This is a genomic window from Zestomonas insulae (genome assembly GCF_016901015.1).
Taxonomy (GTDB): domain Bacteria; phylum Pseudomonadota; class Gammaproteobacteria; order Pseudomonadales; family Pseudomonadaceae; genus Aquipseudomonas; species Aquipseudomonas insulae.
In genome coordinates this window covers 445034-499241 of the sequence record NZ_JAFEUP010000005.1, presented here as the reverse complement: position 1 = coordinate 499241, position 54208 = coordinate 445034, and the positions used below count along the sequence as shown (strand labels likewise).

At 68.8% G+C, this 54208-nt stretch carries 58 protein-coding genes (2 of these 58 cut by a window edge); 33 read left to right on the top strand and 25 right to left on the bottom strand.

Annotated features, from left to right (window positions below; genetic code table 11):
• Positions 1-411, top strand: partial view of a 2,5-didehydrogluconate reductase DkgB gene (gene dkgB / locus JQX08_RS18205; protein WP_205349828.1) — the 3' portion only. The gene continues 390 nt to the left of window position 1, outside the view; 411 of the gene's 801 nt are visible here — the last part of the coding sequence; its start codon lies off the left edge, out of view; it ends in the stop codon at positions 409-411.
• A 16-nt stretch (positions 412-427) separates the two neighbouring features.
• Here dkgB and JQX08_RS18200 read toward each other — a convergent pair whose 3' ends face one another.
• The 4 genes from JQX08_RS18200 to trpB form a co-directional block, all read right to left on the bottom strand.
• Positions 428-1171: an SDR family oxidoreductase gene (locus tag JQX08_RS18200; protein WP_205349827.1), complete on the bottom strand. Its 744-nt coding sequence runs from the start codon at positions 1169-1171 to the stop codon at positions 428-430.
• Between the two features lie 61 nt (positions 1172-1232).
• On the bottom strand, positions 1233-2651 hold the full coding sequence (locus JQX08_RS18195; RefSeq protein ID WP_205349826.1) for a GGDEF domain-containing protein: 1419 nt from the start codon (positions 2649-2651) through the stop codon (positions 1233-1235).
• Positions 2652-2866: 215 nt separating this feature from the next.
• Positions 2867-3676, bottom strand: coding sequence for a tryptophan synthase subunit alpha (trpA, locus tag JQX08_RS18190; protein WP_205349825.1), 810 nt, complete (start codon positions 3674-3676; stop codon positions 2867-2869).
• Positions 3673-4890 carry a tryptophan synthase subunit beta gene (gene trpB, locus JQX08_RS18185; protein ID WP_205349824.1) on the bottom strand — a complete coding sequence of 406 codons (1218 nt, stop codon included), beginning with the start codon at positions 4888-4890 and terminating at the stop codon, positions 3673-3675. The genes trpA and trpB overlap by 4 nt, the downstream gene beginning before the upstream one ends.
• 196 nt (positions 4891-5086) lie before the next feature.
• Between trpB and JQX08_RS18180 the strand changes: the two genes are divergently transcribed.
• The gene (locus JQX08_RS18180) at positions 5087-5980 is read left to right on the top strand and encodes a LysR family transcriptional regulator (RefSeq protein ID WP_205349823.1); all 894 of its coding nucleotides are present in this window, start codon (positions 5087-5089) and stop codon (positions 5978-5980) included.
• A 3-nt stretch (positions 5981-5983) separates the two neighbouring features.
• Here JQX08_RS18180 and JQX08_RS18175 read toward each other — a convergent pair whose 3' ends face one another.
• From JQX08_RS18175 to JQX08_RS18145, 7 genes are all read right to left on the bottom strand, one after another.
• A complete protein-coding gene (locus JQX08_RS18175; RefSeq protein WP_205349822.1) occupies positions 5984-8431 on the bottom strand; it encodes a TonB-dependent siderophore receptor in 2448 nt (815 codons plus the stop codon).
• A 122-nt stretch (positions 8432-8553) separates the two neighbouring features.
• Entirely contained in the window at positions 8554-9516 is a 963-nt protein-coding gene (locus JQX08_RS18170) for a FecR family protein (protein ID WP_205349821.1), read from the bottom strand.
• Entirely contained in the window at positions 9513-10022 is a 510-nt protein-coding gene (locus JQX08_RS18165) for a sigma-70 family RNA polymerase sigma factor (protein WP_205349891.1), read from the bottom strand. Before JQX08_RS18165 ends, JQX08_RS18170 begins: the two co-directional genes overlap by 4 nt.
• A 114-nt stretch (positions 10023-10136) precedes the next feature.
• Complete coding sequence (locus JQX08_RS18160) at positions 10137-12557, bottom strand: TonB-dependent siderophore receptor (RefSeq protein ID WP_205349820.1); 2421 nt, start codon at positions 12555-12557, stop codon at positions 10137-10139.
• Positions 12558-12736: 179 nt separating this feature from the next.
• A complete protein-coding gene (locus tag JQX08_RS18155) occupies positions 12737-13708 on the bottom strand; it encodes a FecR domain-containing protein (RefSeq protein WP_205349819.1) in 972 nt (323 codons plus the stop codon).
• On the bottom strand, positions 13705-14211 hold the full coding sequence (locus JQX08_RS18150) for a sigma-70 family RNA polymerase sigma factor (protein ID WP_205349818.1): 507 nt from the start codon (positions 14209-14211) through the stop codon (positions 13705-13707). The genes JQX08_RS18155 and JQX08_RS18150 overlap by 4 nt, the downstream gene beginning before the upstream one ends.
• Positions 14212-14336: 125 nt before the next feature.
• Positions 14337-14660 carry a DUF883 family protein gene (locus JQX08_RS18145; protein WP_205349817.1) on the bottom strand — a complete coding sequence of 108 codons (324 nt, stop codon included), beginning with the start codon at positions 14658-14660 and terminating at the stop codon, positions 14337-14339.
• A 159-nt stretch (positions 14661-14819) separates the two neighbouring features.
• Here JQX08_RS18145 and JQX08_RS18140 point away from each other — a divergent pair, with 159 nt between their 5' ends.
• The 4 genes from JQX08_RS18140 to JQX08_RS18125 all read left to right on the top strand — a co-directional run bounded on the left by JQX08_RS18140 (position 14820) and on the right by JQX08_RS18125 (position 17024).
• A complete protein-coding gene (locus JQX08_RS18140; protein WP_205349816.1) occupies positions 14820-15035 on the top strand; it encodes a dodecin in 216 nt (71 codons plus the stop codon).
• Positions 15036-15141: 106 nt separating this feature from the next.
• Positions 15142-15366 carry a DUF1161 domain-containing protein gene (locus JQX08_RS18135; protein WP_205349815.1) on the top strand — a complete coding sequence of 75 codons (225 nt, stop codon included), beginning with the start codon at positions 15142-15144 and terminating at the stop codon, positions 15364-15366.
• Between the two features lie 143 nt (positions 15367-15509).
• Positions 15510-16511, top strand: a complete 1002-nt coding sequence (locus JQX08_RS18130; protein WP_205349814.1) for an LLM class flavin-dependent oxidoreductase — start codon at positions 15510-15512, stop codon at positions 16509-16511.
• A gap of 87 nt (positions 16512-16598) precedes the next feature.
• Entirely contained in the window at positions 16599-17024 is a 426-nt protein-coding gene (locus JQX08_RS18125) for an OsmC family protein (protein WP_346727608.1), read from the top strand.
• Between the two features lie 27 nt (positions 17025-17051).
• Here the strand turns inward: JQX08_RS18125 and JQX08_RS18120 are convergent, their stop codons facing one another.
• Positions 17052-17480 (bottom strand): PA0061/PA0062 family lipoprotein, encoded by a 429-nt coding sequence (locus JQX08_RS18120; protein WP_205349812.1) that lies wholly within the window; start codon positions 17478-17480, stop codon positions 17052-17054.
• A 46-nt stretch (positions 17481-17526) separates the two neighbouring features.
• Positions 17527-17940 (bottom strand): PA0061/PA0062 family lipoprotein, encoded by a 414-nt coding sequence (locus tag JQX08_RS18115; protein WP_205349811.1) that lies wholly within the window; start codon positions 17938-17940, stop codon positions 17527-17529.
• 159 nt (positions 17941-18099) lie between these two features.
• Here JQX08_RS18115 and JQX08_RS18110 point away from each other — a divergent pair, with 159 nt between their 5' ends.
• Both JQX08_RS18110 and JQX08_RS18105 read left to right on the top strand, forming a co-directional pair.
• The gene (locus JQX08_RS18110; protein ID WP_205349810.1) at positions 18100-19203 is read left to right on the top strand and encodes an aminopeptidase; all 1104 of its coding nucleotides are present in this window, start codon (positions 18100-18102) and stop codon (positions 19201-19203) included.
• A gap of 20 nt (positions 19204-19223) precedes the next feature.
• On the top strand, positions 19224-19457 hold the full coding sequence (locus JQX08_RS18105) for a DUF1161 domain-containing protein (protein WP_239482221.1): 234 nt from the start codon (positions 19224-19226) through the stop codon (positions 19455-19457).
• A 247-nt stretch (positions 19458-19704) separates the two neighbouring features.
• On the opposite strand, the gene JQX08_RS18100 is transcribed toward JQX08_RS18105, so the two are convergent.
• On the bottom strand, positions 19705-20349 hold the full coding sequence (locus tag JQX08_RS18100; protein WP_205349809.1) for an HAD family hydrolase: 645 nt from the start codon (positions 20347-20349) through the stop codon (positions 19705-19707).
• Between the two features lie 196 nt (positions 20350-20545).
• Between JQX08_RS18100 and JQX08_RS18095 the strand changes: the two genes are divergently transcribed.
• Genes JQX08_RS18095 through JQX08_RS18070 form a run of 6 tightly spaced genes read left to right on the top strand, consistent with a single transcriptional unit; the run spans position 20546 to position 27364 of the window.
• Positions 20546-20842: a hypothetical protein gene (locus JQX08_RS18095; protein WP_205349808.1), complete on the top strand. Its 297-nt coding sequence runs from the start codon at positions 20546-20548 to the stop codon at positions 20840-20842.
• On the top strand, positions 20839-22491 hold the full coding sequence (locus JQX08_RS18090; RefSeq protein ID WP_205349807.1) for a PepSY-associated TM helix domain-containing protein: 1653 nt from the start codon (positions 20839-20841) through the stop codon (positions 22489-22491). The genes JQX08_RS18095 and JQX08_RS18090 overlap by 4 nt, the downstream gene beginning before the upstream one ends.
• Positions 22491-22829, top strand: coding sequence for a DUF3325 domain-containing protein (locus JQX08_RS18085; RefSeq protein WP_205349806.1), 339 nt, complete (start codon positions 22491-22493; stop codon positions 22827-22829). Before JQX08_RS18090 ends, JQX08_RS18085 begins: the two co-directional genes overlap by 1 nt.
• A 22-nt stretch (positions 22830-22851) precedes the next feature.
• Positions 22852-24021: an efflux RND transporter periplasmic adaptor subunit gene (locus JQX08_RS18080; protein WP_205349805.1), complete on the top strand. Its 1170-nt coding sequence runs from the start codon at positions 22852-22854 to the stop codon at positions 24019-24021.
• A gap of 17 nt (positions 24022-24038) precedes the next feature.
• On the top strand, positions 24039-25979 hold the full coding sequence (locus JQX08_RS18075) for an ABC transporter permease (protein WP_205349804.1): 1941 nt from the start codon (positions 24039-24041) through the stop codon (positions 25977-25979).
• A gap of 5 nt (positions 25980-25984) precedes the next feature.
• The gene (locus JQX08_RS18070) at positions 25985-27364 is read left to right on the top strand and encodes an efflux transporter outer membrane subunit (protein ID WP_205349803.1); all 1380 of its coding nucleotides are present in this window, start codon (positions 25985-25987) and stop codon (positions 27362-27364) included.
• Positions 27365-27385: 21 nt separating this feature from the next.
• Here JQX08_RS18070 and JQX08_RS18065 read toward each other — a convergent pair whose 3' ends face one another.
• Positions 27386-27904: a gamma carbonic anhydrase family protein gene (locus tag JQX08_RS18065; protein ID WP_239482252.1), complete on the bottom strand. Its 519-nt coding sequence runs from the start codon at positions 27902-27904 to the stop codon at positions 27386-27388.
• 132 nt (positions 27905-28036) lie between these two features.
• Here JQX08_RS18065 and prlC point away from each other — a divergent pair, with 132 nt between their 5' ends.
• The 4 genes from prlC to JQX08_RS18045 all read left to right on the top strand — a co-directional run bounded on the left by prlC (position 28037) and on the right by JQX08_RS18045 (position 32809).
• Entirely contained in the window at positions 28037-30085 is a 2049-nt protein-coding gene (gene prlC, locus JQX08_RS18060; protein ID WP_205349801.1) for an oligopeptidase A, read from the top strand.
• A complete protein-coding gene (locus tag JQX08_RS18055; RefSeq protein ID WP_205349800.1) occupies positions 30082-30354 on the top strand; it encodes a YheV family putative zinc ribbon protein in 273 nt (90 codons plus the stop codon). The genes prlC and JQX08_RS18055 overlap by 4 nt, the downstream gene beginning before the upstream one ends.
• A 9-nt stretch (positions 30355-30363) precedes the next feature.
• On the top strand, positions 30364-31017 hold the full coding sequence (locus tag JQX08_RS18050; protein WP_205349799.1) for an aspartate/glutamate racemase family protein: 654 nt from the start codon (positions 30364-30366) through the stop codon (positions 31015-31017).
• 190 nt (positions 31018-31207) lie between these two features.
• Positions 31208-32809: an inorganic phosphate transporter gene (locus tag JQX08_RS18045; RefSeq protein ID WP_430472551.1), complete on the top strand. Its 1602-nt coding sequence runs from the start codon at positions 31208-31210 to the stop codon at positions 32807-32809.
• Between the two features lie 84 nt (positions 32810-32893).
• Here JQX08_RS18045 and JQX08_RS18040 read toward each other — a convergent pair whose 3' ends face one another.
• On the bottom strand, positions 32894-33688 hold the full coding sequence (locus JQX08_RS18040; RefSeq protein WP_205349797.1) for an AraC family transcriptional regulator: 795 nt from the start codon (positions 33686-33688) through the stop codon (positions 32894-32896).
• An 82-nt stretch (positions 33689-33770) separates the two neighbouring features.
• Between JQX08_RS18040 and JQX08_RS18035 the strand changes: the two genes are divergently transcribed.
• The 4 genes from JQX08_RS18035 (at position 33771) to JQX08_RS18020 (ending at position 37322) form a co-directional block, all read left to right on the top strand.
• Positions 33771-34769: a bile acid:sodium symporter family protein gene (locus tag JQX08_RS18035; protein ID WP_205349796.1), complete on the top strand. Its 999-nt coding sequence runs from the start codon at positions 33771-33773 to the stop codon at positions 34767-34769.
• A gap of 196 nt (positions 34770-34965) precedes the next feature.
• On the top strand, positions 34966-35367 hold the full coding sequence (locus tag JQX08_RS18030; RefSeq protein WP_205349795.1) for a hypothetical protein: 402 nt from the start codon (positions 34966-34968) through the stop codon (positions 35365-35367).
• A gap of 84 nt (positions 35368-35451) precedes the next feature.
• Positions 35452-36507: a PA0069 family radical SAM protein gene (locus JQX08_RS18025; RefSeq protein ID WP_205349794.1), complete on the top strand. Its 1056-nt coding sequence runs from the start codon at positions 35452-35454 to the stop codon at positions 36505-36507.
• 89 nt (positions 36508-36596) lie between these two features.
• Positions 36597-37322, top strand: coding sequence for a carbonic anhydrase (locus tag JQX08_RS18020; protein WP_205349793.1), 726 nt, complete (start codon positions 36597-36599; stop codon positions 37320-37322).
• Positions 37323-37368: 46 nt separating this feature from the next.
• On the opposite strand, the gene JQX08_RS18015 is transcribed toward JQX08_RS18020, so the two are convergent.
• Positions 37369-38028 carry a hypothetical protein gene (locus JQX08_RS18015; protein WP_205349792.1) on the bottom strand — a complete coding sequence of 220 codons (660 nt, stop codon included), beginning with the start codon at positions 38026-38028 and terminating at the stop codon, positions 37369-37371.
• Positions 38029-38406: 378 nt separating this feature from the next.
• On the opposite strand from JQX08_RS18015, the gene coxB reads away from it, so the two are divergent.
• Genes coxB through JQX08_RS17995 form a run of 4 tightly spaced genes read left to right on the top strand, consistent with a single transcriptional unit; the run spans position 38407 to position 42600 of the window.
• Positions 38407-39534 (top strand): cytochrome c oxidase subunit II, encoded by a 1128-nt coding sequence (gene coxB / locus JQX08_RS18010; protein WP_205349791.1) that lies wholly within the window; start codon positions 38407-38409, stop codon positions 39532-39534.
• Position 39535: 1 nt separating this feature from the next.
• Complete coding sequence (ctaD, locus tag JQX08_RS18005) at positions 39536-41125, top strand: cytochrome c oxidase subunit I (protein WP_205349790.1); 1590 nt, start codon at positions 39536-39538, stop codon at positions 41123-41125.
• 1 nt (position 41126) lies between these two features.
• Positions 41127-41687 (top strand): cytochrome c oxidase assembly protein, encoded by a 561-nt coding sequence (locus tag JQX08_RS18000; RefSeq protein ID WP_205349789.1) that lies wholly within the window; start codon positions 41127-41129, stop codon positions 41685-41687.
• Positions 41688-41712: 25 nt separating this feature from the next.
• On the top strand, positions 41713-42600 hold the full coding sequence (locus tag JQX08_RS17995; RefSeq protein ID WP_205349788.1) for a cytochrome c oxidase subunit 3: 888 nt from the start codon (positions 41713-41715) through the stop codon (positions 42598-42600).
• 34 nt (positions 42601-42634) lie between these two features.
• On the opposite strand, the gene JQX08_RS17990 is transcribed toward JQX08_RS17995, so the two are convergent.
• Positions 42635-42838 (bottom strand): twin transmembrane helix small protein, encoded by a 204-nt coding sequence (locus tag JQX08_RS17990; protein ID WP_205349787.1) that lies wholly within the window; start codon positions 42836-42838, stop codon positions 42635-42637.
• Positions 42839-42907: 69 nt separating this feature from the next.
• Between JQX08_RS17990 and JQX08_RS17985 the strand changes: the two genes are divergently transcribed.
• The 6 genes from JQX08_RS17985 to JQX08_RS17960 are packed head-to-tail and all read left to right on the top strand — an operon-like array spanning position 42908 to position 47504.
• Positions 42908-43648, top strand: coding sequence for an SURF1 family protein (locus JQX08_RS17985; RefSeq protein ID WP_205349786.1), 741 nt, complete (start codon positions 42908-42910; stop codon positions 43646-43648).
• Positions 43614-44207, top strand: a complete 594-nt coding sequence (locus JQX08_RS17980) for a hypothetical protein (RefSeq protein ID WP_205349785.1) — start codon at positions 43614-43616, stop codon at positions 44205-44207. Before JQX08_RS17985 ends, JQX08_RS17980 begins: the two co-directional genes overlap by 35 nt.
• Before the next feature lie 10 nt (positions 44208-44217).
• Positions 44218-45258: a COX15/CtaA family protein gene (locus JQX08_RS17975; RefSeq protein WP_205349784.1), complete on the top strand. Its 1041-nt coding sequence runs from the start codon at positions 44218-44220 to the stop codon at positions 45256-45258.
• A gap of 18 nt (positions 45259-45276) precedes the next feature.
• Complete coding sequence (gene cyoE, locus JQX08_RS17970) at positions 45277-46182, top strand: heme o synthase (RefSeq protein WP_205349783.1); 906 nt, start codon at positions 45277-45279, stop codon at positions 46180-46182.
• Positions 46179-46814, top strand: coding sequence for an SCO family protein (locus JQX08_RS17965; RefSeq protein WP_205349782.1), 636 nt, complete (start codon positions 46179-46181; stop codon positions 46812-46814). Before cyoE ends, JQX08_RS17965 begins: the two co-directional genes overlap by 4 nt.
• Positions 46815-46826: 12 nt before the next feature.
• Positions 46827-47504: a hypothetical protein gene (locus tag JQX08_RS17960; RefSeq protein WP_205349781.1), complete on the top strand. Its 678-nt coding sequence runs from the start codon at positions 46827-46829 to the stop codon at positions 47502-47504.
• A gap of 61 nt (positions 47505-47565) precedes the next feature.
• Here the strand turns inward: JQX08_RS17960 and JQX08_RS17955 are convergent, their stop codons facing one another.
• The 7 genes from JQX08_RS17955 to JQX08_RS17925 all read right to left on the bottom strand — a co-directional run bounded on the left by JQX08_RS17955 (position 47566) and on the right by JQX08_RS17925 (position 53318).
• Positions 47566-48345 (bottom strand): MetQ/NlpA family ABC transporter substrate-binding protein, encoded by a 780-nt coding sequence (locus JQX08_RS17955; protein WP_205349780.1) that lies wholly within the window; start codon positions 48343-48345, stop codon positions 47566-47568.
• Between the two features lie 75 nt (positions 48346-48420).
• Entirely contained in the window at positions 48421-49089 is a 669-nt protein-coding gene (locus JQX08_RS17950) for a methionine ABC transporter permease (RefSeq protein WP_205349779.1), read from the bottom strand.
• Positions 49089-50096, bottom strand: coding sequence for an ATP-binding cassette domain-containing protein (locus JQX08_RS17945; RefSeq protein ID WP_205349778.1), 1008 nt, complete (start codon positions 50094-50096; stop codon positions 49089-49091). Before JQX08_RS17945 ends, JQX08_RS17950 begins: the two co-directional genes overlap by 1 nt.
• 213 nt (positions 50097-50309) lie before the next feature.
• The gene (locus JQX08_RS17940; RefSeq protein WP_205349777.1) at positions 50310-51161 is read right to left on the bottom strand and encodes a hypothetical protein; all 852 of its coding nucleotides are present in this window, start codon (positions 51159-51161) and stop codon (positions 50310-50312) included.
• 84 nt (positions 51162-51245) lie between these two features.
• Positions 51246-52034, bottom strand: a complete 789-nt coding sequence (gene znuB / locus JQX08_RS17935; RefSeq protein ID WP_205349776.1) for a zinc ABC transporter permease subunit ZnuB — start codon at positions 52032-52034, stop codon at positions 51246-51248.
• On the bottom strand, positions 52027-52836 hold the full coding sequence (gene znuC / locus JQX08_RS17930) for a zinc ABC transporter ATP-binding protein ZnuC (RefSeq protein ID WP_205349775.1): 810 nt from the start codon (positions 52834-52836) through the stop codon (positions 52027-52029). The genes znuB and znuC overlap by 8 nt, the downstream gene beginning before the upstream one ends.
• Positions 52833-53318 carry a Fur family transcriptional regulator gene (locus tag JQX08_RS17925; RefSeq protein WP_205349774.1) on the bottom strand — a complete coding sequence of 162 codons (486 nt, stop codon included), beginning with the start codon at positions 53316-53318 and terminating at the stop codon, positions 52833-52835. Before JQX08_RS17925 ends, znuC begins: the two co-directional genes overlap by 4 nt.
• 62 nt (positions 53319-53380) lie before the next feature.
• On the opposite strand from JQX08_RS17925, the gene JQX08_RS17920 reads away from it, so the two are divergent.
• Positions 53381-54208, top strand: the 5' portion of a protein-coding gene (locus JQX08_RS17920) for a zinc ABC transporter substrate-binding protein (RefSeq protein ID WP_205349773.1). 81 nt of this gene lie beyond the right edge of the window; the window shows 828 of its 909 coding nt (coding positions 1-828); its start codon is at positions 53381-53383; the stop codon falls past the right edge of the window.

Here is a 54208-nt window from a genome sequence, read left to right as displayed (position 1 = left end):
TTCACCATCCGCCACCTGCGCGAGGCGATCGCCACGGTCGGCGCGGCCGCCATCGCCACCAACCAGGTGGAGATCCACCCGTTCCTGCAGAACCGCGCGCTGGTCGAGTTTGCCCGCAGCCAGGGCATCCACCTGACCGCCTACATGCCGCTGGCCTACGGCAAGGTGTTGCACGAGCCGCTGCTGCAGCGCATCGCCGTGGCGCACGACGTCAGCCCGGCGCAGGTGGCGCTGGCCTGGCTGCTGCAACAGGGCTTCGCAGTGATCCCCTCGTCGACCCAGCGCGCCAATCTGGCCGCCAACCTGGCGGCCCGCGACTTGCGCCTGAGCGATGCGGAGATGGCCGAGATTGCCGGCCTGGAGCGCGGCGAACGGCTGGCCAACCCGGACTTCGCGCCGGCCTGGGATTGACCCGCCGCCCCGTCGCTCAGCGCCCGCCGGCGACGTCGAGCAGCGCGCCGGTGGTGTACGACGCCGCGTCGTCGAGCAGCCAGAGGATTGCCTCGGCGACCTCCTCGGCGCGCCCGGCGCGGCCCAGCGGGGTGCCCTGGCCGAGGCGCGCGGCGCGATCCGGCTGGCCGCCGCTGGCGTGGATCTCGGTGTCGATCAGCCCCGGGCGCACCGCGTTGACGCGTACCCCCTCGCCACCCAGCTCCTTGGCCAGGCCGCGGGTCAGCACGTCCAGCGCGCCCTTGGCGCCGGCGTAGTCGACGTACTCGAACGGCGCGCCGAGGCTGGCCGCCACCGACGACACCAAGACCATCGCCCCGCCCCGGCCACCTCGGCTGCGGGCCATGCGCCGCGCGCCTTCGCGGGCGGTCAGGTAGCTGCCCAGTACGTTGACGTCGAACATCCGCTGCAGGCGGTAGGCGGACATCTCCAGCAACGGCAGCGGCTGGGCGACGATCCCGGCGTTGACCACCAGGCCGTCCAGCGGGCCGAGCGCTGCGACCCCGTCGAACACCGCAAGCAGTTCCGCCTCGCTGCTCACGTCGCCCTGCAGCGCCAGGGCGCGGCCGCCGGCCTGGACGATCTGCTCGACCACCGCCATGGCGGCGGCGCGGTCGCTGCGGTAGTTGACGCCGACCGCCCAGCCGCGGCGGGCGGCGAGCAGCGCGGTGGCGCGACCGATGCCACGGCTGGCACCGGTGATGAGCAGAGTGCGACTCATGGCGGCGATCCTCGGGCGGGGTTTCCCTAAGGCTGGTCGATCGCCGGCGTTGCGTCGAGTCTCAGGCGCGCTCGGTGTCGGCGGCCATCACCCGGTTGCGGCCCTGCGCCTTGGCCCGGTATAGCGCGCCGTCGGCGCGCGACAGCACTTGCTCGAGCGGCGGGTGTTCGCTGCCGGCGTCCAGGCAGGCGATGCCGATGCTGATGGTGATGCGCAGCGAGCCGCCGAGGCTCAGCGGAAACTCCAGGCGCTCGATCAGCAGGCGTAGGCGTTCGGCGACGTGCAGCGCCTCGGCGGCGGACACCCCGGGCAGCACCACGACGAATTCCTCGCCGCCGAGGCGGCCGAACAGCTCGCCATGGCGCAGCTGCTGCTGCAACTGCTGGGCGAAGCGGCGCAGCACGCGGTCGCCGGTGTGGTGGCCGTGCTGGTCGTTGATCGCCTTGAAGTGGTCGATGTCGATCATCAGCAGCGCCAGCGGCGTGCCTTCGGGGTGCTGGCGGCGCCGTTCGAGCAGGTCGCTGGTCTGCTGGGTCAGCGCGCTGCGCGCCAGCGCACCGGTCAGGTAGTCGTGGTTGGCGCGGTGCTCGAGGCGCTTGAGCAGGCGCTGGTTGGCGGCGGTGACGCAGGCCATCAGCAGCGGGCCGAGCACCAGCATGGCGATGCCGAGGCGCGCCGACATCAGTGCGTCGACCCCGGCGCCGCTCTGCAGCGGGCCGAAATGCGCGAGGTTGGCGGCCACCATGACGATCGCCGCGCCGCCGGTGAGCAGGCTGAGCAGGGCGATGACGAACAGCCGGTAGCGCAGCGCGCACCACAGCAGCGCCGGCAGCGGTAGGGCCAGCGCACCGGGGCCGCCGATCAGCAGCGCGGCGCTCAGCGCCAGGCCGAGCGCGACCAGCGGCATCGGCCGACGCGGCAGCTGGCGCGGCCTGTGCCAGTGGCGCGGTGGCGGCACGCTGAGCAGCACCGGCAGCAACAGCACGCAGGTGGAGAACTGTTCGCTGAACCAGGCCAGCCAGGTGGTCAGGGTGGTGTTGTCGAAGAACTGCACGCTCATCACGCTGGCCATCGACGCGGCCACCGCGGCACCGGCGGCGCAGGCGAGGAACAGCAGGAGAATCGCCCCCGGCTGGCGCAGGCGCAGCTGGGCGCGCGACAGCGGCAGCAGCAGCTGACGGGCGACCACGATCAGGCCGAGGTTGCAGGCGTTCAGCCACAGCGCCGAGGCCCAGTCGCTGGCGCTGAGCAGGTCGCCGCCGACCATCCCGGCGTAGATCGCCAGCCAGCCGGCCGGGCTGGCCAGGCGCGGCTGGCGCAGCAGCAGGCCGAGGAGGATGGCGTTGACCGGCCAGAACAGCGACAGCGATTCGATCGGTCGGGCGAGGATGCCGAGCAGGGTCAGCGCCAGGCTAAGCGCCAGCAGGCCGAGCGGCAGCAGCAGGCGCTGGGAGCGGGAAGGAATGGTCCGGGTAGCCATGGTCGGGACGCCGTGCGCGGGAAGGAGGGAGCGCGCTACGGGTAACTGCAGGCCGGGCGCCGGAAGCTGACAGCGTCGTCAGCCGCCGGCCGGCTGTCAATGTCGGTCGTCCGCGACGGGCGGACGACCGCCGGTGCTTGCCGTTCAGCTGCCGGGTGCGCAGGCAACAAAAAGCCGCGCCTTGCTGGAGCAGGGCGCGGCTTGGGAACAGCGCTTTAGCCGCGTGCGTTGCGCACACCTTCGGCCAGCGAACGGCACAGGCCGAGCACGCCGTCGACGGCTTGCTCAGGGCTGGCGGCCTGTTCGATCTGGTCGATCAGCGCCGATCCGACCACCACGCCGTCGGCCAGGCGGGCGATGCTCGCCGCGTGCTCCGGGGTGCGGATGCCGAAGCCGATGCTGACCGGCAGTTCGGTGTGGCGGCGCAGACGCGCCACGGCTTCCTCGACGTGTTCCAGGGTCGCCGCACCGGCGCCAGTGACGCCGGCCACCGAGACGTAGTAGACGAAGCCGGAGCTGCCGTTGAGCACGGTCGGCAGGCGCTGATCGTCGGTGGTCGGGGTGGTCAGGCGGATGAAGTCGAGGCCGGCGGCCTGGGCCGGTTCGCAGAGGTCTTCGTTATGTTCTGGCGGCAGGTCGACGACGATCAGCCCGTCGACGCCGGCAGCCTTGGCATCGGCGATGAAGCGGCCGACGCCGTAGTAGTGGATCGGGTTGAAGTAGCCCATCAGCACCAGCGGCGTGCGGCTGTCGCCGTTGCGGAAGTCGCGGACCATCTGCAGGGTCTTGGCCAGGGTCTGCTTGCCGGCCAGGGCGCGAATGTTGGCCAGCTGGATCGCCGGGCCGTCAGCCATCGGGTCGGTGAACGGCATGCCCAGTTCGATGATGTCGGCGCCGGCTTCCGGCAGACCCTTGAGAATCGCCAGCGAGGCGTCGTAATTCGGGTCGCCGGCGGTGACGAAGGTCACCAGGGCGGCGCGGTTCTGCTCTTTCAGCTCGGCAAATCGGCTTTGCAAACGGCTCATTGGTTGGTCTCCGATTTGGACAGATCGAGGTGGTGCATGACGGTCTGCATGTCCTTGTCGCCACGCCCGGACAGGTTGACCACCATCAGGTGATCCTTGGGCAGGGTCGGCGCGCGTTTGAACACTTCGGCCAGCGCGTGGGCGCTTTCCAGGGCCGGGATGATGCCTTCCAGGCGGCAGCACTGGTGGAAGGCGGCGAGCGCTTCGTCGTCGGTCACCGAGGTGTACTCGACGCGGCCGATGTCGTGCAGCCAGGCGTGTTCCGGGCCGATGCCCGGGTAGTCGAGGCCGGCGGAGATCGAGTGGGCGTCGATGATCTGCCCGTCGTCGTCCTGCAGCAGGAAGGTGCGGTTGCCGTGCAGCACGCCGGGTACGCCGCCGTTCAGGCTGGCCGCGTGCTTGCCGGTCTCGATGCCGTGACCGGCGGCTTCGACGCCGATGATCTTCACGCTGGCGTCGTCGAGGAACGGGTGGAACAGGCCCATGGCGTTCGAGCCGCCGCCGATGCAGGCGACCAGCGAATCGGGCAGACGGCCTTCCTGGGCCTGCATCTGCTCACGGGTTTCCTTGCCGATCACCGCCTGGAAGTCGCGTACCAGCTCCGGGTAGGGGTGCGGGCCGGCGACGGTGCCGATCAGGTAGAAGGTGTTGTGCACGTTGGTCACCCAGTCGCGCAGCGCCTCGTTCATCGCGTCCTTCAGCGTGCCGGTGCCGGCGACCACCGGGATCACCTCGGCGCCGAGCAGCTTCATGCGGAACACGTTGGCCTGCTGGCGATCGATGTCGGTGGTGCCCATGAAGATCACGCATTCCATGCCGAAGCGCGCGGCCACGGTGGCGGTGGCCACGCCGTGCATGCCGGCGCCGGTCTCGGCGATGATGCGTTTTTTGCCCATGCGCTTGGCCAGGAGGATCTGGCCGATGCAGTTGTTGATCTTGTGCGCGCCGGTGTGGTTGAGCTCCTCGCGCTTGAGGTAGATCTTCGCCCCGCCGCAATGCTCGGTGAGGCGCTCGGCGAAATACAGCGGGCTCGGCCGGCCGACGTAGTCGCGCTGGAAGTAGGCGAGTTCCTTGATGAATTCCGGGTCGTCTTTGGCCTTGTTGTATTCGGCGGCCAGGTCGTGGACCAGCGGCATCAGGGTTTCGGCGACGTACTGGCCGCCGAAGGCGCCGAACAGGCCCTTGGCGTCTGGGCCGGTGCGTAATGAAGTCATGGGTTTTCCCTCAGGGTCGGGTGGGAAACGGACCGTAGGATGGGTTGAGCCGTAGGCGATACCCATACGGTGAATGATGGGTATCGCGGCGCTCAACCCATCCTACGGGTCAGCGAATGGCGCCATTCTACCCCTGACCATCGTGCGGAAAAGCGATAAGATCGCCCTAACCTGTCAGGAAAACTCACGCATCCACATGGCCAACGAACTCCCCCCGCTGAACGCTCTGCGCGCCTTCGAAGCGGCCGCCCGGCTACTCAGCATCAGCCAGGCCGCCGCCGAACTGCATGTCACCCACGGCGCGGTGAGCCGGCAGATCCGCCAGCTCGAGGAACACCTCGGGGTGCGCCTGTTCGACAAGGAAGGCCGCGGCGTAAAACTCACCGATGCCGGGCTGCGCCTGCGCGACGCCAGCGGCGAGGCGTTCGAGCGCTTGCGCGGTGTGTGCGGCGAATTGCGCCAGGGCCGCGCCGATGCGCCGTTCGTGCTCGGTTGCCCCGGCAGCCTGCTGGCGCGCTGGTTCATTCCGCGCCTCGACCGCCTCAATCGCGCGCTGCCCGAGCTGCGCCTGCAGCTGTCGGCCAGCGAGGGCGATCTCGACCCACGCCGCGCCGGGCTGGATGCCACGCTGTGGTTTGCCGAACCGCCGTGGCCGGCCGACATGCAGGTCTACGAACTGGCTGCCGAGCGCATTGGCGCGGTGCTCAGCCCGCGCCACCCGCGTGCCGCCGCGCTGCAGCAGGCGCCGGCGCGCGCGCTCGGCGGCGAAGCGCTGTTGCACACCGCCTCGCGCCCGCAGGCCTGGCCGCAATGGGCGCAGGGCCACGGCCTGGCACCGGGCGAGCTGCGCCTCGGCCAGGGCTTCGAACACCTCTACTATCTGCTGGAAGCGGCGGTGGCCGGTCTCGGCGTGGCCATCGCCCCGCAGCTGCTGGTCGCCGACGACCTCGCCGCCGGCCGCCTGTTGGCGCCCTGGGGCTTCGTCGAAACCCCGGCGCGGCTGGCCCTGTGGGTGCCGGCGCGCAGCCTCGATCAGCGCGCCGAGCGCCTCGCGCAGTGGCTACGCGAGGAGCTGGCGGCGGCCGGCTGAGGCTTAGAACTGCGGCGTGTACTTGACGCTGAACATCAGGTTGCGCGGATCGCCGAAGTTGTTGCCGCCGTCGGCGGCGGCATAGCCGGGCAGGTAGTAGCGCTTGTCGAACAGGTTGTTGGCGTTCAGCGCCAGGTCGATCTCGCGGCTCAGGCGGTAACCCAGACGGGCGTTCCACACGGTGAAGCCGGGCACCTCGAATTCACGGTCGAAGCTCACCGTATGGCTCTGCGAGGTGAAGCCGCCGCCGACGCTGATGCGATTCCACTCACCCGGCAACTGGTAGTCGGCCCAGGTGCGCAGCATGTGCTTGGGCGTCCACTGGCTGAACACCCGGCCTTCGTTCTCCGGGTCGTCGAGGAACTTGGTGGTGTTGTAGGTGTAGCCGGCGAACAGCTGCAGATCGCGGACGACCTCGCCGCTGACTTCGGCCTCGATACCCTGGCTGCGCACCTTGCCGGAGGTCATCGAGCAGTACCAGCCGTCGCAGCCGGGCTTGCTCGGGTCGTTGGGGTTAGCCGGGTCGAAACTGTCGGTATCGGTCACCGCGCGGTTCTTCTGGTCGTAGCGGAACAGCGCCAGCGAGGTATTGACCCGGCCATCAAGCAGTTCGCCCTTGAGGCCCACTTCGTAGTTGCTGCCGATCACCGGCTCGAGCATCGTCTGCTGCACCGTGCGCCCACTCTGCGGCTCGAACACATCGGTGTAGCTGGCGTACACCGACCACTCGTGGTTGAGGTCGTAGATCAGCCCGACGTACGGGGTGACCTCGCCGTTCTCGGTGATGCTGTCGGTGTAGTCGTCATCGGGGAGCTTGTAGGCGTAGTCGTACCAGCTGACCCGGGCGCCGAGCACCGCGGTCAGCGGCTCGGCCAGCTTGACCCGCCAGCTGCCGTACAGGCCCTTCTGGCGGATGTCGTAGGCAGCATTGGTGGAGCGGCCGCCCGGCGAGGCGAGGATGGCGTCGAGGGTCGGTTCGGGACGGTGGTGGTCGATGGCGAAAATGTTGCCGCCGGGCACGAAGCGCCGCGCGTAGAAGTCGTCCGAGGTGTACTTGGAGTAGTTGCCGCCGACGGTCACTTCCTGCTCCAGCGAGAACGCCTCGAAGTCGCCATCGAGGTACATGTCCAGACCTTCCTTGGTCGACTCGAAGTTGGTGATCCAGTCGGCGAAGTTCAGCCCGCTGCCGTCGTCGGCGACCTCGCCGTGCATGCGCTGGTGCGTCGAATCGTTGTGTTCGCGCATGCGCAGGGCGGCGGCCTTGACGCGCCAGTGGTCGTCGAAACGGTGTTCGAGGTCGGCGTAGACCGTGGTCTGCTCGATGTCGTTCTGATTCCAGGTGGCGCCACTGTAGGTCGAGCGCGAGAAGCCGATGTCGCGGCCATCCGGGTAGCGCGGCAGGCCGCGGACCATCGGCCGCGAGTCGAGGTCGGAATTGCTGATGCCGAGGCCCAGGGTGGTGTCCGGGGTCAGGTCGACGTCCAGCGCGCCGTACAGCGAGGTGGTCTTGCTCCACGCGTAGTCGGTGAACGAGTGAGTGTCGTCCTGATCGACCACCAGGCGTCCGCGCACGCTGCCGCTGTCGTTCAGCGGCCCGCCGGCATCGGCCTGCAGGCCGTAGTGGTCCCAGGAGCCGGCCTTGCCGGTGAGGCTGACGGTCGGCGCCGTTTGGCCGCGCTTGCGCACCAGGTTGATCGCCCCGCCGGGGCTGCCGGCGCCCTGCAACAGGCCGGCGGCGCCGCGGAGGATTTCCACGCGGTCGAAGAACACCAGGTCCTGGGTCGCCCAGTTGCCCAGCACGTAGGCGTTGCGCGGGATCGGCACGCCGTCGTACTGCCAGTCGTCGATCTGGAAGCCGCGCGAGGAGATCACCATGCCCGGGCCGATGCCGGTGGCGCCGACCAGGCCGGTGGTCTGGTTGATCGCGTCGCGCAGGTCGGTGATGCCCTGGTCATCGAGTTGCTGGCGGGTGATCACGCTGACCGACTGGGGGATTTCGCGCAGGCGGTGTTCGCCCTTGCCGATGCTTACCGCGCCGGTGGTGTAGGAGCCGCTGCCTTCGGTGGTGACGCCCAGGCCGCTGGCATTCACGCTGGTCGCGCCAAGCTCCACGGCGCCGGCCTCGGCGGCGGGTTGCACGCTGAAGTTGCCGGTTTCGGTCAGGCGCAGCTGCAGGCCGCTGCCGGCCAGCGCCTGTTGCAGGGCCTGCACCACGGTGAACTCGCCGCGCACCGCCGGCGCCTGTTTGCCGCGCACCAGTGCCGGCTCGAGGGACACCACCTGGCCGGATTGCCGGGCGATGGCGTTGAGGGTTTCCGCCAGGCTGGCGGGCGGCAGGTCGAAGCGCAGCACCTGCTGCTGGCTGACGGGGTCGCTGTGGGCAACGCCGAACGGCGTGGCGGCGGCGAGCGCGAGAGCGATGGCAAGGGCGCGGGGCCAGGGTTTGGGCACGGAAGGCTCCTGATCAAGTGGGGGTGTCAGGAGATAGGTGCGATGAGCGATGAAAACCGGACACAGATGCGAATTATTTTCATAAAAACGTTGCGCAGCGCGCCGCCGGCCACCGTTGTGGGTCAGTCGGCGGCGTCGATCAGGGTCAACCAGGGCCCGTAATGGCTGATGCGGATCGGCAGGGTTTCCGCCAGGGCGGTCAGCGCCCGTTCGGGATCGTCCAGCGGATAGACGCCCTGCACGCGCAGCGGGCGCACCGCCGGGGCGACGCGAATCAGGCCGTGGCGGTACGGGCGCAGGGCGTCGATCACCGCCGCCAGCGGCTCGTCGAGCACGCTCAGGCGGCCCTGCAGCCAGTCGGCACGCTGCGTTTCGGGGCCGGACAGCGGGACGATCCGGCGCGCCTGCAGCAGCGCCGCCTGGCCTTCCTGCAGGTCATGGCTGACGCCGCTGGGCAGGCTCAGGCGCACCGCATGTTCGAGCACCACCACGCGGGTCGCCTGGTCTTCCTGGCGGACCAGGAAACGCGTGCCCAGCGCGCGGCTCTCGCCTTGCGCACTGCGCACCACGAAGGGTCGCTGCGGATCGGCGGCGACCTGCACCACCAGTTCGCCGTAGCGCAGGCGTACCAGGCGCTGGCCGGCGCTGAAGTCGATATCCACCGCGCTGCCGGCGTTGAGGCTCAGCTGGCTGCCGTCGGCCAGGCGGTAGACGCGGCGTTCGCCGGTGGCGGTATGCAGGTCGGCGAGCAGCGCCTGGCCCGGCTGGCTGCGCGTGGCCAGCCACAAGCCGCCGCCGAACAGGCCCAGGCCGAGCACGCCGCGCAGCACGTCGCGGCGCGAGGCCATCGGCTGCAGCAGCACTTCGCGGGCCTGGCCGGGGGCGCGCCGTTCGAAGCTGCGCAGGGTCTCGAAGGGGCCGCCGAGGCCTTGCTGCAGCTGCGTCCAGGCGGCAGCGTGGGCCGGATCGCTGCTGCGCCAGGTCTCGAAGCGCGCCTGCAGTTGCGCATCCGGGTTGCCGGCACGCAGGCGCACCATCCAGTCGATCGCTTCCTGGCCGGCGCGCGGTAGGCTAGCCGGGCTCATGGCTGCATCCCGGTCAGGTAGCACTGCTGCAGCGCCTGGGTCATGTAGCGGCCCACGGTACGCTCGGAAACGCCCAGGCGGCGACCGATCTCCTGGTAGCTGAAGCCATCCAGCTGGCTGTACAGGAAGGCGCGCTTGACCACCTGCGGCAGGCCGGCGAGGGTGCGGTCGATGGCGGTCAGCGCTTCGACCAGCAGGGCGATCTCTTCCGGCGACGGCGCCAGCGCCTCGGGCACCGCGGCGAGGCGTTCGAGGTAGGCGAGTTCCAGTTGGCGGCGGCGATGGCGGTCGTAGATCAGCCGCCGGGCGATGGTCGACAGGTAGGCGCGCGGCTGGGCGATGCTGTCCGGATCGACCCGTGCGGCGAGCAGCTGGCAGAAGGTTTCCGCCGCGGTGTCCTCGGCATCGGCGCGATTGCGCAGATGGCGCTGCACATGCTGCAACAGCCAGGCGTGATGGTCACCGAAGAAAAAACCCAGCTTGCGGGTGAATACGGGCACGGGAATCCGAACGAGTAGATAAGAATTCTTCTCATTCTATAGAGACCGCGGGCGCGCCGGCAATCGCCACGACCGTGGCGCTGACGGCGGCCTACCCGCGAGCGGGCAGGCCTGGGTTGCTTACCAGCTGTAGTCCAGGGTGGCGTACACCGTGCGCGGCTGGCCGTACTGGCAGCCGACGTCGTTGAAGCAGCCGGCCACGTAGTCGTCGTCGAACAGGTTGACCGCGTTCAGCGACAGTTCGACGCCGGCGAGGCTGGCATCCAGCTGGTCGAGCGGATAGCTGAGCAGCGCGTCGACCACGCTGTAGCTGTCGACCTTGAAGCTGTTGGCCGAGTCGCCGTAGCTGCTGCCCACATAGCGTGTTCCGGCGCCGAGGCGCAGGCCGCTCAGCGCGCCGCCCTGCACGGTGTAGTCGGCCCACAGCGAGGCCATGTGCTCCGGCACGCGGAACGGCGTGTTGCCTTCGGTGCCGGTGTCCGATTCGGTGACTTCGACGTCGTTCCAGGTGTAGCTGCCGATCAGGTTGAGCCCCTGGGCGATCTCGGCCTTGGCTTCCAGTTCGATGCCCTTGGAGCGCACTTCGGCGTCCTGGCGCACCACGCCAAGGGGCAGGAATTCAGTGAGGTTTTCCCGGGTCAGGTCGAACGCCGCGAGGGTGTACAGCGCGTTGTAGCCGGTCGGCTCGTACTTCACGCCGATCTCGTACTGCTTGCCGATGGTGGGCTCCAGCTGCGAGCCGTCGAGGGTGTTGCCGATGGTCGGCAGGAACGATTCGCTGTAGCTGGCGTAGGGCGCCAGGCCGTTGTCGAACAGGTAGACCACGCCGGCGCGAGCGGTGAAGCGTTCGTCCTTCTGCGTCTGCGGGGCGCGGTCGTCGCGCTGGTCGCTGGTCCAGTCGTAGCGGCCGCCGAGCACGAAAACCCAGCTGTCGAGCTTCAGCTGGTCCTGCAGGTAGACGCCGGTCTGGCTGAGCTTCTGCGTGTAGTCGGAACTGAAGGCGGGCACCGGAAAGAAGGTCAGCGACTCGTCGTGGACCGGCGCGAAGATGTCGAACGCTTCGCCGACGAAGCTCAGGTCCTGGGTCTGGTCGAACTTGCCGTTGTTGTAGTCGAAGCCGCCGAGCAGGGTGTGCTGCACGTCGCCGGTGGCGAAATCGGCCTGCGCCTGGGTGTCGACGGTGAACAGCCGGCCATCGCCCTCCCGCTCCTGCAGGTAGCGGCTGTACAGCGGCGGCGCGATCGGGCCGAAGATTGCCAGCTCGGCACTGTCCTGGCGGTAGTAGCTGTAGCGCAGGTTCTGGCGCAGGGTCCAGACCTCGTCGAAGCGGTGCTCGAAGACGTAGCCCAGCGAGGTCTTCTCGTTGGTCATGTGGTCGTAGTTGGTGTTGCCGACGTAGGTGTCGCGGTCCAGCCGGCCCTGCGCGGTGCCGAACACGGTGCCGGCGGCGGGCAGCGGGTTGGCGAAGTTGCCGGTCTGCTTCTGGTACTCGGCGAGCAGGGTCAGTTCGGTGTTCTCGCTGGGGCGGAAGCTGATCGCCGGGGCGAAGTACTGGCGGCGGTTGGTGATGTGCTCGGCCTGTGCGTCGGCCTCGCGCAGCAGGCCGGTCAGCCGGTAGCTCCATACGCCCTCCTCGTCCAGTGCGTCGCTGAGGTCGAAAGCGCCCTGCCGGTAGTCGAGGTTGCCGGCCTGCAGCTGAACCTGGTGCAGCGGCTCGGCGGTCGGCCGCTTGCTCACCAGGTTGATCTGCCCGCCCGGGTCGGAGACGCCATAGAGCACCGAGCTGGCGCCGCGCAACACTTCGATGCGCTCCAGGCCGTAGGGCTCGGGTGCGTCCCAGCCGAGGAAGTCGGGCAGGAAGGTGCGCGTGCCGTCGCGCAGCATGCGTCCGGTGCCCATCTGAAAGCCGCGGATCATCAGCTGGTCGGTGACGAACTGCGGGCCGGCCAGTTCGGCGTTGACCCCGGGCGTGTAGCGCAGCGCCTGGGCGACGGTCTTCGGTTGCTGCGCCTCGATCTGCTCGCGGGTCACCACCGAGACCGAGGTGGGGGTCTCGATTAGCGGTGCGTCGGTCTTCGAGCCGACGCTGGCGCGCTTGGCCACGTAGCCGTCGTCCGGGCTGGCGGAACTGTAGGCCTGGCCCTGGATGCTGGTCGCGCCCAGCTCCACGGTGCCATCGCCAGTCGCGGCCTCCAGCACATAGTTGCCGCCGGCGTTCAGGGCGCGCAGGCCGGTGCCGCTGAGCAGGCGCGCCAGCCCCTCGTCCACCGCGTAGCTGCCGTTCAGTCCCGGGCTGCGTTTGCCGGCGGTGAGCTGCGCGTCGACCGAGAGCAGGATACCGGCCTCGCTGGCAAAGCGGTTCAGCACCTGGTCGAGGTTGCCGGCCGGGATGGCGTAGCTGCGCGCCTGCTGGCTGGCGGCGGGCTGCGCCTGGGCGAGCGGTAGCAGTGGCAGCGCGCCGGCGGCTAGCAGGCCGGCGAACAGGGCGTGACGGACCGCGACAGTCAGGCGGGTGCGGGGCAAGGGGGTCGATTGCGGCATTCTGGAAAGTCCTCTTGAGAATGCTTCTTAAGTGATTTCAAGAGGTATCCCGAACGAGCTGGGGAAACCGACAACGGCTTCGCAAATATTTTTCGAGGGCGGCCCCGGCTCTTGGAGGAGCGCATTCATTCGCGATGACAGCGGCTAGGTGGTGCCGGTGATCGCGAATGAATTCGCTCCTACAGGGACGGGGCGTCGGCGGGGTGCACTGTCACCCAGTAGCGGGTCAGGCGCTCGACGCGGATCGGCAGCGACTGCTGCAGCGCGGCCAGCACGCGGTCGGTGTCGGCGAGCGGGAACACGCCGGTCAGCGACAGGCCGGCGACGGCCGGGTCGCAGCGCAGCACGCCGCGCCGATGGCGCGCCAGTTCGGCGAGGAACTGGCCGAGCGGCATGCGTTCGGCGACCAGGCGCTCGTCGCTCCAGGCCACCGCGTTGAGGTCGGCGACGGCCAGCGGACCGAGCCGGTCGGCGGCGAACCAGCGCTGCTGGCCGGCCTGCAGACGGCTGGCGGGCAGGTCGCGCGGGCGCAGTTCCAGCTCGCCGTCATACAGCGCCACGCGGCTGCCGGCGTCCAGCGCGTAGACCGAGAAGCGTGTGCCGAGCGCCTCGATCTCGCCGCCGGCGGTCTCGACGATCAGCGGCCGGCGGGCCGGGTCCTTGCCGCTGTCGAGCAGCAGTTCGCCGCCGAGCAGCTGGATGCGCCGTTCGCTGGCGCTGTAGCGGATGTTCACCGCGCTGCCGCTGTTCAGCACCAGCCGGCTGCCGTCCGGCAGGGTGCGGCGCAGACGCTCGCCGGTGCCGCTCCGCAGGTCGGCGAGGCTCTCGCGCCACGGCAGCTGCGTTTCGGCCAGGTAGCCACTACCGCCGGCCATCAGCAGCAGGCCGAGCAGCTTGAGGGTCTGCCGGCGGCGCGCGTCTGGCAGCTCGCGCAGCACCGTGCGCGCGGTGGCGCCGGGCACGCCGGCGAGGGTGCCCTGCAGGCGTTCCAGGCGCTGCCAGGCGCGTCGATGTTCGGGGTCGGCGGCCTGCCATTCGTGGAAGCGGCGCTGCTGCTCGCCATCCAGTTCGCCGCCCCATTGCAGCATCAACCAGTGACTGGCCTGTTCGACGATTGCGGCGGCGATGGGTGCCTCGGCGGGATGGTTCATTCGGCGTACAGCACCTGATAGCAGGCGGCGATGGCGCGCAGCATGTACTTCTGCACCGCGCTGACGCTGACCTGCAGGCGCTCGGCGATCTGCGGGTAGGTCAGGCCGTCGAACTGCGACAGCAGGAAGGCTTCGCGGACGCGCGCCGGCATGTCGTCGAGCATCGCGTCGATCTGCATGAGGGTTTCGATGACCATCGCGCGCGTTTCCAGCGATGGCGTTTCCGGTTCGGGGAGCTGGGCGAGGCTGTCGAGGTAGGCCTGCTCGATGCGCTGGCGGCGCCACTGGTCGATGACCAGGTTGCGGGCGATCTGCACCAGGTAGCGGCGGCCCTCGTCGAAGGCCGGCAGGCGGCGGCTGACCAGCAGGCGCAGGAAGGTGTCCTGAGCCAGGTCGGCGGCGCGCTCGTGGTCGCCGAGGCGCTTGCGCAACCAGCGCTGCAGCCAGCCGCTGTGTTGCTGGTAGAGCAACGCGACGGTCTGCGATGGGGCGTCGACGGCCACCGGCTTCTCCCTGTTAGCGAAGTGCAGATAAGAATTCTTCGCAATAGTAGGGAGCGCCGCGGCCTTTGTGAAGTTGCGTACGGCGAAAGGCGCGCCGCGGGTACGGCAGCGCGCCGGGGTGGGGCTCAGTCGCGCTGGCTGCTGTAGTACAGGTAACCGAGCAGGCCGAGCACGCCGAGCATCAGCCCGGCGCTGGCCAGCGGGTGTTCGCGGCCGTAGCTGTAGGTAGCGACGCCGGCGCGGTAGGTGCGGTCCTTGACCTCGTCATAGGTGTCGCCGAGCAGGCTGCGCGATTGCGTCAAGGCGCGTTCGGCGCTCTTGCGGATGCTCGCCAGGGAGCGCCGGGATTCTTCGCTGGCGCCCTCCTTGAGCGTCTCCAGGGTACTCAGCACGCTCTGGATTTCGGCTTCCAGGTCGTGCAGCGCGTGGTGGCGGGACAGCAGGGCCATGGCGGTATCTCCTTCGTTGCAGGGGCTGTGAAGGTTCCGACTGCACCCACCGCGGAAAGTGCAACTAGTCTGAATTCAGACGCCGCCGCCCCGCCGGCTCCCTGCAGGGTGGTCGCGCACCGGCCCGTGCCGCGGGTCCCCACGCTGAGGAGAATGCCCATGTCCGATCACCATACGTACAAGAAGGTCGAGCTGGTTGGCTCGTCGAAGACCAGCATCGAGGATGCGATCAGCAACGCGCTGGCCGAGGCGGCGAAGAGCCTCAAGCTGATGGAATGGTTCGAGGTGGTCGACACCCGCGGACACATCGCCAACGGCGCGGTGGCGCACTACCAGGTGACCATCAAGGTCGGCTTCCGCGTCGCCAACAGCTAAGCGTCACACCCCGGCAACCCACGGCCCGCTACACTGGCCTCGGCCGGGCGCGCTGCCCGGCTGCGCACCATCCACCCATCGACGTACAACGAGGGAGCGTTATCCGATGAAGAAACTTCTGATCGCGGCCGGGGTACTGGCGCTGAGCTCGTCGGCGTTCGCCGCCGGCAAGCCCTGCGAGGAACTGAAGAGCGAGATCGATGCCAAGCTCAAGGCCAAGGGCGTGCAGTCCTACAGCCTGGAGATCGTCGACAAGGGCACCGGCGGCGGCAAGCAGGTGGTCGGCAGCTGCGAAGGCGGTAGCAAGGAAATCGTCTACCAGCGCAACTGATCGCCTGGCCTGGCGCCAGTTCGCCAGGTCCGGTTACCACGAGCCGGCGCGTCCGCTAGGGCCGCCGGCTTTTTGTTGCGCGGCCGTTGGGGTTGTCTGCGGGCCAATCGTCCCCACATAGGGAGAACGACCCAGGAGGCAGCATGACCCGATTGGCAGACATCCGCATTTCCACCCTCGACCTCGCCCCGGTACGCGCCGAAACCGGTGCCGCCGGCGCGCTGCACAACTCGCTGGCGCTTGCCCAGCACGTCGAGCGCCTCGGCTACACGCGCTTCTGGGTGGCCGAACACCACAACATGGACGGCATCGCCAGCTCGGCCACCGCCGTGCTGCTCGGCTACCTGGCCGCCGGCACCGCGACGATCCGCGTCGGCGCCGGCGGGGTGATGCTGCCCAACCACGCACCGCTGGTGATCGCCGAGCAGTTCGGCACCCTGGAAACCCTGTATCCCGGACGCATCGACCTCGGCCTCGGCCGCGCGCCGGGCGCCGACCAGTACACCGCCCACGCGCTGCGCCGCGATCGCGCCGGCAGCGCCGACGACTTCCCCGCCGACGTCGAGGAGCTGCAGCGTTACTTCGGTCCGCGCACCGCCGATCAGCGGGTGATCGCCATGCCCGGCACCGGCACCCAGGTGCCGATCTGGCTGCTCGGCTCGAGCCTGTTCAGCGCCCAGCTGGCCGGCATGAAAGGCCTGCCGTTCGCCTTCGCCTCGCACTTCGCGCCGCGCCTGGTGCACGAGGCGATCCGTACCTACCGCAACCACTTCAAACCCTCGGCGGTGCTCGACAAGCCCTACGTCATGCTCGGCGTGCCGCTGCTCGCCGCCGACAGCGACGAGCGCGCCGAATACCTGGCGACCTCGGCCTACCAGCGCATCCTCTCGCTGATCCGTGGCCAGAGCCTGGTGCAGCGCCCGCCGGTGGCGAGCATGGACGGCCTGTGGCTGCCCCACGAGCGCCAGGCAGTCGGCGACTTCCTCGGCCTGGCGGTGATCGGCGGGCCGGCCAAGGTGCAGGCGCGCCTCGAGGTGCTGCTCGAACAGACCGGCGCCGACGAGCTGATCTTCACCAGCGACATGTACGATTTCGCCGACCGCCTGCGTTCCTACGAGGTGCTCGCCGAGGTCCACCACGGCTGAGTCGGGCCTGCCCTGACCACCGGTGGCGAACTTGCCGGGGCTGCGCTTCTCTGAACTGAAACACCCGTGAGGAGAAGTGCCATGGAAATCACCAAGCATGCGTCCGCCCATTGGCAGGGCGGTCTGAAAGACGGCAAGGGCACCCTGTCCACCGAAAGCGGCGCGCTCAGCGACACGCCCTACGGTTTCCGCACCCGCTTCGAGGGCAAGCCGGGCACCAACCCCGAGGAGCTGATCGGCGCGGCGCACGCCGGCTGCTTCTCCATGGCCCTGTCGATGCAACTCGGCCTCGCCGGGCTGACTGCGGAAAGTCTCGCCACCAAGGCCGAAGTCACCCTCGAGCAGGACGAAGGCGGCTTCACCATCACCGCCGTGCACCTCTCGCTGCTGGCGCGGATTCCCGGCGCCAAGCGCGCCGACTTCGAAAGCGCGGTGGAAGCGGCGAAGACCGGCTGCCCGGTGTCCAAGCTGCTCAATGCGGAAATCACCCTCGACGCCAGCCTGGAGAGCTAGGCCGCCACGGCGCCGATCAGCGGCCCGTCAAAAGGGTCCGCAGCGTACGACCTCACCGCGCGCCAGCACCTTGCGCTGCGCGTCGTACAGCCAGGCCTGCGCCTTCCCGGCCAGCGGCCGTGCTTCCAGGCGGTAGCGCTGGCCGGCGGCGAAGTGCTCGTAGCGCACGCGCAGGATGCAGGTGATCGGCCCCGGCGAGCCGCCGGGGTCCATGCCGCCGCCACCGCCGCCCATGCGTTCGTACTGGAAGCGCACGTCCAGCTCGTGGCGGCCGGGGCTGACCTGGAAGTAGCGCCCGTCGCTGAGGCGCGCGCCGTCCAGGCGATTGGCAGAGATGCTGTGGCTGGGCTGCTGGGTGGCCAGGTCGACCCAGGCCTGCTGCGGGTCGGGCGGCGGCGGATTGGCGGCGCAGGCGCCAAGGCTGACGGCGAGAAGGACGAGCGGAAGCGGACGCATGGCGGCGGTCTCGAAGCGGTGGGAACACACCCCACCAGAATAGCCCTCAGAACTCCCCGCAACGACCCTCGCGGCCGCGCGCCAGCAGCTGGTTGTCGGCGCTGTACAGCTTGACCCACGGGCGGAAGCCGATGTTGCCGGCGACCAGTCGGTAGCGCTGCCCGGCGTCGAAGCCGGCGTACTGCACGCGCACCTCGCAGTTGCGCGGCAGCGCGGCGCTGCTCGGCCCGACGTCGCTGCCGGCCACGGCGAACTGCAGGCGCGCCTGCAGCTCGTGGCTGCCCGGTTCGACCTGGAAGAAACGGTCGTCGTCGAGCGGCTTGTCGTCGACCTCGGCGGCGCGCAGCTGGCTGGCCGGGTTGGTGTGCAGGTCGATCCACGCCTGGTTGGGGTCGGGCTTGGGCAGCAGCGAGCAGCCGCCGAGCGCGAGCAGGCCGGTGAGACAAAACGAGGTACGCATGCGCTACTCCAAGGGTCAGGGCAGATTGGTGGCTGGCGGTGGCGCGATGCAGTAGTGTGCTGCGTCGAGGCGGTGAACCCGCCGCCTGGGCGCCGGTGCGGGCTCGCGAGACCCGAACCGCTGCTGGCCATCCCTTGCTCGAGAGCTCTGCCGCCCGTCATGCCGGTTTTTTCCTGCTTACTCGACCGTTTTTCCCGGGCCTGGGTTCCCCTGTTGCTGCTCGGGGCGCTGAGCGGTTGTTCGAGCCTCGCCTACTACACCCAGCTCGCCGAGGGTCAGCTCGAGCTGTTGCGCCGTCGCGAGCCGGTCGCGGCGATCGTCGCCGACCCGGCGCGTGACCCGCAGTTACGCCAGCGCCTGGCCCTCGCCCAAGACGCGCGTAGCTTCGCCAGCCAAGCGCTGGACCTGCCGGACAACCGCAGCTACCGGGTCTACGCCGAACTGGACCGGCCCTACGTGGTGTGGAATGTGTTCGCCGCGCCGGAGCTGTCGCTGCAGCCGCTCACCCACTGCTTCCCGATCGCCGGCTGCGTCGCCTACCGCGGCTACTACCAGCTCGGCGGCGCGCGCGGCGCGGCGGCGCTGCTCGAGCAGGACGGCTGGGACACCTACGTGGCCGGCATCGAGGCCTACTCGACGCTCGGCTGGTTCGACGACCCGCTGCTCAGCAGCATGCTGCGCTGGGACGACGAGCGCCTCGCCGCGCTGATCTTCCACGAGCTGGCCCATCAGCGCTTCTACCTGGCCGACGACACCGCGTTCAACGAGTCCTACGCCAGCTTCGTCGAGCACGAGGGCCTGCGCCAATGGCGCGCCGCGCGCGGCCTGGCGCCGCTCGACGGGCACGCCGAGCGGATGCGCGAACAGTTCACCGCGCTGCTGCTGGCCAGCCGCGCGCGCCTGCAGGCGCTGTACAGCGGGCCGCTCGACGAGGCGGGCAAGCGCGCCGGCAAGGCCGCCGAGTTCGAGCGCCTGCGCGCCGAGTACCGCGCGCTGCGCGACCGCGAGTGGCACGGGGACACGCGTTACGACGCCTGGATCAACGCGCCACTGAACAACGCCAAGCTGCTGCCGTTCGGCCTCTATGATCAATGGCGGCCGGCGTTCGCCGCGCTGTTCGCCGAGGTGCACGGCGACTGGCCGGCCTTCTACCGGGCGGTCGCCGCGCTCGGCGACTTGCCCGCGGCGCAGCGCGAGACGCGCCTGCAGGCCCTGCAGGCGGCGAACCGCGTGGTGCCCGGTGCAGTCCAACAGGCAAAGTGATTCACAACCGGAGGTGAGCGATGCAACCAAGGATGCTGTTGTTACTGCTGGGCCTGTGCGCCGGCAGCGCCGTGGCGGCGCCCAAGCCGTGCGAGGAACTCAAGCGCGAGATCGAGGTGAAGATCCAGGCCGCCGGGGTGACCAGCTACACCCTGGAGATCGTACCGAGTGGCGAGGTCGAGGACCCCAACATGGTGGTCGGCAGCTGCGCCGGCGGGAGCATGAAGATTCTCTACCAGAAGAACGGCAACTGACTGCCTCGTTCCCGCACCTGGCGCAGGCTAAGCCGCCGGGCTGGATTCCCGCCTGCGCGGGAATGACGGGGGCAGCATCGCGACCAAGTTGTCTTACCGTCGTCCCCGCGCAGGCGGGGACCCAGGGGCGTAGGTGGGGGTGGCTAGTTCGTAGGATGGGTCGAGGCGCGCAGCGCGGATACCCGTCGACACCGTGCCGATGGGTATCGCTGCGCTCGACCTAGGCGGCCCCACCCACCCTATCGCCTTAGGCGAACGCTGCTTGCAGCTCGTCGAGGGTCTCGAAGTGGTAGGTCGGCGCCTCGGCGAGCAGCTCCTCGCGACTGCCGAAGCCGTAGCCGACCGCCGCGCAATCCAGGCCGTTGCGCCGTGCGCCGATCAGGTCGTGCTTGCGGTCGCCGATCATCAGCGTCTGGCGCGGATCGAGGCGCTCCTCGCTGAGCAGGTGGGCGAGCAGTTCGACCTTGTCGGTACGCGTGCCGTCCAGCTCGCTGCCGTAGATCACCCTGAAGTGCCGCTCGAAGCCGAAGTGCCGGGCGATCTCGCGGGCGAACACGCTCGGCTTGCTGGTCGCGATGTACAACGTGCGGCCCTGCCCGGCGAGCTGTTCGAGCAGGCGCGGCACGCCGTCGAACAGCTGGTTCTCGTACAGCCCGGTGACCTTGAAGCGCGCGCGGTAGTGGTTCACCGCCTGCCAGGCGGTGGCCTCGTCGAAGCCGTAGCTGGCCATGAAGCACTGCAGCAGCGGCGGGCCGATGAAGTGTTCCAGGGCGCGCAGGTCGGGTTCGTCGATGCCCAGCTGGGCGAGGGCGAACTGCACCGAACGGGTGATGCCTTCGCGCGGGTCGGTGAGCGTGCCGTCGAGGTCGAAGAGGACGTGCGAGTAGTGCATGGCGGGTGTGGCTGGCAAACAGGGGTGCTCAGGATAACAGCCCTGGGCTGAAACAATCTGTTGCACTGCCGGCGACCGACGGCTGCGGGTTTTTCGCGTTTCGTCCGTCATGGACATGGAGCCTGAATTTTTCCCGTCGATCCTGCCGTGCGCGGCCGGGCCGGCGACTTCGTTTTCCCGTCCCTCCGGTACCTGCATGAAATCGACTTCCCCCGCGCGCGGCTACGCCCTGGCGCTGTTCTCCCGCGTCGCCGCAGCGATCCTCGGCGGCTATGCGCTGACCGCCGCCAGCGTGATCTTCCTCGGCGCGCTGATTCCCCTGCCGAAGAGCCAGGCGGTGCTCGCCGCCTCGCTGGCCAGCTTCGCCGTGTACACCGCGGCGCTGGTCTGGGCGTTCGTCGCCGAGCGCCTGCGCACCCTGTGGCTGAGCCTGCTGCTGCCGGCCGCGGTGCTCGCCGGGCTCGGCCTGCTGCTCGGGGGGGCCGGAGTATGAGTCAGCTCGATGCCGGCGTGGCGCAGGGCGGGCTGCGCCAGAAGATGGCCTGGCTACACACCTGGGGCGGGCTGTGGGCCTGCTGGGTGCTGTTCGCGATCTTCCTCACCGGCTCGCTGGGGGTGTTCGACGAGCCGATCACCCGCTGGATGAAGCCGCACCTGCCGCAGGCCAGCGCCCTCGACGACGGCGCCGAGCTCGGCGACGACAGCGCGCGCCGTCAGGCGGTGCGCCTCGGCCAGGCCTACCTGGCGGCGGCGCAGCCGGACGCGCATTCCTGGGGCATCAGCCTGCCCAACGACAACGAGGCGGCGATCCGGGTGTTCTGGCAGGACGCCCAGGAAGAATTCCACAACGCCCGCCTCGACCCGCAGAGCGGCCAGGCGCTGGGCGCCTCGCTGCAGCGCGAGAGCGAGGGCGGCCACCACTTCGTGCACATGCACTTCGAGTTCCACGGCGGCACCGCCGGCATCTGGCTGGTCGGCGCCTTCACCATGGCCTTCCTGGTGGCGCTGGTCAGCGGGGTGATCATCCACAAGCGGATCTTCAAGGACTTCTTCACCTTCCGTCCCGGCAAGGGCCAGCGTAGCTGGCTGGACGCGCACAATGCGCTGTCGGTGCTCAGCCTGCCGTTCCAGCTAATGATCGCCTACACCGGTCTGGCGACCTTCTACGCGCTGTACATGCCGGCCGGCATTGCCGCCCACTACCCCAGCGACGAGGCGTACTTCGCCGAGCTGCTGACCCAGCCGGCGCCGCAGGAACGCACCGGCGTCGCTGCCCCGGTGACCGCGCTGGACGAGGTGCTGCGGCGCAGCGAGCAGCAGCTGCAGCGCCCGGTGAGCTTCCTCAGCGTCGAGCACCCCAACGACAGCAGCGCCGCGGTGGTGGTGTTCGGCCGCTTCATCGAGAAGCAGGGCGAGTACCGCCTGCTCGGCGATGGCGGCGGCCAGGTGTTCTTCGACGGCGTCAGCGGCGCGCAGCGCGACATCCAGTTGCCCGGTGAACTGCGCGGCGGCGCGGCGCAGGACGTGCAGTCGGTGATGGCCAATCTGCACTTCGCCGCGTTCGGCGGCCACCTGGTGCGCTGGCTGTTCTTCGTCTGCGGGCTGGCCGGCGCGGCGATGCTCGCCACCGGCGCGATCCTGTTCATGGTCAAGCGCCGCCAGCGTTCGCTGCATGAGTTCGGTGCGCGCACCGCGCAGGTCTACCGGGTCATCGAGGTGCTCAACATCGGCACCATCACGGGCCTCGGCGTGGCCTGCGTGGCGTTCTTCTGGGCCAACCGGTTGATCCCGCTGGGCATCGCCGACCGTCCGGAATGGGAGATCGCCGCGTTCTTCGCGGTGTGGCTGCTCAGCTACCTGCACGCCGCACTGCGCGCGCCGAGCCAGGCGTGGATCGAACAGCTGCTGGCCCTCGCCGCGCTGTGCCTGCTGCTGCCGCTGCTCAACTGGCTGACGGTCGGCGAACAGCTGGTCGGCTACCTGCTGCGCGGCGATGGGGAGCGCGCCGGGGTCGAGCTGGTGGCCCTGGCCGGTGGCCTGCTCAGCCTGCTGGCGGTGCGCCGCCTACTCCGCAAACGCCGCCAGGCGCCGGCCAAGGTGCGCCGGCAGACCGCGCGCGCCGCCGTGGCGGAGGTGCAGTGATGGAGCTGAATGTCGCACTGGCGCTGGGCAGCGCCCTCGCCTTCGCCGGCCTGGCCGGCCTGTGCCTGGGCATGGATCGGCATCATAAGCAGGTCTGGGCCGGTAAGGCGCCGCGCCGCCAGCGCGCGCTGCGCCTGGCCGGCTGGCTGCTGCTGGCGCTGGCCCTGTGGCCGTGCCTGCAGGTGTGGGGCAGCGCGGTCGGTCCGGTGGTCTGGTGCGGCCTGCTCAGCGCCGCGGCGCTCGGTCTGGTGCTGCTGCTGCCCTATGCGCCACGCCTGACCGCCGCGCTGGCGGGGCTGGCGACGCTGGCCGTCGTGCCGCTGCTGTTCACCCTGTAATGCGCACAAGGATGTTCTTCGCATGAGTTCGCTTCTTCGTTCCAAGGGCCGCTGGCTGCTGCTGGCACTGGTGCCGGGCGCGCTGCTCGGCGCCTGGTGGTGGCAGGGCGAGGCGCCGGCGCGCTTCGCCACCCAGGCGGTCGCGCGTGGCGATGTCGAGGCCACCGTGGTGGCGATTGGCACCCTGCAGCCGCGCGAGTCGGTGGAGGTCGGCGCGCAGGTCTCCGGCCAGGTGCTGCGCCTGCACGTGCAGCCCGGCGACCAGGTCGCCAAGGGCCAGCTGCTCGCCGAGATCGACGCCAGCCTCCACGAGGCCACGGTAGAGGCCGACCGCGCGGCGCTCGCCGGATTGCGCGCACAGCTCGCCGAGCAGCAGGCGCAGCTCGACCTGGCGCGCCAGCAGTACCAGCGCCAGCAGCAGCTGGCGCGCGACGAGGCGACCCGCGAGGAAGACGTGCAGGTCGCCACCGCCGCCTGGAAGTCGGCGCAGGCGCGCCTCGCCCAGCTGCGCGCGCAGATCGCCGAAAGCCAGGCGCGGCTGCGCGGCAACGAGGCGCAGCTCGGTTACACGCGGCTCTACGCGCCGATCGCCGGCACCGTGCTGGGCGTCGACGTCAAGCAGGGGCAGACGCTCAACGCCACCTACCAGACGCCGACCGTGCTGCGCATTGCCGACCTCAGCGCGATGACCGCCTGGACCAAGGTTTCCGAGGCCGACATCCGCCAGCTCAAGCCGGGTCTGGCGCTGTACTTCACCACCCTCGGCGGCGACGGCCGGCGCTGGCCCGGGCAGATCCGCCAGGTGCTGCCGGCCCCGCCGCTGCCGCCGACGGCGTCCGGCGATGCCCCGGCGACCCCGCAGGTGACCAAGGCGGTGCAGTACACCGTGCTGTTCGACGTCGACAACCGCGACGGCGTGCTGATGCCGCAGATGACCGCCCAGGTGGTGTTCGTCACCGCCGCGGCGCGCGGCGTGCTGACTGCACCGCTGGAAGCGTTGCAGGCGGTCGACGGCCAGCCCGGCCACTTCCGCCTGCGCGTGCTCGACGCCAAGGGCCGCGCCGAGGCGCGCGAGGTGCAGATCGGCGCGCGCAGCCGCCAACTGGTGGAAATCCTCGCCGGGGTCAATGAAGGCGAGCAGGTGATCACCGCCGATCTGCCGGACACCCGCGTGGCGAGGTTCCAGTGGTAGCCGCTGGATCAGCCGAGGTGCCGCTGATCGAGCTGGACAACCTGCGGCGCAGCTACGGCGGCCGCGACGGTGCGCCCGAGACCGAGGTGCTGCGTGGCGTCAGCCTGCGCATCGTCGCCGGCGAGTTCGTCGCCATCGTCGGCGCCTCGGGCTCCGGCAAGTCGACGCTGATGCACCTGCTCGGCTGTCTCGACCGGCCGAGCTCCGGCACCTACCGTTTCGCCGGCCGCGACGTCGCCGAGTTCGACGCCGACCAGCTGGCCTGGCTGCGCCGCGAGGCGTTCGGCTTCGTGTTCCAGGGCTACCACCTGATCGCCACCGAGTCGGCGCGCGAGAACGTGGAAATCCCCGCGCTGTACGCCGGCCTGCCGGCCGAGCAGCGCCAGGCACGGGCCGCCGCGCTGCTCACCCGCCTGGGCCTCGGCGAACGCCTCGAGCACCGCCCCAGCCAGTTGTCCGGCGGTCAGCAGCAGCGCGTGTCGATCGCCCGCGCGCTGATGAACGGCGGACGGATCATCCTCGCCGACGAACCGACCGGCGCACTCGATTCGCACAGCGGCCAGGAGGTCATGGCGCTGCTCCGCGAGCTGGCCGGCGCCGGCCACACGGTGATCCTCATCACCCACGACCGCGACGTCGCCGCCCAGGCGCAGCGGGTTATCGAGATCCGCGACGGCGCGATCGTCGCCGATAGCGGCGCGCAGCCGAGCGCCAGCGCGCTGCCGTTGCCGGCGCTGGATCAGGCCGGGCACGGCCGCGCGCTGTCCTGGTGGAGCGCCTTCGACGAGGTGGCGCGCTCGGCCTGGCGGGTGATGTGGCTGAACCGCTTCCGCACCGCGCTGACCCTGCTCGGCATCGTCATCGGCGTGGCCTCGGTGATCGTCATGTTGGCCATCGGTCTGGGCACCAAGCAGAAGGTGCTGACCCAGATGGCCTCGATGGGCGCCACCACCCTCTACCTGTACAGCGCCCAGCCACCCGAGGGCGGCCCCTGGGGTGTGCTCAGCGAGGCCGACATGCTGGCGGTCGCCGCGCTGCCGGAGGTCGACCTGGCCACCCCGGTGATCGGCAACCCGCTCAACGTGCAGTACGGCAATGTGGCCCGCGACATCTACGTGTACGCCAGCAACGAGCAGCTGCCCGGTATCCATCACTGGCCGCTGGCCGCCGGGCGCTTCTTCACCGCCAGCGAGAACCGCGCCCTGGCGCCGGTGGTGGTGCTCGGCCACAAGGCGCGCCAGGTGTTCTTCCGCGACGAGCCGCAGCCGCTCGGCCGCCAGCTGCTGATCGGCGACGCGCCGTTCGAGGTGATCGGCGTGATGGCCGAGAAGGGCAAGGAATCCGGCGCCGACTACTACGACGAGATGGTCTTCATCCCCTACCAGGCCGGCCGCGCGCGGGTCTATCAGGACATTCTCGAGCCGGAGTACGCGACCCTCACCGCAGCCTCCACCGGCCAGGTCAAGGCTGCCGGCGAGGCGGTGCGCGAGCTGCTCCTGGCGCGCCACGGCCGCGAGGACTTCGATGTCGACAACGCCGCCGCCAAGGTGCTCGCCGAGGCGGAAACCCAGGACAGCATGACCCGCATGCTCGGCCTGATTGCCGCGGTGTCGCTGCTGGTCGGCGGCATCGGGGTGATGAACGTGATGCTTATGACCGTGCGCGAACGCACCCGCGAGATCGGCATCCGCATGGCCACCGGCGCGCGCCAGCGCGACATCCTCCAGCAGTTCCTCGGCGAGGCGGTGCTGGTCACCCTGGTCGGCGGCAGCGTCGGTGTGGCGCTCGGCCTGCTGGTCGGCGCCGCGCTGCTGCTCTGGCAGGTGCCGCTGATCTTCTCGTTCAGCGCCATGCTCGCCGCCTTCGCCTGCGCGGTGGCCACCGGCCTGCTGTTCGGCTATCTGCCCGCGAAAACCGCGGCCGGGCTCGACCCGGTCGTGGCGTTGACCCTGGAATGAGACCGATGTGGAAACCCTGTGTGACGCTGCTCGCCGCCCTCGCCCTGCTGGGCTGCAGCCAGCGCGAGGCGGCCGCCCCGCCGCTGCCGCACGCCCCGGCGCAGTGGCGGCACGCCAGTGGCCAGGCCGATGCCGTCGACGCCGCCTGGTGGCGCGCCTTCGGCAGCGCCGAGCTGGACCGCCTGGTGGCCGAGGCGCTGGCGCACAGCCCCGACCTGGCCAGCGCCGCGGCGCGCGTGCAGCAGGCCGAAGCCAGTGCGCGACTGGCCGGCGCGGCGCTGCTGCCGCGCCTGGACGCCAGCCTGGCCGGCAGTCGCGAAGCGCGCCTCGGCGGTAATCCGGCCACCGCCGGTAACCATTACAACGGCAGCCTCGCCGCCAGCTACGAAGTTGACCTGTGGGGCCGCCTGCGCAGTACCCGACAGGCCGCCGAACTGGACCTGCGCGCCAGCGCCTTCGACCGCGACGCGCTGCAGGTCAGCCTCAGCGCGGCGGTGGCGACCACCTGGCTGCAGGGCGTCGGCCTGCGCGAACGCACGCGCATCGCCGCGCTCAACCTGGCCAACGCCGAACGCGTGCTGCGGACCGTCGAGGCACGCTGGCGCGCCGGCGCCGCGGTGGCCCTGGAGCTGGCCCAGCAGCGCGGCGTGGTGGCCACCCAGCAGCGCCTGCTCGCCGACCTGCGCCAGCAGGCCGAGGACAGCCGCACCGCCCTCGCCGTGCTGCTCGGCGTCAGCGTTACCGAACTGGACGGCGTCAGCGCCGCACAGCTGGATGCCGTGCTGGCGCCGGCGCTCGGCGCCGGGCTGCCCAGCGCGCTGCTCGAACGGCGTCCCGACCTGGCCCGCGCCGAGGCCGCCCTGCTGGCCGGCGATGCGGATGTCGCCGCGGCGCGTGCGGCGCTGCTGCCGCGCCTCGACCTGGCCGCGGCGCTGAGTGGCGGCAACGGCAGCCTCAGCCGGCTGTTCGCCGATCCGGTCTATTCGCTGGGCGCGGCGCTGACCGCGCCGATCTTCGACAACGGCCGCCTGGCCGCCGAACGCGACCTGGCCATCGGCCGCCGTGCGGAACTGCTCGCCGACTACCGCGGGGCGATCGTCGCCGCCTTCGCCGACGTCGAGGTGGCGCTCAATGCGCTGAGCGGCAGCGCGGCCAAGCGCGCGGCGCAGGATGAAGTGCTGAGTCAGGCGCAACTGGCCTTCCGCCTCGCCGAGGCGCGCTACCGGGCCGGCGCCGACACCCTGCTCACCCTGCTCGACGCGCAGCGCACCCTGTATGCCGCACAGGACGAGCTGGCGCAGTTCCAGCTCGAGCGCCTGCAGGCCAGCGTCGGCCTGTACCGCGCGCTGGGCGGCGGCTGGCCGGGTGCGACGGCGCTGCGCTAGCCGGCGCTTGGCACCGGCCGACTAGGCGTCGTAGCCCTCGGCCAGGTGCAGGTCCTTGAGCTTCACGTAGTTGCCGGCGCTGTAGCTGAAGAACGCGCGCTCCTTGTCGGTCAGCGGGCGCGCCTGGCTGACCGGACGGCCGACATACAGGAAGCCGCTTTCCAGGCGCTTGCCAGGCGGCACCAGGCTGCCGGCGCCGATCACCACCTCGTCCTCGACCACCGCGCCGTCCATCACGATGCTGCCCATGCCGACCAGGATGCGGTTGCCCAGCGTGCAGCCGTGCAGGGTCACCTGGTGGCCGATGGTCACTTCGTCGCCGATGGTCAGCGGGAAGCCGTCCGGATTGAACGGCCCGGCGTGGGTGATGTGCAGCACGCTGCCATCCTGCACGCTGGTGCGTGCGCCGATGCGGATGCGGTGCATGTCGCCGCGGATCACCGTCAGCGGCCACACCGAGCTGTCCTCGCCGAGCTGCACGTCGCCGATCACCACGGCGGAGCTGTCGACGAACACCCGGGCGCCGAGTTGCGGACGCATGCCGCGGTAAGTACGAATCGCCACGATAGAAACCTCTCAAGCTGCGGTTGCCGTCGATTGTAATTAAGATGGCGGCATACGGGTCGAACGCCTGCCGCTCGCCCGAACTCCCTTCCGCCACAGGTGAATGCCGTGACTGCCAGCAATCCCCTCCTCCAAGACTTCGACCTGCCGCCCTATTCGCTGATCAAGCCCGAGCACGTCGAGCCGGCCATCGACAGCATTCTCGCCGACAGCCGCGCCGCCGTCGCCGCGCTGCTCGCCGCCCAGCCGGCCGCGCCGAGCTGGGATTCCCTGGTGCAGCCGCTCGACGAACTGGGCGCGCGCCTCGGCCGCGCCTGGAGCCCGGTCAGCCACCTCAACGCGGTGTGCAACAACGCCGAGCTGCGCAGCGCCTACGAGGCCTGCCTGCCCAAACTGTCCGAATACTGGACCGAACTGGGGCAGAACAAGGCGCTGTTCGACGCCTACCAGGCGCTGGCCGGCAGCCCGGCGGCGAGCGGCTTCGAGGTGGCGCAGACGACCATCCTCGAGCACGCCCTGCGCGACTTCCGCCTGTCCGGCATCGACCTGCCGGCCGCCGAGCAGAAGCGCTACGGCGAAATCCAGATGAAGCTCTCCGAGCTGACCAGCAACTTCTCCAATCAGCTGCTCGACGCCACCCAGGCGTGGACCAAGCAGGTCGGCGACGAAGCGCTGCTTTCCGGCATCACCGACTCGGCCAAGGCGCAGATGGCCCAGGCCGCGCAGGCCAAGGGTCTGGACGGCTGGCTGATCAGCCTGGAATTCCCCAGCTACTACGCGGTGATGACCTACGCCGACGACCGCGCGCTGCGCCAGGAGCTGTACAGCGCCTACGCCACCCGCGCCTCCGATCAGGGCCCGAACGCTGGCCAGCACGACAACGGCCCGCTGATGGAGCAGATCCTCGACCTGCGCCAGGAGCTGGCGCGCCTGCTCGGCTTCGGCAACTTCGCCGAGCTGTCGCTGGCCACCAAGATGGCCGAATCGACCGACCAGGTGCTCGGCTTCCTGCGGGACCTGGCGGGGCGCAGCAAGCCCTTTGCCGCCCAGGACCTCGACGAGCTCAAGGCGTTCGCCGCCGAACAGGGCGTCAGCGACCTGCAGAGCTGGGACGTCGGCTACTACAGCGAGAAACTGCGCCAGCAGCGCTACAGCATCTCCCAGGAGCAGGTGCGCGCCTGGTTCCCGATCGACAAGGTGCTGACCGGGCTGTTCGCCATCGTCGAGCGCCTGTACGGCATCCAGATCAAGGAACTGGCCGGCTTCGACAGCTGGCACCCGGACGTACGCCTGTTCGAGATCAGCGAAAATGGCCAGCGCGTCGGGCGCTTTTTCTTCGACCTCTACGCGCGCGCCAACAAGCGCGGCGGCGCGTGGATGGACGGCGCGCGCGACAAGCGCCGCGCCGCCGACGGCAGCCTGATCAGCCCGGTGGCCGACCTGGTGTGCAACTTCACTCCGGCAGTCGGTGGCAAGCCGGCGCTGCTCACCCACGACGAAGTCACCACGCTGTTCCACGAGTTCGGCCACGGCCTGCACCACCTGCTGACCCGCGTCGAGCATGCCGGCGCCTCGGGGATCAACGGCGTGGCCTGGGACGCGGTGGAGCTGCCCAGCCAGTTCATGGAGAACTGGTGCTGGGAGCCGGAGGGTCTGGCGCTGATTTCCGGCCACTACGAATCCGGCGAGCCGCTGCCGCAGGACCTGCTGGACAAGATGCTCGCCGCGAAGAACTTCCAGTCCGGGCTGATGATGGTCCGCCAGCTGGAGTTCTCGCTGTTCGACTTCGAACTGCACGCCACGCACGGCGACGGGCGCAGCGTGCTCGACGTGCTCGGCGCGGTGCGCGACGAGGTGGCGGTGCTGGTGCCGCCGAGCTGGAACCGCTTCGCCAACAGCTTTGCGCACATCTTCTCCGGCGGTTACGCGGCCGGTTACTACAGCTACAAGTGGGCGGAAGTGCTGTCCGCCGACGCCTTCTCCAAGTTCGAGGAGGAAGGCGTGCTCAACCCGGCCACCGGCCGCGCGTTCCGCGAGGCGATCCTCGCCCGCGGCGGTTCGCAGGAGCCGATGTTGCTGTTCGTCGACTTCCGCGGCCGCGAGCCATCGATCGATGCGTTGCTGCGCCATTCCGGGCTCAGCGAGGAGGCGGCATGAGCGATCTGCCCGTGACCAAACGCTTCATCGCCGGCGCGGTATGCCCGGCGTGCAGCGCCATGGACACCATCAAGATGTGGGACGTCGACGGCACCCCGCACCGCGAATGCGTGGCCTGTGGCTACAGCGACACGCTCAACGCCCAGGGCCAGTCGGTGCCCAAGGAACTCGGTACGCGGGTCAACCTCAACGCGCCGAAGAAGCCAGCTGACCCGCGCGTGCAGGGCGTGCAGTTCTTCCCCAACCCGAAGCTGAAAAAGCCCGAGTAGGGCGCGTCGGTGGCCCGCCGGGTCCTGCTGCTCAACCCCAACAGCACGGCGGCGCACACCGCGGCAATGCTCGCCACGGCGCGCCGCGTGCTTGCCACGGGCTACCAGGTCGACGGCCTGACCCTGGCCGACGCCCCGCCGCTGCTGGCCAGCCCGGCCGACCTGCAGGCTGCTGCCAGCGCCCTCGCCCGCCTGCCCGCGCAGGCGTTCGCCGGCTTCGACGCGGTGCTCCTGGCGGCGTTCGGCGATCCCGGCAGCGCTGCCCTGCGCGCCCGCCTGCGCGTCCCGCTGCTCGGCATCGGCGCCTGCGCGATCCAGGCCGCGGCGGCGCACGGGCGCTTCGCCATCGTCACCATCACCCCCGAGCTGCAGACCGCCATCGCCTCCCAGGTGGCGCACCACGGCTGCGCCGCGCAGTACGCCGGGCTGCGCCTGACCGGCGCAGCGGCGCAGACCCTGCTCGACGATCCGTCGGCGCTGCGCGAGGCGCTGGCGCAGTGCATCGAGGCGACGCTGGCCGAGGAAGCGCTGGCTGCGGTGATCATCGGCGGCGGTCCGTTGGTGGCCGCCGCGGAGGCGCTGCAGGGGCGTTTCGACGTGGCGCTGATCAATCCGTTGGAGGCCGCCTGCCGACAAGTGCGCGCGCTGTGGGCAGGCGATTAGCTGGCGGAGCGCTAGGCTGTAAGAGCCTATTGGGTATTTCGGCGTGACCGCGCCGTTCCGCTACGCATTGATCAGGAGCCTGTCGCCGTGAGCCAGTCGTCGCTCGTATCCCGCTTGCCGCAGTCCTGCGCCGGTCATCCTGGGATGGAGCGCGGCGCCTGTGCTTGATCGCTATCACCTGGTCGCATCGCTGCGCGCCGCGCGCCTGCCGCAATCACCGATCAGCCCGGTACTGCAGCAGCGTGCCGGCATCCCGGGACGGCTGCTGTTCTTCGCCGGGCTCATCGCGGCGCTGCTGTTCACCTTCGTCAGCCTGTACCTGGAGCTGCGCGGCAGCGGTGCCCAGTTGCACTTCGGCCTGCCGGTGCTGGTGCTCGTCGTCGCGTTGCTGATCGCCCTGGCCTTCGAGTTCATCAACGGCTTCCACGACACCGCCAATGCGGTGGCCACGGTGATCTACACCAACGCCCTGCCGCCCAACATCGCGGTGCTCTGGTCGGGCTTCTGCAATTTTCTCGGCGTGCTGCTCTCCACCGGCGCGGTGGCGTTCGCCATCGTCGCCCTGTTGCCGCCGGACCTGATGCTCCGGGTCAGCACCAGCGCCGGGCTGTCGATGATCTTCGCCCTGCTGATCGCGGCCACCCTGTGGAACCTCGGCACCTGGTGGCTGGGCTTGCCGGTGTCGTCGTCGCATACCCTGATCGGCTCGATCATTGGCGTGGGCATCGCGCATGGGTGGATGGCCGGCTATCTGGATTTTGCCCATGGCGACTGGCGGCCGCTGTTCAAGGTCGGCTATGCGCTGCTGCTCTCGCCGCTGGTCGGCTTCATCGGCGCCGCGTTGCTGCTGCTGTCGCTCAAACTCGGCCTGCGGGGGCGCAACCAGGCGCTGTTCCGCGCTCCGGAAGGGCGCACGCCACCGCCCTGGTGGATTCGCGGGGTGCTGATCCTGACCTGCTCGGGGGTGTCGTTCGCCCATGGCTCCAATGACGGCCAGAAGGGCATCGGCCTGATCATGCTGATCCTGGTCGGTACCGTGCCGATGGCCTTCGCCGTCGATCGCGCGCTGACGGTGGAGCAGACCGCGCAACTGGTCAGTCTCAGCAGCGCCAGCGAGCAGGCACTGCTGCGCACCCATCCGGGCAGCGCCCCGAGCGATCCACGGCCGCTGCTGACCGCTTACCAGCAGCGCCAGACCGCCGACCCGGCGCTGCTGCCGGCGCTGGCCGCGCTGTTCGCCGAGGTCCGCGGCGAGCTGCACGGCCATGCGACGCTCGACAGCCTGTCCAACGAGCGCGCGCTGGCGCTGCGCAACGACCTGTTCCTCGCCGGTGCGACGGTGCGCCTGCTCGACCGGACCCAGCCGGACCTGCTGCCGGAAACCTGGAGCACCCTGCAGGCGTTCCGCGCGCACGCCGATGGGGCGATCCAGTTCATTCCGGTGTGGGTCAAGGTCGCGGTCGCGCTATCCCTCGGCCTGGGCACCCTGGTGGGCTGGCGGCGCATCGTCGCCACGGTCGGCGAAGGCATCGGCAAGGCACCCATGACCTACGCCCAGGGCGCTTCTGCGCAGCTGATGGCGATGCTCACCATCGGCGCGGCGGATCTGTTTGGTTTGCCGGTGTCGACCACCCATGTGCTGTCGTCCGGGGTGGCCGGCACCATGGTCGCCAACGGCAGCGGCCTGCAGTGGTCGACCGTGCGCAGCATGCTGCTGGCCTGGGTGCTGACCCTGCCGGCGGCGATCGGCCTGGCGGCGGGCCTGTATTGGCTGTTCACCTGGCTGCTGTAGGAGCGAATTCATTCGCGATGGGGGCCACTCAGCGGCCGATGATCGCGAATGAATTCGCGCCTACCGCGTGCGCGTGGCCATCCATCAACTGCCGCGAAAGAACTCGCCCGGCGTGCAGTCGAACTGCTGGCGGAACGCGGCGATGAACGCCGAGGTCGAGTCGTAGCCGCAGGCCAGCGCCACGTCGGTGACCCGCTCGCCCTGCTCCAGCGGGGTCAGCGCGCCGAGCAGGCGCAGGCGCTGGCGCCAGGCGCGGAAGGTCAATCCGGTCTCGCGCTGGAACAGCCGGCTGAGGGTCTTCTCCGAAACGCCCAGGCGCGCACTCCACTGCGCCAGGGTCGCCTGCCGCTCGGGGCGCTGCTGCAGGCTGCGGCACAGCTGCTGCAGGCGCGCGTCGTGCGGCAGCGGCAGCATCAGGTCGACTGCCGGCGCACTGCGCAGCTGGTCGAGCAGCACCTGCACCAGGCGGCCCGCCTCGCCGTCCTCGGCGTATTCCACCGGCAGCGTGCTGAAGCTGCGGATCAGCTCGCGCAGCAGCGGGCTGACCTGCAGCACCCGGCACGCTGCTGGCGCCCAGCTCACCGCGGCACAGTCGATGTACAGGCTGCGCATCTCGGTGTGCGGGGTACTCGACACCCGGTGCGGCAGGCCGGCCGGCACCCACACCGCGCGCTGCGGCGGGGCGATGAAGCGCCCGGCTGCGGTCTGCACCTCGAGCACCCCAGCGATGGCGTAGGACAGCTGCACCCAGGGGTGGCTGTGGCGGTAGGTGAGCGCGCGGTTGGGCAGCGATTCGGTGCGGCCGTAGACCGGTCGCGGCAGGCTGGCGAGCCCGGGGATGCTGCGGCGGTAGGTCTGGCGCTGTCCGTTTGGTGACATAAGCGGGCTCTTTGGCGTTAGTCGGAAAATTCCGAGCACGGTAGTGTGGCGCGCACCTGGCCTGCAAGCATGAGACTCGACCATGACCCGCCCCCGCTTCCTGCCCGACAACTTCACCCTGACCCTCCTCGCCGTGGTCCTTACCGCCACCCTGCTGCCGGTCAGCGGCCAGGCTGCGGTGGCCTTCGGCTGGCTGACCAACGCGGCGATCGCCCTGCTGTTCTTCCTGCATGGCGCCAAGCTTTCGCGCCACGCGATCATCGCTGGGGCCACCCACTGGCGCCTGCACCTGCTGGTGTTCGCCTGCACCTTCATCCTCTTTCCGCTGCTCGGCATGGCCTTCAAGCCGCTGCTGGCGCCGCTGGTGACCCCCGAGCTGTACCTCGGCGTGCTCTACCTGTGCGCCCTGCCGGCCACCGTGCAGTCGGCGATCGCCTTCACCTCGCTGGCGCGCGGCAACGTGCCGGCGGCGATCTGCAGCGCCGCGGCGTCCAGCCTGTTCGGCATCTTCCTCACCCCGCTGCTGGTCGCCCTGCTGCTCGGCGTGCACGGTGATGGCGGCTCGACGCTCGACGCCATCGGCAAGATCACCCTGCAGCTGCTGGTGCCCTTCGTCGCCGGGCAGATCGCCCGCCAGTGGCTGGCCGCCTGGGTCGACCGGAACAAGGCCTGGTTGAAGTTCGTCGACCAGGGCTCGATCCTCCTGGTGGTCTACGGCGCGTTCAGCGAAGCGGTGATCGAAGGCCTCTGGCACCAGGTGCCGGCGCTGGCGCTGGGCGGGCTGGTGTTGGTCTGCCTGATCCTCCTGGGCAGCGTGCTGCTGCTCACCCACTGGCTCGGCAAGCGCCTCGGTTTCAACCTCGAGGACCGCATCACCATCGTCTTCTGCGGCTCGAAGAAGAGCCTGGCCACTGGTGTGCCGATGGCCCAGGTGCTGTTCGCCGGCAGCAGCATCGGCATGCTGATCCTGCCGCTGATGCTGTTCCACCAGATCCAGCTGATGGTCTGCGCGGTGCTCGCCCAGCGGTACGCCAAGCGCCCCGAGTCGGTGCCCGAGCTGATGGGTCAGGTCGATCCCTGAGAACCTGTCCACGATCTCCTGACTCGCGGCCAGACCGCGTTAAAAGTGGCCTCAAAATGCTCATTTACACCTCGTAAACTGCGCTTTTTCGGCCACTTTTTGCCTTGTCTGGCTCTAATTCAGAAGATCTTACGCAGGTTCTGCGGCGTGGTGAGCCGGGCTGTACGCGCGCCTCCAGCCCGCTATCATCGGAGCCATGACCGCCGCCTTTCCGCTCCGCAAGGAATGCCCGCCGGGCCTGTGCAACTGCGCGCGTGAGCGCCTGCTGCAGGAGGCCGGCGCCGACCTGCGCATCCTCCAGCTGACCCAGCAGGAGGAGAAGCGCCTGGTCGAGCGCCTGGAAAATCTCGCCGACCTGGCCGATCTCGAGCGCCTGCAGCTGCGCATGCAGCAGCAGCTCGGCATCACCGTACGTATCGCCCCAGGCTTCAACGAGGTGCGCAGCATGCGCGGCATCAGCATCGTCCTCGACGACCAGCCGGGGCTGTGCCGCAAGACCCGCCAGGCCATCCCGGCGGCGATCCGCCGCGGCCTGGAGCGACACCCGGAGATCGCCTTCGCGATCCTCAACGCCAACGACCTGCTGCGCGACGCCTGAGCGGCGCGACCATTCGGCGCGCCGGGCTTGTCGGCGCGGGCGGGCTCGAATACTGTGTTTATATACAGTTATCGAGTGTCCCTCATGTCCAGCCTCCCGCCGCGCGGCCGCGGCACCGTCAGCAATCCGCACAATCGCTTCGCGCCGACCCGCGCGGTGGCCGAAGACGACGGCTGGTACCGCGAGGAAACCCCGCCGAGCCTGGCCACCGAGGTGCGCGTCGAGAAGGCCAAGAGCGTGCTGACCCGCAACCAGTCGCCGGACGTCGGTTTCGACCGCTCGGTGAACCCCTACCGCGGCTGCGAGCACGGCTGCATCTACTGCTTCGCGCGGCCCAGCCACGCCTACTGGGACCTCTCACCGGGGATCGACTTCGAGACCAAGCTGATCGCCAAGACCAACCTCGCCAGCCGCCTTGAGGAAGAGCTCAGCAAGCCCGGCTATGTGCCGCAGCCGCTGGCCCTGGGCATCAACACCGACGCCTACCAGCCGATCGAGCGCGAGTACCAGCTGACTCGCCGCTCCTTGGAAATCTGCCTGCGCTTTCGCCACCCGGTGCACCTGATCACCAAGAGCGCGCTGATCCTCCGCGACCTCGACCTGCTCGGCGAACTGGCCAGCCGGCGCCTGGTCAGCGTGGCGTTCAGCCTGACCACCCTCGACGACGAACTGAAGCGCATCATGGAACCGCGCACGGCGACCCCGGCGGCGCGCTTGCGCGCCATGCGCACGCTAAGCGAGGCTGGCGTGCCGGTCAGTGCGCTGTGTGCGCCAATCATTCCGATGATCAACGACATGGAGCTGGAGCGCTTGCTCGAAGCGGCTCGCGACGCCGGCGCGTGCTCGGCCGGCTACGTGCTGCTGCGCCTGCCGCTGGAGATCGCCGAGCTGTTCGAGGAGTGGCTGCGCGCGCATTTCCCCGAACGCGCCGAGCACGTGATGAGCCTGATCCGCCAGAGTCGCGGCGGCCGGAACTACGACAGTCGCTTCGGCACGCGGATGCGCGGCGAGGGGGTGTTCGCCGAGCTGCTCGCCCAGCGTTTCCAGCTGGCGATCAAGCGCCTGGGCCTGCAGCGGCGCGATTTCGAGCTGGACTGCAGCCAGTTCGCCCCGCCCGGTCGGCAGCTCGCCCTGCTGTAAATGAAATGTGACTTGTGCGGGGTGGCGGCTGTCCGCATGCGGGGTCGATAATTCCCGCAGCGCAACGGTTCAGTACGAGGTAGATGCCCATGCCCTACAAGCACAACGCCATTCCCCTGCAGGCGCGCACTGCGCCGGAGAGCGCCGACGAGGCGCTGAATGCCATAGTCGGAGGCTTCAAGCGCTTCCGCAACGAGGTCTTCCCGCAGCAGGAGGAACTGTTCAAGGCACTGGCCAGCGCGCAGAACCCGCGCGCCATGTTCATTACCTGCGCCGACTCGCGCATCGTCCCCGAGCTGATCACCCAGAGTGCGCCGGGCGATCTGTTCGTCACCCGCAACGTCGGCAACGTGGTGCCGCCCTATGGGCAGATGAACGGCGGCGTTTCCACCGCCATCGAGTACGCCGTGCTGGCCCTTGGCGTGCAGCACATCATCGTCTGCGGCCACTCCGACTGCGGCGCGATGAAGGCAGTGCTCAACCCTGATCCGCTGGAACGCATGCCGACCGTGAAGGCCTGGCTGCGCCACAGCGAGGTGGCGCTCAAGGTGGTCGAGGAGAACTGCGGCTGCACTGGCCACGACACCCTCGGGGTGCTCACCGAGGAGAACGTGGTGGCGCAGCTCAACCACCTGTGCACCCACCCGTCGGTGGCCGCGCGCGTGGCCAACGGCCAGTTGTTCATCCACGGTTGGGTCTACGACATCGAGACCAGCGCGATCCGCGCCTATGATGCCGAGAGCGCGCGCTTCCTGCCGCTCGACGGTGCGGTGGTGCCGATGGCCACGCCCAAGGCCCGCTACCAGGTGCAGTAAAACGACAAGGCCCGCGATTGCGGGCCTTGTGGCATTTGCGCAGCGATCAGCTGGCGACGCGCTGTTTGTTCTGCAGCTTGAGTTCCACACCGAGCTGCTGCGACAGGCACGGCCAGCGCTTCCACGCCGCGGCGGTCTGCGGATCGCTGAGGCGCTGGCGGTAGGCCTGCACCGATTCCTGGCTGAAGGTACTGGCCGGCAGCATGCCGTCCACCGCGAGGTGCACCGCCTCGTCGAGCTGGTTGGCGAACGGCTCGCCGATCAACTGGTGGGCGATCAGGTTGGCCACTGTGGTGTCCAGCGGGATCAGCGGCTGGCCGAGGTGGGCGATGTAGCGGTCGTTGACCTCCTCGACCAAGCGGTGCGCCAGGTAGGCCTCGTCGAGCAGGCCATCGAGGCCTTCGTGGCCGGCCATCAGCTCCGGCGGCTGCAGGAAATACTGCTCGGCGACCTTCAGCACCGGCTTGATCTGGTCTTCGATACCGGCTTCGCGGGCGACCTGATTGGCGGCGACCAGCACATCCGGTACCTGCTCCACGTAGGCGACCACGAAGGCGGTCAGCGCCTCCGCTGCGTCCTGTTCCGGCAAGCGGATGGCGGGGTGCAGGCGCGGCAATTGCGCCTCCAGCTGACGGTACAACTGGCGGCTGCCGGCTTCATGCTGAAGCGCACTCTGGATCAACTCACGCAAGGCGGGCGTGTTCATGACGGCTCCTGATGTATAGGACATGGCGTTCGAAACGCAGTCATTGACCTTAGCCGGCTTGGGCTGTTGGCTAAGACTCGATCGTAATAATTATGTAGCGTTTATTCGGACAAGGCATATCGCCAGTACGGATTAATTACCCGTCCATGTAGGCGCGTGGCGTTTAGGACAAGGCTTCGGCGCCTTTAGCCATTTTCGTTTTGGCATTGCGGGGCGGAAGCCGCTGGCTATACTCGGAATCGAAAGGCGTTACCTGATGACACCCGACTGCGCACCTGTGTGTTGAGAGTTCGGCCGTTGAATCAGCAGTACCGACAGCCGCTCCCTTAACCGCAGGCCCAGCCGGCGGGATAACAAGAACGATAAGGGGAACCCGCAATGACGCGACATCCACGAGCCTGGATGGGGATCCTGTTGTGGCTAATTTTCGGCCAGGCACAGGCAGCCTGGACGGTGAATATGGCGCCGGGTGCGACGGCGATCAGTCACGCAGTCTTCGATTTGCACATGACCATTTTCTGGATCTGCGCCGTCATCGGCGTATTGGTCTTTGGTGCCATGTTCTGGTCAATGATCGTCCACCGCCGCTCCACCGGGCAGCAGCCCGCGCACTTCCACGAAAGCACCACGGTGGAAATCCTCTGGACCATCGTGCCTTTCCTCATCCTCGTGGTGATGGCCATTCCCGCGACCAAGACGCTGATCGAGATGTACGACAACTCCGAACCGGAGCTGGACGTGCAGGTCACCGGCTACCAGTGGAAGTGGCAGTACAAGTACCTGGGCCAGGACGTCGAGTTCTTCAGCAACCTGGCCACCCCACAGGACCAGATCCACAACAAGGCCGACAAGGACGAGCACTACCTGCTCGAGGTGGACAATCCGCTGGTGCTGCCGGTCGGGGCCAAGGTGCGCTTCCTGGTCACCTCCAGTGACGTGATCCACTCCTGGTGGGTGCCGGCCTTCGCGGTCAAGCGCGACGCCATTCCCGGCTTCGTCAACGAGGCCTGGGCCAAGGTCGACAAGCCCGGCATCTACCGCGGTCAGTGCGCCGAGCTGTGCGGCAAGGACCATGGCTTCATGCCGATCGTGGTGGAAGTGAAATCCAAGCCGGACTTCGACAAGTGGCTGGCCGAGCGCAAGGAGGAGGCCGCCAAGCTCAAGGAGCTGACCACCAAGGAGTGGACCCTGGAAGAACTGGTCGCCCGTGGCGACAAGGTCTATCACACCACCTGCGCGGCCTGTCACCAGCCTGAGGGTCAGGGCCTGCCGCCGATGTTCCCGGCACTCAAGGGCTCGAAGATCGCCACCGGACCGAAGGCCGATCACCTGAGCATCGTCTTCCACGGCAAGCCCGGCACCGCCATGGCGGCGTTCGGCAAGCAGCTGTCGGAAGTCGATATCGCCGCCGTCGTCACCTACGAACGCAACGCCTGGGGCAACAACACCGGCGACATGGTGACCCCGAAGGAAGTGCTTGAGCTCAAGCAGGCCGAGGAGAAATGACATGAGTGCAGTGATCGACCACGGTCATGCCGACCATGACCACCACCACGGCCCGGCCAAGGGCCTGATGCGCTGGGTGCTGACCACCAACCACAAGGACATCGGCACCCTCTACCTGTGGTTCAGCTTCTGCGCGTTCCTGCTCGGCGGCTCGTTCGCCATGGTGATCCGCGCCGAACTGTTCCAGCCCGGCCTGCAGATCGTGCAGCCGGAATTCTTCAACCAGATGACCACCATGCACGGCCTGGTGATGGTGTTCGGTGCGGTGATGCCGGCCTTCGTCGGCCTGGCCAACTGGATGGTGCCGCTGATGATCGGCGCGCCGGACATGGCCCTGCCGCGGATGAACAACTTCAGCTTCTGGCTGCTGCCGGCCGCCTTCGGTCTGCTGGTCAGCACCCTGTTCATGCCCGGTGGCGGACCGAACTTCGGCTGGACCTTCTACGCGCCGTTGTCGACCACCTTCGCGCCGCACAGCGTGACCTTCTTCATCTTCGCCATCCACCTGATGGGCATGAGTTCGATCATGGGCGCGATCAACGTGGTCGCCACCATCCTCAACCTGCGTGCCCCTGGCATGACCCTGATGAAGATGCCGCTGTTCGTCTGGACCTGGCTGATCACCGCGTTCCTGCTGATCGCAGTGATGCCAGTGCTGGCGGGCTGCGTGACCATGATGCTGATGGACATCCACTTCCACACCAGCTTCTTCAGCGCGGCCGGTGGCGGTGACCCCGTGCTGTTCCAGCACGTGTTCTGGTTCTTCGGGCATCCCGAGGTGTACATCATGATCCTGCCGGCGTTCGGCGCGGTCAGCTCGATCATCCCGGCGTTCTCGCGCAAACCGCTGTTCGGATACACCTCGATGGTCTACGCCACCGCGTCGATCGCCTTCCTGTCGTTCATCGTCTGGGCGCACCACATGTTCGTAGTCGGCATCCCGCTGGTTGGCGAGCTGTTCTTCATGTACGCCACCATGCTGATCGCCGTGCCCACCGGGGTGAAGGTGTTCAACTGGGTGTCGACCATGTGGCAGGGCTCGATGACCTTCGAGACGCCGATGCTGTTCGCCGTGGCCTTCGTCATCCTGTTCACCATCGGCGGCTTCTCCGGGCTGATGCTGGCGATCGCGCCGGCCGACTTCCAGTACCAGGACACCTACTTCGTGGTGGCGCACTTCCACTACGTGTTGGTGCCCGGGGCGATCTTCGGCATCTTCGCCTCGGCCTACTACTGGCTGCCGAAATGGACCGGCCACATGTACGACGAGACGCTCGGCAAGCTGCACTTCTGGATGAGCTTCATCGGCATGAACCTGGCGTTCTTCCCGATGCACTTCGTCGGCCTGGCCGGCATGCCGCGGCGGATCCCCGACTACAACCTGCAGTTCGCCGACTTCAACATGGTCTCCTCGGTCGGCGCCTTCATGTTCGGCACCACCCAGCTGCTGTTCCTGTTCATCGTCATCAAGTGCATCAAGGGCGGCAAGCCGGCTCCGGCCAAGCCGTGGGACGGTGCCGAAGGCCTGGAATGGACCATTCCTTCGCCGGCGCCGTACCACACCTTCACCACCCCGCCGGAAGTGAAGTGAGATGAGCGACGAGAGCCTCGCTACCCGCAAGCTGGTGACCCGGCTGCTGATCGTCGTGGTGGCGATGTTCGCCTTCGGTTTTGCCTTGGTGCCGATCTACGACGTGATGTGCAAGGCGCTCGGCATCAACGGCAAGACCTCCGGCAGCGCCTACCAGGCAGCAGACGGTCAGGTGGTCGACACCGCGCGCGAGGTCAAGGTGCAGTTCGTCGCCAACAACAACGTCGACATGGTCTGGGAGTTCCGGCCCAAGGCCGAGCAACTGGTGGTCCATCCTGGCGCGGTGAACGAGATGCTGTTCATCGCCCAGAACCCCACCGACAAACCGATGACCGCCCAGGCAATTCCGAGCATCGCACCGTCGACGGCCGCCACCTACTTCCACAAGACCGAATGCTTCTGCTTCACCCAGCAGGTGCTGCAGCCCGGTGAACGCATCGAAATGCCGGTGCGCTTCATCGTCGACCGCGACCTGCCCAAGGATGTGCGTCACGTGACGCTCGCTTACACGCTGTTCGACATCACTGCCCGCAAGCCGCCAGTCGCCAGCAACGACCGCTGAAGGGCCGATCAGGAGAACAACAATAATGGCAACCCACGAACACTATTACGTTCCCGCGCAGAGCAAGTGGCCGATCATCGCCACGCTCGGCATGCTCACCACCGTGTTCGGCCTTGGCACCTGGTTCAATGACCTCAGCGCCAACAAGCCGGAATCCCACGGCCCGTGGATCTTCTTCGTTGGCGGGCTGATTCTCGCCTACATGCTGTTCGGTTGGTTCGGCAACGTGATCCGCGAGAGTCGCGGCGGCTTGTACAGCGCACAGATGGATCGCTCGTTCCGCTGGGGCATGAGCTGGTTCATCTTCTCCGAGGTGATGTTCTTCGCCGCCTTCTTCGGTGCGCTGTTCTACATCCGCATGTGGGCCGGCCCATGGCTCGGTGGCGAGGGCGACAAAGGCATCGCCAACATGCTCTGGCCGGGCTTCCAGTACACCTGGCCGTTGCTGGAGACCCCGGACCCGAAACTGTTCCCCGGGCCGAAGGAAGTGATCAGTCCCTGGCACCTGCCGCTGATCAACACCATCTTGCTGGTCACCTCCAGCTTCACCGTGACCTTCGCCCACCACGCGCTGAAGAAGAACCATCGCGGCGCGCTCAAGGCCTGGCTGGCCCTGACCATCCTGCTCGGTGCGAGCTTCCTGGTCCTGCAGGGTTACGAGTACCACGAGGCCTACAGCGAACTGGGCCTGACGCTCGGCTCGGGCATCTACGGCGCGACCTTCTTCATGCTCACCGGCTTCCACGGCGCCCACGTGACCATGGGCACGATCATTCTCACGGTGATGCTGGTGCGCATCCTGCGCGGCCACTTCGACGCCGATAAGCACTTCGGTTTCGAGGCGGCCAGCTGGTATTGGCACTTCGTCGACGTGGTGTGGATCGGCCTGTTTATCTTCGTCTACGTGCTGTGAGCGAGGCGGCACCGGCGGGGGCCGGCGCCGCGCATTACCAGGTGACGTGGGAGGTCAGTTGGCCGCTGTAGAAGCCCCAGGCAATCAGCGCCAGGGTCAGCGCGGCGAGGATCACCCGCACGGTCAGCGCATTGACCACACGTGAGCCGTGGCCCTCGTCCTTGACCAGGAAGAACAGGCCACTGAACAGGCTGACCAGGGTGGCCAGCAGCATGAGGACGATCGCCGCTTTGAGCATGGCGTGACTCCGGGGGTGGGGAATGCAGTTGAGTATAGCCAGATGCATCGGCGGATTTCGGGGGCGGCCATGAGTCGCTTCCGTCCCGGCGTGCTGCCCAGCCTGATCGTCCTGGCCCTGCTGCCGGTACTGATCGGCCTGGGCTTCTGGCAACTCGCCCGCGCCGAAGAAAAACGCCAGCTGCTGGCCAGCTACGAAGCACGCCGCCAGGCCGAGCCGATGGCCGTCGCCGCGCTGGAGCGGCACAGCGATCCGGCCTTCCGCCGCGTGGTCCTGCACGGCCAGTTCGATGCGCAGCACAGCCTGCTGCTGGACAACCGCATCCATCAGGGCCAGGTCGGCGTCGAGCTGCTGCAGCCGTTCTACGACCAGGCCAGCGACCTCTGGGTGCTGCTCAACCGCGGCTGGCTGCCCTGGCCGGACCGCCGCACCGCGCCGACCTTCACCACCCCGGACGGTGCGCAAACACTCACCGCCTGGGTCTACGTGCCGCCCGGCGCGACCTTCCAGTTACACAGCGATCCCACCGGCGGCGACTGGCCGCGGCTGGTCACCGCCGTCGATCCCGCCGCGCTGTGGCAACAGCTCGGGCGTGGCGGCCTGTCCCGCGAGCTGCGCCTGGAAGGTGGCGCCGCGGCCTACCTCACCGACTGGCCGATCATCGCGATGGGCCCGGAAAAACACACCGGCTACGCCGTGCAGTGGTTCGCCCTGGCGGCGGCGCTGTGTGGCTTGTTCGTCTATTTCGGTTTGCACAACGGCAGAAGGACTCCCCATGGACGTCACTATGAATCCCACCAGCACTCCTGAACAACGTCCGCACAGCCGCCGTCGCGGGCGCTGGCAGCTGATCCTGCTGCTGATGGTCGCGCTCGGGCCAATGCTGCTGGCCACTGCGATGTACAAATGGCGCTTCTGGGTGCCGGACAGCCGCAACTACCACGGGGTGCTCGTCGGCGGCAGCGAAAACCGTGCGGCGCTCGGGGTGGACGCCGGCGACGAGGCGCGCTGGCAGCTCCTGGTGACTGCTCCGGAAGGCTGCGCCAAGGCCTGCCAGGAGCTGGTCTACCTGGCCCGGCAGATCAACATCGGCCTGGCCCGTGACGCCACGCGCGCCAGCCATGCGCTGGCCAGCAGCGAAACGCTGCCGGTGGATTTCGCCGAGCTGATCGAGCGTGACTACCCGCAGCTGCAGCGCTATTCGCTGGACCGCCAGCAGTACGACAGCGGTGACGCCGCCGACTCCGCCGCGCACCTGTGGATCGTCGATCCGCACGGCAACCTGGTGCTGCGCTACGACAGCGGGGTCAACGGCAAGGACGTGCTGATCGACCTGCGCCTGCTGCTGAAACTGTCGAACATCGGTTGAGGAGGCGCTGATGCGCAAACCCGGATTCCGCATCGCCCTGTTCGCCACTGCCCTGGCGCTGGTCGTCGTGCTGCTCGGCGCCTACACCCGGCTGACCCACGCCGGCCTCGGCTGTCCGGACTGGCCGGGCTGCTACGGCTTCATCCATGTGCCGAAAACCGAGACCCAGCTGGCCCACGCCGAAGCGCGTTTCCCCGACGCGCCGGTGGAGGCGCAGAAGGGCTGGAACGAGATGATCCACCGCTACTTCGCCGGCAGCCTCGGCCTGCTGATTCTCGGTCTGGCGGTGCATGCGCTGCGGCAGCGCGGGCGTGCCGAGCAGCCGCTCAAGCTGCCGGTGCTGCTGCTCGGCGTGGTCATCGCCCAGGCGGCGTTCGGCATGTGGACGGTGACCCTCAAGCTGTGGCCGCAGGTGGTCACCGCGCACCTGCTGGGCGGCTTCACCACCCTGGCGCTGCTGTTCCTGCTGACCCTGCGCCTGTCCGGCGCGTTCGCCCCGCTGCCGGCGCTGTCCGCGCGCCTGCGCCTGCTGGCGGGTGCGGCGCTGGCCCTGGTGATCGGGCAGATCGCCCTGGGTGGCTGGGTCAGCTCCAACTATGCGGCGGTGGCCTGCATCGACCTGCCGACCTGCCACGGCGCATGGTGGCCGCCGATGGACTTCGCCAACGGCTTCCACCTCAGTCAGCACATCGGCCCCAACTACCTCGGCGGCCAGCTCGACAGCGATGCGCGCACCGCCATCCATTTCACCCACCGTCTCGGCGCGCTGCTGGTCAGTGGCGTGCTGCTGCTGCTTGCCTGGCGCCTGCGCGCTGCCGGCCTCGGCCGCCTCGCCGCACTGCTGCTGCTGGCGCTGGCCGCGCAGGTCAGTCTGGGAGTGAGCAACGTGCTGCTGCACCTGCCGCTGCCGGTGGCGGTGGCGCACAACGGCGGCGGTGCCGGCTTGCTGCTGGTGCTGGTGCTGGTCAATTACCGCCTGCGTCCGTTGCCGCTCGCTGCCCAATCCCGCGTCACGGCCTTGCCTGATGGCCTGGCCGCGAGCCAACAATAAGAAACGAGGAGATCCGCCATGGCGACAGTGCTGCGTACTCAAACCGCCGACTCGGCGACCTGGCGCGACTACCTCGAGCTGACCAAGCCCAAGGTAGTGGTGCTGATGCTGATCACCTCGCTGGTCGGCATGTTCCTCGCGACGCGCGCCGGCGTGCCGTGGACGGTGCTGCTGTTCGGCAACCTCGGCATCGGCTTGTGCGCCGGTGCGGCGGCGGCGGTCAACCACGTGGTCGACAGGCGCATCGACTCGATCATGGCGCGCACCCACAAGCGTCCGGTCACTGCCGGGCGGGTGTCGCCGCTCGCCGCGCTGAGCTTCGCCCTGCTCCTCGCGGTGCTCGGCCAGGCGCTGCTGCTGGCCTTCACCAACCCGCTCACCGCCTGGCTGACGCTGGCCTCGCTGCTCGGCTACGCGGCGCTGTACACCGGCTTCCTCAAGCGCGCCACGCCGCAGAACATCGTGATCGGCGGCCTGGCCGGCGCCGCGCCGCCGCTGCTCGGCTGGGTCGCGGTCACCGGCCATCTGGAGCCGGGCGCGCTGCTGCTGGTGCTGATCATCTTCGCCTGGACCCCGCCGCACTTCTGGGCGCTGGCCATCCACCGCAAGGAGGAGTACGCCAAGGCCGACATCCCGATGCTGCCGGTGACCCACGGCGAGCACTACACCAAGGTGCACATCCTGCTCTACACCCTGGTGCTGCTCGCGGTGAGCCTGTTGCCGTTCGCCATCCACATGAGTGGCCCGCTGTATTTGGTCTGCGCCACGCTGCTCGGTGCGCGCTTCCTGCACTGGGCTTGGGTGCTCTACCGTGACAGCAAACCGCACGCCGCAATCAACACCTTCAAGTACTCTATTGCCTATCTGTTCCTGCTGTTCATCGCCCTGCTGGTGGACCATTACCTGTTGTTGTGGAGCCTATGACCCGTATCCAGAAAACCGCCTTCGTCCTCATCGCGCTGGTTGCGCTGGTGTTCGGCCTGACCGTGCACAAGGTGCTCACCGCGCAGGGCCAGGGCGACCCGACCGCGCTGATCGACGCCGGCATCATCCTGCTGCCGCAGAGCCGCGACCTGCCGAACATCAGCCTCACCGACCAGAACGGTCAGCCGGTGCGGGTCGACGAGCTCAAGGACCAGTGGAGCCTGCTGTTCTTCGGTTACACCTTCTGCCCGGACATCTGCCCGACCACCCTCGCCCAGCTGCGCGAGCTGAAGACCCTGCTGCCGCCCGAGGCGCTCGGCCGCCTGCGCGTGGTGCTGGTCAGCGTCGATCCGCAGCGCGACACGCCAACCCAGCTCAAGCAGTACCTCGGCTATTTCGACCCGAACTTCCAGGGCCTGACCGGTGAACTGGAGAACATCCAGAAGCTCGCCAACGCGGTGAGCATCCCGTTCATTCCGGCCAATACCGACAAGCCCAACTACACCGTCGATCACAGCGGCAACCTGGTGATCATCGGCCCGGACGGCACCCAGCGCGGCTTCATCCGCGCGCCGTTGAACAACCAGAAGCTCGCCGTGCAGCTTCCGTTGCTGTTGAAGCGCGAAGGCTGAGCCCGGACGCCCATGCCCGACCACGCGCATTTCTCCCGCCTCGGCGGCATCGCCAGCCTGCTCGGCGTGCTGGTGCTGTTCGTCGCCACCCTGCTGCACCCGATGGACACCCCGCCGTGGGACGCGCCGGCGGCGTTCGCCGAGTACGCAGCGGACGGTCACTGGGTGTGCAGCCACCTCGGCCAGCTGCTCGGCGTACTGCTCGGGGTGATCGGCCTGGCCGCGCTGAGCTGGCGGCTGCGCGAGGGCCGCGCCGGCGTGTGGGCGCTGCTCGGCGTGCTGCTGGCGACCGTCAGCCTGGCGCTGGCGTTCGCCCTGCAGGCGGTCGACGGCGTGGCTTTGAAATTGATGGTCAGCCACTGGCAGGCGGCCGATGAGGCCAGCCGCGCGGCGGTGTTCGCCGCGACCTACGGAGTGCGCCAAGTCGAGGCCGGGCTGGCCAGTCTGATGGGCATCGGCTTCGGCATCACCGGGCTGCTGTATGGCGTGGCGCTGTGCCTGAGCGCGCGGGCGCCGACCTGGCTGGGCCTCGGCGCGCTGCTGGCCGGCGCCGCGGTGCTGGGCTCCAGCCTGGTGCAGGCACACACCGGCTTCTCCGAACTGGCGATGAACGTCAGCATGCCCAGTTCGCTGCTGCTGATGCTCTGGCAGATCGCCGCCGGCATCTACCTGCTGCGCCCGGTGCGCTGAACGCTCGCGCAGAAAAAAGCCCGCTGAGTAGCGGGCTTTTTTTATGCAGCGCGAGGGACGCTTAGAACGCCGGCACCACCGCACCGTTGTACTTGGTCTCGATGAACTTCTTCACTTCCGGGCTGTGCAGCGCCTTGGCCAGCTTCTGCATGGCAGCGCTGTCCTTGTTGTCCGGACGGGCCACCAGGATGTTCACATACGGCGAGTCGCTGCCTTCGATAGCCAGCGCATCCTTGGTTGGGTTGAGCTTGGCTTCCAGCGCGTAGTTGGTGTTGATCAGCGCCAGTTCGACCTGACCGAGCACGCGCGGCAGGGTCGCGGCTTCCAGCTCACGCACCTTGATGCCTTTCGGATTCTCGACGATGTCCTTCGGCGTGGCGGTGATGCTCTGGTTGTCCTTGAGCTTGATCACCCCGGCCTTGTCCAGCAACAGCAGCGCGCGGCCGCCGTTGGTGGCGTCGTTGGGGATCGCCACGGTGGCGCCCTGCGGCAGCTCAGCGAGGCTCTTGATCTTCTTCGAGTAGGCACCGAACGGCTCGATGTGCACGCCGACCACGGTCACCAGGTCGGTCTTGCGGCTGGCGTTGAACTCGTCGAGGTACGGCTGGTGCTGGAAGAAGTTGGCATCCAGGTTCTTCTGCTGCACCTGCAGGTTGGGCTGCACGTAGTCGGTGAATACGCGCACCTTTAGGTCGACGCCTTCTTTGGCCAGCAGCGGTTTGACGAACTCGAGGATCTCCGCGTGCGGTACCGGGCTGGCCGCCACGCTGAGGGTTTCCGCGGCCTGCGCGGTGGTGGAGAAGGCAGCAATCACGGCCAGACCGGCCAACAGTTTTTTCATCGTTGAACTCCTTGTGGGATGGGGCGCGGGATCGGCGGATAGCCGTCTTCCACGGACTGCGTTATTTACGGGCTCTCATTTCCGAGAAAAATGCACCACCAGCTTGTCGCCGGCGGATTGCAGGATTTGCACGAGGATCAGCAGGAGGATCACGGTCACCGCCATGACGTCCGGCTGGTAGCGCTGGTAGCCGTAGCGCACCGCCAGGTCGCCGAGGCCGCCGCCGCCGATCAGGCCGCTCATCGCGGTGTAGGACACCAGGGTGATGGCGGTGACGGTGACTGCGGCGATGATGCCCGGTCGCGCCTCCGGCAGCAGCGCGCTGAAGATGATCTGCCGGGTGCTGGCGCCCATCGCCTGGGTCGCCTCGATGATGCCGCGGTCGACCTCGCGCAGTGCGGTCTCCACCAGCCGCGCGAAGAACGGCGTGGCACCAACCACCAGCGGCGGAATGGCGCCGGCGACGCCCAGCGAGGTGCCAGCGATCAGCTCGGTGAACGGGATCATCAGGATCAGCAGGATGACGAACGGCACCGAGCGCAGCAGGTTGACCACGAAGGCCATCACCCGGTACGCCGCCGGCTGTTCGAGCAGCTGGCGCGGGCCGGTGAGGAACAGCAGCACGCCGAGCGGCAGGCCGAGCAGGATGGTGAACAGCAGCGAGCCGCCGAGCATGTTCAGGGTGTCCAGGGTGGCCTGCCAGATTTCCGGCCAGAACACGTTGGGCAAGAATTTCTCGAGCATCAGCGCAGCACCTCCAGGTGCACGTCGGCGGCCGCGAAGCGTGCCAGCGCGGCGTCCAGGTCGCCGCCGGTGAGGGCCAGGGTCAGTTGCCCGTAGGGGTTGTCCTTGATGCGGTCGATGCGCCCGGCGAGGATGCTGTAATCGACCCCGGTCTCGCGCGCCACGGTGCCGAGCAGCGGCGCGTAGGTGGCTTCGCCCTGGAAGGTCAGGCGCAGGATGCGTCCGGGCACGTGGGCGAAGTCGTCGCGCTGCTCGTTCTCGTCGACCTGCTCGTCTTCCAGCACGAAGCGCTTGGTGGTCGGGTGCTGCGGATGCAGGAACACGTCCGCCACGGGGCCCTGCTCGACGATCAGCCCGGCGTCCATCACCGCCACGCGGTCGCAGACCCGGCGGATCACGTCCATCTCGTGGGTGATCAGCACGATGGTCAGCTGCAACTCGCGGTTGATCTCGGCGAGCAGTTGCAGCACCGAGGCGGTGGTCTGCGGATCGAGCGCGCTGGTCGCCTCATCGCAGAGCAGGATCTTCGGCCGCGTGGCCAGCGCGCGGGCGATGCCGACGCGTTGCTTCTGGCCGCCGGAGAGCTGCGCCGGGTACTTGTTGGCGTGCTCGCTGAGGCCGACCCGCGCGAGCAGTTCGGCGACCCGTGCGGCGATCTCGGCGCGGCCCAGTTGGCCGGCCAGTTTGAGCGGCATGGCGACGTTGTCGGCGACGGTCTTCGAGGACAGCAGGTTGAAGTGCTGGAAGATCATCCCGACCTGCTGGCGGAAGCGCCGCAGGCCGTCGGTGTCGAGTGCGGTGACGTCTTCGCCGTCGATCACGATGCGGCCGCCGGAGGGCTCCTCGAGGCGGTTGATCAGGCGCAGCAGGGTGCTTTTGCCGGCGCCGGAATGGCCGATCAGGCCGAACACCTCGCCGGCGGCGACGGACAGCGTGGTGGGCTGCAGCGCAGGGATGCTGCGGCCATTGACGAGATACGCCTTGTGGACGCGGTCGAATTCGATCACTGCAAACGAACCTTATGGGTGCGGGGTAAGGCGCCCGTGGCCCTGGATGCCGGGTGCGGCAGGGGCCGAGGGGCTCAAACGACTGTAGGCGGTTGGCCGAAGGCGCGCATTCTAGCCCGACCGCTTATGCAATCTTAGTTTTTGTTATCCGCTTTGCCTCATGAAAAGGCATAAGCCGATAAGCGGCAGCCCGCCGCTGGGCGGGCGCGCGACTCAGCGCGGGCTGAGCAGCAGGCGCGGTGCCTGCTCGGCCTTGAGGTCCTGCGCCACACGCAGCGCGTAGCCCGGCTGCAGGCGCTTGACGCGCGCCGAGAGCAGCGAGGCGACCCAGGGGTAGTCCTTGGCCTGGCGCACCTGGATGCGTACCGCGCAGTCGTACTGCACCACATCGGCGGCGACTCGGTCGAGCAGCGCGCGCAGGGCGTCGTTGTCCTGGCTGTCGAGCATCGGCAGGGCGACCACGCTGGTCTTCGCCGCCGGGTCGATGAGCTGCGCACGCGGCGCCGCCGGGGTGCTCGGCGTGGCCGCGGCGGCAGCCTGGCTGGCTTTCAGCGCGGCGGCCTGCTGCTCGGCGGCGGCGCGCAACTGCTGGGCCTGCGCCAGGCGCGCGGCGGCGTCCGCATCGGCCTTGGCCTGGGCGGCTGCCTGGGCGCGCGCGGCGGCGGCCTGCTGCTCGGCGCTGCGCGCCTGGCCGATCGCGCTGTCCAGCCCGGTGGTCAGGGCCGGGGCCTGCGGCATCAGGCTGCGTGCCTGGCCGAGGGCCTGGGTGGCGCTGTCCAGGTCGCCCTGCTGCAGCGCCGCTTGGCCCTTCTGCAGGTAGGCGTCGGCGAGACGGCGCTGGTAGTACTCGACGCGGGTGTCGTTGCTGGCGCGTGCCTGGACGTCGGCCAACTGGCGGCGGGCGTCGTCGAGCTGGCCGTTGTTGAGGGTCAGTTCGAGCTGGCTGAGGGCGACCACCATCGGGTCCGGAGGAATCGCGGTGGAGTGTTGCGGGGCGCTCTGGCAAGCGGCCAATAGCAGGGAAACTGCGGCTATCGCCAGGTAACGGGAGGTGAACGACGGCATTCTGTTATCTCTCGGTGCTCGCGAAAACGCGGCAGTCTACACCCTGAGCAGGCTGCGACCCAACCGCGTGGGGGCGGCGCGCGGCTAGGCCACGCGCCGGGGGATGGCCAGGCCGAAGAGGAACAGCGTGGCCGCAGCGACCACGATGGACGGCCCGGCAGGGGTGTCCTGGAACCACGACAGGGCCAGTCCGGCGCCGACCGCCAGCAGGCCCAGCACGCTGGCGCCGAGGGCCATCTGCTCGGGTGTGCGCGCATGACGCTGGGCGGCCGCGGCGGGAATGATCAGCAGCGAGGTGATCAGCAGCACGCCGACGATCTTCATCGCCACCGCGATGACCACCGCGATCAGCAGCATCAGCGCCAGGCGCAGGCCGGCCACCGGCAGGCCTTCGACCTTGGCCAACTCTTCGTGCACGGTGACCGCCAGCAGCGGCCGCCACAGGCCGACCAGGGCCAGCAGCACCAGCGCGCTGCCGCCGACGATCCAGGCCAGGTCGCTGTTGCTGACCGCCAGCAGGTCGCCGAACAGGTAGGCCATCAGGTCGATGCGCACGTCCTTCATGAAACTCAGCACCACCAGGCCGAGCGACAGGGTGGTCGGCGCGAGGATGCCGAGCAGGGTGTCGGAGGCCAGTGGCTGGCGTTGCTGCAGGGTGACCAGGACGATCGCCAGCAGCAGGCAGCCGGCGGTCACCGCCAGGGTCGGGCTGAGGTTGAGCAGCAGGCCGAGGGCGACGCCGAGCAGCGCGGCGTGCGACAGGGTGTCGCCGAAATAGGCCATGCGCCGCCAGACGACGAAGGAGCCGAGCGGGCCGGCGACCAGCGCCAGGGTCAGCCCGGCGATCAGCGCGTTGAGGAGAAAATCAGGCATGGTTGCAGCCATCTCCGTGCACATGGCCGCTCACCGGGCCGAGGATCTTCAGTCCCGGCTGCGCCGGTTGGTCGACCACGCTGCCGTGCAGGTCGTGGGCGTGGTCGTGATGGTGGTGGTAGACCGCCAGGGCCGGCGCGGCCTGGCCGAACAGCTCGACGAACGCCGGGTCGCTGCCGACCTGCTCGGGATGCCCGGAGCAGCACACGTGGTGATTGAGGCAGACCACCTGGTCGGTGGTGCTCATCACCAGGTGCAGGTCGTGGGAGACCATCAGCACGCCGCAGCCGTGGCGATCACGCAGCTGGGTGATCAGCCGGTACAGCTCGGCCTGGCCGGCGACGTCGACGCCCTGCACCGGCTCGTCGAGCACCAGTAGCTCGGGTTCACGCAGCAGCGCACGGGCCAGCAGCACGCGCTGCAACTCGCCACCGGAAATTTTCTGCAGCGGGCTGTCGATCACCTGTTCGGCGCCGACCTCGCCAAGAGCGGCCAGCGCGCTGGCGCGGTTGACCCCGGGGACCAGGCGCAAGAAGCGCAGCACCGACAGCGGCAGGGTGGCGTCGACGTGCAGCTTCTGCGGCATGTAGCCGATGCGCAGCTTGGGCTTGCGCCACACGCGGCCGCGGTCCGGCTGCAGCAGGCCGAGCACGGCGCGCACCAGGGTGGTCTTGCCGGCGCCGTTGGGGCCGATCAGGGTGACGATCTCGCCCGGCTGCACGCTCAGCTTCACGTCGTTGAGCACGCTCTGCCCGGCGAAGCTGACGGCCACGCCGTCGAGCTGGATCAGCGCCTGGCTCATGCGCCGCTCCGGCAGCCGGCGCAGATGCCGACCACTTCAACGGTCTGCTGCTCGACGCTGAAGCCCACCGCGCCGGCGCTGTCGACGATCGCCTGGCTGATCGACTCCTGCTCCAGTTCGATCGCCGCGTGGCACTGCCGGCAGATCAGGAACTGGCCCTGGTGCGCGTGCGCCGGGTGGTTGCAGCCGACGAAGGCGTTCAGCGAGGCGATGCGGTGCACCAGGCCGTTCTCGAGGAGGAAATCCAGCGCCCGATAGACCGTCGGCGGCGCCGCGCGGCGGCCGTCGGCCTCGGTCAGCACGCCGAGGATGTCGTAGGCGCCGAGCGGCTTGTGGCTCTGCCAGACCAGCTCCAGCACGCGCTTGCGCAGTGCGGTGAGGCGCACGCCCTGGCGCTCGCAGACCGCCTCGGCTTCGCTCAGGGCGTTGTGCACGCAATGGGAGTGGTCGTGGGGGCGGGAGGCCAGCGGGGTGAGGATCATGGCGGGACGACGGCTGGGAAAGAAGACGTTACTATATAACTTTTCGCCCCGAGTGTCCCGCCATGCTGCGCCTTGCCTGTTTCCTGTTCCTCGCCCTGTTCGGCCTCAGCAGCCAGGCCGAAGTGCGTGTGCTGACCAGCATCAAGCCGCTGCAGCTGATCGCCGCCGCGGTGCAGGACGGCGTCGGCCAGCCCGAGGTGCTGCTGCCGCCGGGCGCCTCGCCGCACCACTACGCGCTGCGCCCCTCGGACGTGCGCCGGGTCGGCGAGGCGACCCTGCTGTACTGGATCGGCCCCGACCTGGAAGGCTTCCTGCCACGCGTGCTGGCCGGGCGCAGCGCACCGAGCGTCGCCGTGCAGGAACTGCCCGGCCTGCAGCTGCGGCATTTCGCCGAGGGCCAGGCGCATGCCGACGACGACCACGACGAGCATGACCACGACCACCGCCCCGGCAGCCTCGACGCGCACCTGTGGCTGCTGCCGGCCAACGCCAAGGTGATCGCGGCGAAGATGGCCGCCGACCTGAGCGCCGCCGACAGCGCCAACGCGGTGCGCTACCAGGCCAACCTGGCGGCCTTCAGCCAGCGCCTCGATGCCCTTGACGCGCGGCTCAAGCCGCGCCTGGCCGGGCTTACCGGCAAGCCGTTCTTCGTCTTCCACGAGGCCTTCGACTACTTCGAGGCGGCCTACGGCCTGCAGCACGCCGGGGTGTTCAGCGTCGCCGCCGAGGTGCAGCCGGGCGCCAAGCATGTCGCGGCGATGCGTGCGCGCCTGCAGCAGGCCGGCCCCAGCTGCGTATTCAGCGAGCCGCCGGTGCGCCCGCGCCTGGCGGAAACCCTGACCGCCGGCCTGCCGGTGCAGCTCGCCGAGCTGGACGCCCTGGGCGTCGCC

What these genes read in the sequence shown, in the direction of transcription:
- JQX08_RS18115 (WP_205349811.1), bottom strand. Translation starts at nt 17,940, where the DNA reads ATGCGTACCTCGTTTTGTCTCACCGGCCTGCTCGCGCTCGGCGGCTGC.
- trpB (WP_205349824.1), bottom strand. Translation starts at nt 4,890, where the DNA reads ATGACTTCATTACGCACCGGCCCAGACGCCAAGGGCCTGTTCGGCGCC.
- JQX08_RS17965 (WP_205349782.1), top strand. Translation starts at nt 46,179, where the DNA reads ATGACCCGTATCCAGAAAACCGCCTTCGTCCTCATCGCGCTGGTTGCG.
- JQX08_RS18140 (WP_205349816.1), top strand. Translation starts at nt 14,820, where the DNA reads ATGTCCGATCACCATACGTACAAGAAGGTCGAGCTGGTTGGCTCGTCG.
- JQX08_RS18130 (WP_205349814.1), top strand. Translation starts at nt 15,510, where the DNA reads ATGACCCGATTGGCAGACATCCGCATTTCCACCCTCGACCTCGCCCCG.
- ctaD (WP_205349790.1), top strand. Translation starts at nt 39,536, where the DNA reads ATGAGTGCAGTGATCGACCACGGTCATGCCGACCATGACCACCACCAC.
- JQX08_RS18135 (WP_205349815.1), top strand. Translation starts at nt 15,142, where the DNA reads ATGAAGAAACTTCTGATCGCGGCCGGGGTACTGGCGCTGAGCTCGTCG.
- JQX08_RS18055 (WP_205349800.1), top strand. Translation starts at nt 30,082, where the DNA reads ATGAGCGATCTGCCCGTGACCAAACGCTTCATCGCCGGCGCGGTATGC.
- JQX08_RS18020 (WP_205349793.1), top strand. Translation starts at nt 36,597, where the DNA reads ATGCCCTACAAGCACAACGCCATTCCCCTGCAGGCGCGCACTGCGCCG.
- JQX08_RS18195 (WP_205349826.1), bottom strand. Translation starts at nt 2,651, where the DNA reads ATGGCTACCCGGACCATTCCTTCCCGCTCCCAGCGCCTGCTGCTGCCG.
- JQX08_RS18155 (WP_205349819.1), bottom strand. Translation starts at nt 13,708, where the DNA reads ATGAACCATCCCGCCGAGGCACCCATCGCCGCCGCAATCGTCGAACAG.
- JQX08_RS18110 (WP_205349810.1), top strand. Translation starts at nt 18,100, where the DNA reads ATGCCGGTTTTTTCCTGCTTACTCGACCGTTTTTCCCGGGCCTGGGTT.
- JQX08_RS17990 (WP_205349787.1), bottom strand. Translation starts at nt 42,838, where the DNA reads ATGCTCAAAGCGGCGATCGTCCTCATGCTGCTGGCCACCCTGGTCAGC.
- JQX08_RS18035 (WP_205349796.1), top strand. Translation starts at nt 33,771, where the DNA reads ATGACCCGCCCCCGCTTCCTGCCCGACAACTTCACCCTGACCCTCCTC.
- JQX08_RS18170 (WP_205349821.1), bottom strand. Translation starts at nt 9,516, where the DNA reads ATGAGCCCGGCTAGCCTACCGCGCGCCGGCCAGGAAGCGATCGACTGG.
- JQX08_RS18080 (WP_205349805.1), top strand. Translation starts at nt 22,852, where the DNA reads ATGAGTTCGCTTCTTCGTTCCAAGGGCCGCTGGCTGCTGCTGGCACTG.
- JQX08_RS18160 (WP_205349820.1), bottom strand. Translation starts at nt 12,557, where the DNA reads ATGCCGCAATCGACCCCCTTGCCCCGCACCCGCCTGACTGTCGCGGTC.
- JQX08_RS18095 (WP_205349808.1), top strand. Translation starts at nt 20,546, where the DNA reads ATGAAATCGACTTCCCCCGCGCGCGGCTACGCCCTGGCGCTGTTCTCC.
- JQX08_RS17995 (WP_205349788.1), top strand. Translation starts at nt 41,713, where the DNA reads ATGGCAACCCACGAACACTATTACGTTCCCGCGCAGAGCAAGTGGCCG.
- JQX08_RS17940 (WP_205349777.1), bottom strand. Translation starts at nt 51,161, where the DNA reads ATGCCGTCGTTCACCTCCCGTTACCTGGCGATAGCCGCAGTTTCCCTG.
- JQX08_RS18030 (WP_205349795.1), top strand. Translation starts at nt 34,966, where the DNA reads ATGACCGCCGCCTTTCCGCTCCGCAAGGAATGCCCGCCGGGCCTGTGC.
- trpA (WP_205349825.1), bottom strand. Translation starts at nt 3,676, where the DNA reads ATGAGCCGTTTGCAAAGCCGATTTGCCGAGCTGAAAGAGCAGAACCGC.
- cyoE (WP_205349783.1), top strand. Translation starts at nt 45,277, where the DNA reads ATGGCGACAGTGCTGCGTACTCAAACCGCCGACTCGGCGACCTGGCGC.
- coxB (WP_205349791.1), top strand. Translation starts at nt 38,407, where the DNA reads ATGACGCGACATCCACGAGCCTGGATGGGGATCCTGTTGTGGCTAATT.
- JQX08_RS18040 (WP_205349797.1), bottom strand. Translation starts at nt 33,688, where the DNA reads ATGTCACCAAACGGACAGCGCCAGACCTACCGCCGCAGCATCCCCGGG.
- JQX08_RS17955 (WP_205349780.1), bottom strand. Translation starts at nt 48,345, where the DNA reads ATGAAAAAACTGTTGGCCGGTCTGGCCGTGATTGCTGCCTTCTCCACC.
- JQX08_RS18120 (WP_205349812.1), bottom strand. Translation starts at nt 17,480, where the DNA reads ATGCGTCCGCTTCCGCTCGTCCTTCTCGCCGTCAGCCTTGGCGCCTGC.
- znuB (WP_205349776.1), bottom strand. Translation starts at nt 52,034, where the DNA reads ATGCCTGATTTTCTCCTCAACGCGCTGATCGCCGGGCTGACCCTGGCG.
- JQX08_RS17925 (WP_205349774.1), bottom strand. Translation starts at nt 53,318, where the DNA reads ATGATCCTCACCCCGCTGGCCTCCCGCCCCCACGACCACTCCCATTGC.
- JQX08_RS17975 (WP_205349784.1), top strand. Translation starts at nt 44,218, where the DNA reads ATGCGCAAACCCGGATTCCGCATCGCCCTGTTCGCCACTGCCCTGGCG.
- JQX08_RS18200 (WP_205349827.1), bottom strand. Translation starts at nt 1,171, where the DNA reads ATGAGTCGCACTCTGCTCATCACCGGTGCCAGCCGTGGCATCGGTCGC.
- JQX08_RS18000 (WP_205349789.1), top strand. Translation starts at nt 41,127, where the DNA reads ATGAGCGACGAGAGCCTCGCTACCCGCAAGCTGGTGACCCGGCTGCTG.
- JQX08_RS18025 (WP_205349794.1), top strand. Translation starts at nt 35,452, where the DNA reads ATGTCCAGCCTCCCGCCGCGCGGCCGCGGCACCGTCAGCAATCCGCAC.
- JQX08_RS18090 (WP_205349807.1), top strand. Translation starts at nt 20,839, where the DNA reads ATGAGTCAGCTCGATGCCGGCGTGGCGCAGGGCGGGCTGCGCCAGAAG.
- JQX08_RS18100 (WP_205349809.1), bottom strand. Translation starts at nt 20,349, where the DNA reads ATGCACTACTCGCACGTCCTCTTCGACCTCGACGGCACGCTCACCGAC.
- JQX08_RS18070 (WP_205349803.1), top strand. Translation starts at nt 25,985, where the DNA reads ATGTGGAAACCCTGTGTGACGCTGCTCGCCGCCCTCGCCCTGCTGGGC.
- JQX08_RS17950 (WP_205349779.1), bottom strand. Translation starts at nt 49,089, where the DNA reads ATGCTCGAGAAATTCTTGCCCAACGTGTTCTGGCCGGAAATCTGGCAG.
- JQX08_RS18015 (WP_205349792.1), bottom strand. Translation starts at nt 38,028, where the DNA reads ATGAACACGCCCGCCTTGCGTGAGTTGATCCAGAGTGCGCTTCAGCAT.
- JQX08_RS18180 (WP_205349823.1), top strand. Translation starts at nt 5,087, where the DNA reads ATGGCCAACGAACTCCCCCCGCTGAACGCTCTGCGCGCCTTCGAAGCG.
- JQX08_RS17960 (WP_205349781.1), top strand. Translation starts at nt 46,827, where the DNA reads ATGCCCGACCACGCGCATTTCTCCCGCCTCGGCGGCATCGCCAGCCTG.
- JQX08_RS18085 (WP_205349806.1), top strand. Translation starts at nt 22,491, where the DNA reads ATGGAGCTGAATGTCGCACTGGCGCTGGGCAGCGCCCTCGCCTTCGCC.
- znuC (WP_205349775.1), bottom strand. Translation starts at nt 52,836, where the DNA reads ATGAGCCAGGCGCTGATCCAGCTCGACGGCGTGGCCGTCAGCTTCGCC.
- JQX08_RS17980 (WP_205349785.1), top strand. Translation starts at nt 43,614, where the DNA reads ATGGACGTCACTATGAATCCCACCAGCACTCCTGAACAACGTCCGCAC.
- JQX08_RS17985 (WP_205349786.1), top strand. Translation starts at nt 42,908, where the DNA reads ATGAGTCGCTTCCGTCCCGGCGTGCTGCCCAGCCTGATCGTCCTGGCC.
- JQX08_RS18145 (WP_205349817.1), bottom strand. Translation starts at nt 14,660, where the DNA reads ATGGCCCTGCTGTCCCGCCACCACGCGCTGCACGACCTGGAAGCCGAA.
- JQX08_RS18065 (WP_239482252.1), bottom strand. Translation starts at nt 27,904, where the DNA reads ATGCGTCCGCAACTCGGCGCCCGGGTGTTCGTCGACAGCTCCGCCGTG.
- JQX08_RS18105 (WP_239482221.1), top strand. Translation starts at nt 19,224, where the DNA reads ATGCAACCAAGGATGCTGTTGTTACTGCTGGGCCTGTGCGCCGGCAGC.